The sequence below is a fragment of the Bacteroidetes bacterium SB0662_bin_6 genome, from assembly GCA_009839485.1.
Taxonomy (GTDB): Bacteria; Bacteroidota; Rhodothermia; order Rhodothermales; family VXPQ01; genus VXPQ01.
Genome location: VXPQ01000018.1, coordinates 1 through 57,671, shown reverse-complemented (window position 1 = coordinate 57,671; position 57,671 = coordinate 1). Strand labels below are relative to the sequence as shown.

Below are 57,671 nucleotides of genomic sequence, written 5' to 3'. Positions count from 1 at the left end.
ACCTCTTCGGGCGCAAGTGTCGTTACGGAGCTCCCCGCGCGGTCGTAGATGACCTTGGACCCTCGCTGGCTCGCACCCGTTTCGAGGAAATAGACACCGAGACGATCACCCCCGCGTACGATAAACCGGTCGGATACGCCGTAGCGCCGCAACTCGTTGACGCACGCCTGTCCGATCTCGTGCCGGGGAATTTTGGACAGGAAAAAACTGTCGAATCCGAAGCCGGCCAGCGCCACGGCCACATTGGCCTCCCCGCCCCCGAAGGACACATCGAGGGAGGGCGTTTGCACAAAACGCCCATGCCCCGGAGGCGACAGCCGGAGCATGACCTCACCGAACGTAACCGTTTTCATAGCAACTCAGGGTGTATCCCCTTGCCTACTCCAGTTCCCTGACCCAGACATTCCGGAAGCGTACCGGGTGGTCGTGATCCTGCAGGGAAATCGGAAGCCGATCGGCATGGGCCTCGTACGGCGGGCGCGACCGATGGCCTGAAGGCCCCGTCATTTCCTCGTGGTTCTGCACCAGCACGCCGTTGTGGAAAACGGTCACGTAGGCCGGAGAAACGAGGGTGCCGTCTTCGTCGAAACGGGGGCGGCGAAACACGATGTCATAGACATTCCATTCGCCCGGTGCACTCATCGCGTTGACGAGCGGCGGATACTGGCCGTACAGCGCCGCGGCCTGTCCGTCGGGGTAGGTGTCGTTCTCGTAGGAGTCCAGCACCTGCACTTCGTAGGTATTCATCAGGAATACGCCGCTGTTGCCGCGATCCTGATCCTCGCCCTCGGGCGGCATGGGGGCAGACCACTCGATGTGCAACTGCACGTCACCGAAGCCCTGCTTCGTTTGAATGCCCCCGGTGCGGGGCACGACCTCAAAATAACCGTCGGTCACCTTCCAGGGCGCCGGATCGCCGTTGGGGCGCTCCCAAGCGGACAATTCTTCCGAAGACCCGCCCGCGAAAAGAACGATGGCGTCGGAAGGAGCCTGTCCGGCCGCCTGATCTGTGCTTGGCGTCGCTGGGGAGACCACCATGGGCCGGGGCCGCTCCCGGTCATGAACATCCCAGTCTGACGGAGTGCGGCTGCCTTGTCCTTCGGAGTCCTGGCCAAGCGCCGGAGAAGCAGCGAAAAGAACGGCAGCGATAAAAGGCATAATGCGTGTCATGGTCAAGGAAGTATATGGAATTGGATTCCGGCCAGGAACGCCCGACCGGGTGCGGGTTCATAGTAACGGCCTCCGAATGCATTGATCGACACGGAACCACTGTATCGGGTATTCAGCATATTGCGCACTTCGACAAACGGCGCAATACGCACCGAACCGGCGGCAAATCCCTCGTGCCCGAGTGACGCGTCGAAAACAACATATCCATCGTTCACGGCCGTATTGGCGTCGTTCGTAAAATACTCGCTTACAGCTTCTGCTTCCACTGTGATCCGAAAGCCCCCCTGATCTGTCCGTACCCGCCCGAAAAGACGCTGTTCGGGAACGCCGGGCAAAAGGTTGCCCTTCAAGTCCGCCTCCTGGAAAACAAAACGGCTCACGGTAGCGACAAAAGCCGCTTCCCAGCGAGGATGAGGAACCCATTGCACTGCTCCCTCAATGCCCCGATGCGTATTCTTGCCCGCATTTCGGAAAAAATCCCGGCCGAGTTCGTTTTCGAAGGAAATCAATCGCCCGTCCACGTTCATGAAAAAAACAGCCGCATCCACGAACAGATGCGCGCCCAGCGCGCCGCGCAGACCCACCTCCACGCCTCTGGCAATCTGCGGATCGAGCGAAGGGTTGAATCCACCTGTCAGGTCCGGGCGATTGACGAGTTCCGTGGTCGTAGGCGTCTCGAAAGCCGTGCCATAGTTCGCAAAAAGCAGCCATCCGCTTCCCCGCCAGGATACGCCCAACATGGGGCTCCAGGCGCTAAAAAGCCGGTTGCCGGATTGATCGCCATTGGCAAACAGGTGATCGTCCATTTCAAATCGCACCGTGCCATAGCGCAGTCCGGCCAGCACCTGCATGGCTCGAACAGGCTGGAAGCCCCCATAGGCAAAGGCGCCCAGGGAAGCCACATCCTCGACCTGATCCAGCCGAATTTCGTCACCGGGAACGCCTTGGGCGTTATTGAAATTTTTGCGGATATCATGTTGCAGCGCCCCATCGGCTCCCACACCCCACCGGATCCGTTCCCTGTCCCGCCGCAGCGCCGCCCGCATTCCTCCGGCCGTCCGGTCCAGATCGATATACGCAAAGGATAAAGGATTATCGAGCTGCCGGCGTACGCCGTACCCGGTTATGCGGAGCGTCCCGAGATCGGCCTCCTGCCCGAACGCGGCGCCAGCCTGGACATGAAGACTCTCCTTGCCGGCGCGGGCTTCTTCAAAGGCCGGACGAGCCATGGAGGGATCCGCCTCGAACTGTTCACGCGTCAGCGAACCGGGATGCTCGGTATCCTGTAAGGCAATGGCGGTCAGGATACGAAGATGCGAAGAGGAACCTGTGCGAAACCGGGCAGAGGCCCCTGCACGGCGACGAACGCCGGAAGAATAGTTCCGATACCCGTCCTGTGTCTGATTTGACACGTAAAATTGTACGGAATGCGCACCGAACGGCGCCCACCCATCGATAAGGATCCTCCGCTGCCCAAAGGAACCGGCGAGCGCCTGCGCACGCAAACGGGAAGCAGGGCGAGCATCTTCCAGAGTGGCATCACTCGACAGGAAAAGCACGGCCCCGGAACCGTTTCCCCAAAACAGGGAGGCGGGACTACGCAAGAGTTCCGTGCGGCGCAGGACGGAAGATTCCACTACGTCGAGCACCGTCTGTCCATCCGGCATCGTGAGCGGAATGCCATCCAGCATAACCTGCATGCCCCGCACGCCGAATGGAGCCCGCGCGCCCATGCCGCGCACGGAGATCCGCTCTCCAAGCGCGAAATGACCGCGGTCATTAATCCACGCACCGGGTAGCGAACGCAGCACGCGTTCCATGGAAAGTACGGGGCGAGGCAACCCGTCCGGGGAATGCGTCTCGACCGCAAGGGCGTATGGAGCCGATGCTGCGTTCGCGGCGCCCCGCACCGCCTCAACCGTCAATTCCGGAAGTGTCTGACCTGGAAGAACCGGCACCGACAACGTATCCTGGGCAATAGCAATCCCCGGAAACAGGCAAACAGCCGCCAGCCAGCATCGAACGGAAGACATGGTACCCATCATGCGATGCGGACGGTATTTACGCACCCGGCTTGTCCACGAATGGACGCCGACCCATACAGGAATCTGAATATTTCCCGACAATATGCAGCATGCCCCGTCCGGATGCACGCCCAAAAGAAACAGGAAAATATCCGACCGACAGGCAGACGCTGTCAACCGTTCTGAAATGCCTTATAGCGGATTAGCCGCCCACACGCTCTACGTTCATGGCGCTGAGGCCTTTGGGCGTCTGCTCCACATCATATTCCACTTCTTCGCCGTCCCGCAATCCTTCGTCGTATCCAAGACCGGGTATGTTGTTACGATGGACAAATACGTCCTTGCTACCGTCGTCCGGCGCGATAAAGCCAAAGCCTTTATCCACACTGAACCACTTTACTCTTCCCCGAGGCATGTTCTTTCCTGTGTTCTAATGGCGCCGCGACCTGCGTATTTCAACGCGTTACGCGCAATACAGCATAGGCGGCAAGGTAAAATGACCCCCTGTGTACCCCGTTAAAGGATATGGGTTTCCCGGACAACCGAATAACACTCACATCGAAGCGTCCGGGACGACCCCGGGATCACTGTTCTGCAAAAACCAGTCCTGCATTACATCCATCCATATCGCCAGTCCCTGCCATGAGCCACAGGGCGCGTAGTGGCGGCGAATGTCGGTATCCGTACCTCCTCCGAATTTCCGGGAAAACATCGACCGGGCCGAAGAGTCGAGCGCAAGGTAATCGAACCGGCCCAGCAATTTCATGACAGCACCGGCAGCGTACGGGCCGAACCCGCTCAGGGAACGTATCTCGGCAAACAGGTCGGCAGAAGACATTTCGGTATATAGCCATCCCTCTACGTCTATCTTTTCCTCCGCAATACGGCAGGCCAGTTCGTGAAGGTATGCATTCCGGTATCCGGCCCGCACATGATCGGAAAACATGTCCAAAGACAGATCCGCAACGGTCCCGGGAGAAGGGAAGGCGCCGGCCTGCCCCAGGTCGTTCAACCGCTGCGTCATCTGCCGCGTCATGGCCCAGGTCGTGTTGGTCGTCAATAGCGTTTTCGCCAAATCTTCCCAAACCGTGGGCGCACGCAGCAGTCGCCCGGCCCTGTGCGCCAACACCCAGGCATAGCGCGGGACACTCGCAAGCAAGGTATAAAACGGTTCCAGGTCCATCTCCAGGTTGAAAATGCGCCGGGCCACCTCCCGGAGATGTGCATGGACCGGGGGAGAAAGCAGGGCGTTCGCGGCATGCTCCGCCGCACCGGACCCATGTGCCAGCGTCTCCTCGATATGCACATGCAATCTTTCGCCGCGGGACACGCCCCCGGCTCCGTCCATATCCGCCGTAAATGCAAGGCGTACAATGCGCCCGTCCGGGAGAGATTCGATGCGGCGAAGCCGCGCATATTCTTCGTCGTGGCTGAATGGCGCCAGTTCGATCCAGCCATGACTCAGAAGCGTCGACCGGAAACGAAACGAAGGGGGGCACTCGATGGTCAGTACAGAATCAGAGGAGAGCATATTTATTCCTCTGCGAGTCGTTCGGCGCGCGCCAGTCTCTGCGCAATGTCCAACGGGAGCGCGGCCCCTTCCGTAGCCAGCGCTTCCTCATACAATGCCCGGGCCCCGGCAGCGCGGGCGCGGGCTTCCGGCAGCGATCCAAGTTGCGTCAGCAGATCGGCTTCCTCGCACAGCAAATCGGCGATGGCAAGCGCAAGACCGTACTCGAATCCGCGCGGATACCGGCAAAGCGCGACCAATTCACGGGGCGACAGTTCGCCTACCGGGCGGGGAGAAAGGTCGGCTTCTCCGAATGCCTCACGCAGGTACGCAAGGGCTTCTTCGTACCGTTCTTCGGACTTCAGTCGAAACGTTTGCGCCAGTACATGGAGCAGTACCCGAATGGCCTGCTCGATCTCCCGCATGATCAGATCGCGCTGGAACATGACCTGATACCTTACGAAGAACCGGGCAAAAAGGCCGCAGGCGCATCCGCCTCGAAGGCGGCGCCCTGCCGGAGAAATTCGGCGAATTCCGAAACCGATGCGATTCCTGTGTGCCTGTGTAGAAGGATACCGGAATACGGATCCGCAATAACATAGGTCGGAAGCGCTACGGTACCCGCCAACGCAATCTGATACTGCTGCAATGCCGGACCGGTATCGCGCGCGTCGGTATAGAGGCGCAGCAGCACGAAATCGTTCCGGAGCAGAGATGCCACGGGTTCCTCGCGAAACACACTGGTTTCCATCTGGCGGCAATTTGCACAGGTATACCCCGTGAAATCGATGAACACGGGTTTGCCTGCGCTTTGCGCCTGTTCGAACGCCGCATCTATATCTTCACTCCAGACCGGCTCATCGTCTGCGCGCCCCGAAAACACGCCGGATCCGGTCTGCGTTGCTGACGCCGGAGGAAGCCAGGCATCGATCCCGGGCAACGGCGCCCCAAAAAGACCTGGCAGCATATACAGGGAAATCCCCAGGAAAGCCGAGGCAAAAAGCAGCCGTCCGGCTCCGACAGGTTGGGCTGCCGGCTCATGAGGCATCCGGATTTTGCCAAGCAGATAAAACCCGGCAAGTCCGAAAATCACCATGGCGAGGGCGATGGCCACAGGCCGCGAAATCAGCCCCCACCCCATAACAAGGTCGGCATTCGACAAAAACTTGAGGGCGGCGGCAAGCTCCACGAAACCCAGTGTAACCTGAATGCGGTGGATCCAGGATCCTGCTCCGGGCAATGATTGCAGCGCTTTCGGGAACAGGGCGAATGCTACGAACGGCACCGCAAACGTAGCCGAAAAGACCACCATACCGATGACGGGATACACCCACTCGCCGGTCGCTGTGGCAAGCGCGAGCAGCCCCCCCACAAACGGAACGGTACAGGAAAAATGCACCAGCGTCAGGGTCAACCCCATAAAAAATGTGCCTGCATACCCCGACCGCTCGTTCCCCTGACGATTGAAGTAATTGACGAAACGGCCCGGCAGTGTCAATTCGAACATGCCGAGCAGCGAAAACGCAAACACGGCGAATATCCCTGCGATGAAAAGATTGATCCATGGATTGGCCGCAATGGTATGCGCCCCGGCCGCGCCGAGCAGGGAAGCGGCCAGCAAGCCGAGCGTCGTGAAGGTAAGGACAATCGCCGCCCCGAAGGCCAGCGCCATACGAACCGATTCGGAACGCTTCGAAGCATGCCTCGAAAACCAGGAAACGGTCAGCGGAATCATCGGAAACACGCAGGGTGTCAGGAGCGAGGCAAGCCCGGCCCCGATCGCCAGCAGAATAAAGCGCCACAGACCGCCGGCGTGCGCATCGCCGTCGTCTTCGGTGGCCGAATCAGGAGACAAGACCAGGGGAGCGCTGTCTCCGGCCAGATCGGGCACGGAACGAAGCGAGTCGTTCCCCTCGTCCCCGACCACCGCCCCGGCGCCGGATACGGAGCCCTGAACGGCAAGTCCACCCCCGATAACATGTACTACGGCCTCGAGCGGCGCCGGTGTGGGGGGCAGACACACCTCTTCGGTGCAAATCATGAACTGCACGACGCCGTTGAGCGGGCGATTTCCCGCGGGGGCATCCTCTCCAATCCGGAACGGGGCGGTAAACCGGGCCTGCCCGGTGAAGTAGCGCACCGTGGCGTCAAACCAGGGATCATGCGCCTCGACGGGCGTACTCTGGCGCATGGGGCCTGCGGGCAACAGACCCTCTTCTTCCCACGTGAACTCAACGGCAAAACTCGGACGCGGCGAATCGAGCGCGTACATCTTCCAGCCTTCCGAGATGTCCGCTTCGATCACCGCCTCGAACGCTTCCCCGGAAGCAACTTCTTCGGGGGCCACCGACACGTTCCAGGTCACATAGTCCGTGGCAGACAGGAAATCCTGCGCAAACGCTTGCGCACCCACAAACCCGGTACACAGGACAAGCGCAGCCAGCCAGCCTATGCGGGCGAGACACTGCACAAATCCAAAAACGTAGTGGCGCAAAATCGTGGTGGGCTAGGGCCTGTTAACACGATGCCGGACGCGGGACGGGCGCCGGCGTATTCCGCCGCGTCTACGCTTCCGTTTCAGGGACCACCTCGACCTTGAGTGTTGCCGAGACTTCCTTATGTACCTTCACGGTAGCCGTATAGACGCCGAGCATGCGAATGTCTTCGTCGGGCTCGATATGTCTGCGGTCGATCCGGAACCCCTGCTGACCGAGCGCTTCCGCGATCTGCGTCGGGGTGACTGTCCCGAAAATCCGGTTTTCCTTTCCGACTTTCGCGGCAATGACTACTTTCGCAGCCTCCAGTTGCTCCTTTACGCGCGCCGCATCCTCAACTTCCTGGGCAATTTTCCTTGCGCGTTGGCGTGCGAGTTCTTGTTGATGACGAACCACGGAATCCGAAGCAATCACCGCCATACGGCCCGGAATCAGGTAATTTCGGCCATAGCCGTCCCGAACCGTCACGATGTCTCCCTCGTGCCCGAGGTTTTCCACGTCCTTTAGCAATAAAAGCTTCATCGCGGTAGTTCCCTCCTATCGAACATTATCCGCCACAAACGGCAGCATGGCAAGGTGACGGGCGCGCTTTACCGCCCGGGTAAGCTTGCGCTGAAATTTCTGAGGCACTCCCGTGATACGCCGGGGCAAAATCTTGCCCTGCTCGTTGAGATAGCGCTTCAGGAGCTCAATATCCTTGTAATCGACGAAATCGATGTTTTCGGGATCGAAACGGGTTTCGGTCATGGAATATCCTGTCAATATGCTGATAGCTGCTTCCCGGAGAATTTATGCCTTATCGGAGGCTTTCGCGTCCTCAGCGGACGGTTCGGCCTCAGCCTCTTCCTTCGAGGCAGGCGTCTCAGCCTTCGCTTGCTTGGCAGATGCCTCGGTTTTATTCTCCTCAGCGGGCGCCTCCACTTTTGTTTCCTCAGCGGTTGCTCCAGCTTTTGCCTCCTTGGCGGATGCCTCGACTTTCTTCTCCTCGGCAGGCGCCTCCGCTTTCGTTTCCTCAGGAGATACTTCGGCGGTTTTCGTTTCCTCCTTCGGAGCGGACGGGGATTCCGTCTGTTCCTGGGCAACAGAAACCTGCGCCTCCTTGTCCGGGGCGGATTCTTTCGCGCCTTCCGCCTTCTCACGCGCTCTTTCTTCCTTGCGCTCCTCATAGTGACGGAGCATGACCGCATCCATTTTCAGCGTGAGGAAGCGAAGAATATCGTCCTCAAGGGTCAACGCACGTTCGAGACGAGCGATCAGTTCGCCTCCCGCCTCGAAATAGGCATTCACATAGTACCCTGTACGCTTTTTGTCGATGGGATAGGCAAGACGCTGCGCCCCCCACTCATCCACTTCAACGATATTGCCGCCCTCTTTCTCGATAAATTTCGTAACCCGACCGACCAGATTCCTGATCTGATCGTCGCTGAGGACGCTGTTGACGATATACGTAATTTCGTACGTGTTTTCAGACATAGTTCCCTGTGGAATAAAATCACGCCCGCCGCACTTGCGGCGAGCAGGGATGGCGCCGACTCCCGCTGCCGTTCTGCGCTCCATTGTTCGGATTACACTGTGAATTACAGCGCACAAACGAACCCAAAAGACATACGGTTACGGAAACCGGCATAAAAATGCGTGGCGTCATACGACCGGAACGAAACGACGTTCCCGGACTGCCGGCGTCTTTCTACTCGTTGCCCTTGTCTTCCTTCGGATCGTACAACATGCCGGTGCAAAGACACATTTTGCGCTCGGTGCGCGTGAGCACATCGTAGTTGGGACAACTCCGGCACCCTTCCCAGAACACGTCGTCGTCCGTCAACTCGGAAAACGTCACCGGCTTGTACCCGAGGTCGGAGTTTATCTTCATCACGGCCAGACTCGTCGTGATGCCGAAAACCCGGGCCTCCGGGTATTTTTCGCGCGACAACTCGAAAATCCGTCGCTTTATTTTCTTCGCCAACCCCATCTTGCGAAAATCCGGCGCCACGATCAGCCCGGAATGAGCCACATACTTCCCGTGATCCCAGCTCTCGATGTAGCAAAATCCGGCCAGACGGTCGCCGGCCAGCGCAATGACCGCCTTCCCTTCTTCAATCCTTGCCTGCACATATTCCGGGGCGCGCTGGGCAATACCGGTCCCCCTGGCCGCCGCCGCCTCTTCGATAAGGCGACTGACCGCAGGCGCATAGCGGACATGCTCGTCCCGGGCCGCCATGATGACCACCTCCTCCATCACATCGATGTCCTGTATCGGCGCAGGTTCCGGTAAGGGCATGGATTGTATCGTTCGAAATGACGTTTTCGCAACGGACAGAACCGAAAGAAACGAGAAAAGCGCCTGATTGATCCTGTGCCGGACTATGTCACCTGGATAAGGTCACTGGGCCGGCCGATAGTCACTGGAACTGTACCGTTACGATCCGGAAGCTAAATCGGCCAACTGCTCCATATTGTCCGCGGTTTGCAGCGCAGTAATAATCTGCTCGAGCGCCCCGTCCATCACTTTGTGGAGCGGATGATTCTTGTCGTCGCCCTCCAGGCGGTGATCGGTGACGCGGTCCTGGGGAAAATTATAGGTTCGTATCTTGGCCGAACGGTCACCGGACCCCACCATGGACCGGCGGACTTCGCTGCGCTCCGCCCGGCGTTTTTCCATTTCCTGCTCGTAGAGACGAGAACGCAGTACCCGAAGCGCCTTCTCCTTGTTTTTGTGTTGGCTTTTTTCGTCCTGGCACGTCACGACAAGACCGGTAGGCACATGCGTGAGGCGGACCGCCGAATCCGTCGTATTGACCGACTGCCCGCCGGGACCGCTCGAACGATACACATCCACCTTGATTTCGTTGGGATCGAGGCGTACGTCAATATCTTCCCCTTCCGGCAGCACGGCCACCGTGGCGGCGGACGTATGCAGACGCCCGGAAGATTCCGTAACCGGCACGCGCTGCACGCGATGCACGCCGCTCTCGAACTTCATAAAACCAAATGCGTCTTCCCCCCGAATCGACAGCACGATCTCTTTGAATCCACCCTTTGCGCCCGGAGACACATTCATTGCTTCGACCTTCCACCCCCGGCCCTCGGCGAATTTCTGATACATGCGGTACAGATCGCCGGCGAAAAGCCCGGCCTCGTCCCCGCCGGTTCCCGCACGAATTTCGAGGATCGCATCCCGGGCGTCTTCCGGATCTTTGGGAATCATCTTCAGGCGCAGATCGGCCTCGATGGCGGGTAGTCTGGCCTCAATGGTTTCCAATTCGGTACGGGCCATATCCGTCAGTTCGGCATCCGGCTCCTCCGCCAGTATGACGCGTAAATCGTCCCGCTCCGAAGTCGTTCGCTCGTAGGCGTCGATGGCCTGGACAATCCCTTCGAGTGTGGTGCGTTCCCGGCCCAATTCCCGGAGGCGCTGTGGATCGGTGGCCACATCCCCCTGGGCCATCAGCCGGTTGATCTCCTCGAACCGATCTTTAATCTCCTGAAGTGCATCCAGACGAATCATGGCCCCTGCGGCGCCTCAGGCCAAAGCCGGCGCATCACGAACCCCTCGTCCGATCGCCTGGGCAATGAGCCGGACCTGCGCCATCAGTTCAACGAATTGCTCGAAATAGAGCGACTGAGGACCATCGCTTTTCGCCATATCGGGATTCGGATGCACCTCTACCATGATCCCATCGGCCCCGGCAGCCACCGCTGCGCGCGCCATCGGGATGACTTTCCCTCGTATGCCCGTGCCATGGCTCGGGTCGACAATGATCGGAAGATGGCTGTTCTTTTTGATCACCGGCACTGCGGACAGATCCAGCGTATTGCGCGTATACGTTTCGAACGTGCGGATACCGCGCTCGCACAGCATTACGTACGGATTGCCTTCCGAAAGCACATACTCGGCGCTCATCAGCCAGTCGTTGATCGTCGCCGCAGGACCGCGTTTCAGAAAAACAGGCTTCCGCAGTTTCCCGACCTCTTTCAGAAGCGGAAAATTCTGCATGTTGCGCGCGCCGATCTGCAAAATATCCGCATATCGGGCGACCAGTTCGATATGACTAACCTCCATCACTTCGGTAATGGTCTTGAGGCCATGTCTGTCGGCAGCGGCGCGCAGCAATTTCAACCCCTCTTCCCCCAGGCCCTGAAAAGAATAGGGAGAAGTCCGAGGCTTGAATGCGCCGCCGCGTAAAAACGCCGCCCCACAGGCGGATACATGCGCTGCCGTATCTTCGATCTGCCGTTCGTCCTCGACCGAACAGGGGCCGGCCATCACCATAAGTTCTTCGCCGCCTATGGGTACGCCCCCCACGTCGATCACCGTGTTCTCTTTCTTCCAGGACCGGCTGGCGAACTTGTACGGCTCGGTGACCCGGTACACCTCCGCCACGCCCTCCATGACCCGGATATTCCGGGGATCGAATTCGGGCTTCACGCCAATGGCGCCCACTACCGTCTGGTTCACTCCGCTGGAACGGTGTACGTCGAATCCGTATTCGTTCAGACGCTCGATCACGTCCTGAATCCGGCTTTCTTCCGCGCCTGGCCGAAAAACTACGATCATGGGAAGGAATGGAATGGTTGGTAAGCGTGTGACAGAAAAACCGGGTAAGCGAATGCGGCGCACCGCACGGTCTGTAGTTTCCGTTTTTATTCAACAGACAACCCGCTGTACGCTATAAACGCCGTATGGCGTATCCCCGGTTTCATATAGCGGCCTGTTCCCAGGCAAATTACAGGATACGATTCGGATGGCAAGGTACTTTCACTGGTACCGTTCGAGTGTGAATTTCTCTCCGAGGTACCGTTCACGTACTTCCGGGTCGTGAGCAAGCGCCTCGGAAGTGCCCTGTTTCAGAATATGCCCCTCGTAAAGCAGGCAGGCGCGATCCGTAATAGCCAGCGTCTCATGCACATTATGATCGGTAATGAGTACGCCGATGCCGCGCGCCTTCAGCCCGGCCACCACCGCCTGGATATCTTCCACGGCGATGGGGTCCACGCCGGCAAAGGGTTCATCCAGCAAAAAGAATTTCGGCTCGATGGCCATGGCGCGGATAATTTCGGTGCGCCGCCGCTCGCCGCCCGACAAGGCGTACCCTTTCGAGCGGCGTACGCGCTCGAGGCCGAATTCGGCAATCAGCCCATCGACGCGGGCATGGCGCTCATCCCGCCCGATGCCCTGAAATTCAAGCACCGCATGCAGGTTGTCCTCTACGGAGAGTTTCGAAAAAATGGACGCTTCCTGGGCAAGGTAGCCGAGACCCAGACGGGCCCGTTTGTACATCGGCATGGACGTAATGTCCTGCTCTCCCAAAAAAATCCGCCCTGCGTTGGGCCGAACCATTCCGACAATCATATGAAACGTAGTCGTTTTCCCGGCGCCGTTCGGGCCGAGCAGACCTACAATTTCCCCCTGCGATACGTGGATGCTCACATCGTCCACCACGTCGCGATTCTTGTACCGCTTCGTGAGACGCTCGGCGCGGAGCGTCACGGGGGCAACAGGGAGCGCAGCGGGAGCAACAGGGAGCATAGCGGGAGCATCAGGGAGCGTAGCGGGAGAAACTGCGTCGCCGGAAAACGCCATACGGGTCAATCCATTGGTTCCGGAAGCGGATCGGGGACGCCGGAAGGTTGGAAACCATTGCGCCCCTGCCATTCGACGCGCTGGAGAAATTCCCGTTTCCACGGACGGCGCTCGGGTCGCCATACGAATCCCTCGAGCGAGAGCGAATCGGGAAGAATTTCCTCCGAATAATATACGCCTTCCGTATCGCGGATCGCTTCGAGGCGATCGATGTCTCCCTCGAGGAAATGGAGCAGAACCTGGTCTGCGGACATATGGACAGCGCCCTCGGGCGAACCATCCTCACCGGTTCTGAAATGAATGGCTTCGGCTTGCGGCCCCGCCGAAAGCGTACGCAGGGAATCCTGTTCGAACGCCGCTTCGATCCGTTTGCCGCGCAACTGATGGATCCGGTTCGTCACCGAATCCGGACGGGCCGCAAAGGCGCTTCCCAGCACAAGCAGGGTTTCCGCTTCTTCGCCGCTTCCCTCGACCTGCAACGTATCTCCGCTTACCTGATTGTCCTGGAACCAGGCCAGGGGATTATCGAAAAACCAGGCAGTGGTGCGCTGAATGTCCGCCCCGTCTTCGCCCACGGTGGTTATCCTGTCATAGACCACCGAGTCCGCAACGGCCGTAAGGTTACCATGCAGGATACGTACCGAGTCGACGGCCACGAGCCGCTCCAGCGAATCCCGCCGGGACGATTCGAGGACACGGGCGCGCACCATCAACGTATCCGTGTCGGCGCCGGTCGAATCCTCCCGGATCCGCAGCAACAGAGGATCGCCTTCCATGCGGCTGTAGCCGGTGCTGTCCTCGTTATACGCCCGGTCCCCGAAAAGAAGCGACCGGACGAGTTGTCGTTTGGCATCGGCCTGTCCGGTCGTATCGACGCGTTCGACGAACACGTTGCCGCGGGCAAGCGATATATCCGTTTCCCGATGATAGGTCACCGTATCCGCCCGCAGCGATGCATTGTCTTCCACCAGCACCACGTCCCCGTAGAAATCGGCCCGCTTCTCGTCCGAAAGGTATTCCCCGGCCAGACTGGTCAGCACCGCGGCGCGGTCGGTCAATGTGACGCCCTCCGAAAAACGGGCGCGTTTCGAGCGGGTGAAATACAAACCCGACGGCGCTTCCAGCAAAACGTCTCCGTCGGAAAGGCTTATGCCGCCGCGCGCATGGCCCGTCTTGTCGCGGCTGTTGTACAGCACCGTATCGGCGCGCAGGGTATCGCCGCGCTCGATCACCAGCACATCTCCCGTGAAAAGGATCTCGCGGCGTTCCGGGTATTGGACAGCCCGACGCGCCCGCAAGCGTGTATCCTCCTGCTGCAAGCGCACATTTCCGATGAGACGCCGGATGCGCTCGCCCGCTTCTTCTGCGCCTTCCAGCAAATCGGCGCGGACATCCACTTCCTGCACCCCGGTGGTGTCGGCGTCCTGCGCATAGATCGGCAGGGACGCACCCGCACCAATGCACAGACCCACTACAAGACGACATACCATGCTTCGGGCGACGTATTTCATTCTTCGCGCACGGTTACCCGGCCGGTCATGCTGCGCAACGTATACTCGTCGAGACGCTCGTCCGCTTCCAGCGAATACCCCTGAACCTGTTCGTCCGGCGTCGAAATGCGGACAAACCCGGGCGTTCGAAGAGCCTGCTCGCGCTCGAACCAGACCAGATGCTCGCTCCACAGCGCCTTGTCGCCCTGCGCACGGACTTCGACATTCCCTATCGCCTCGAATCGCTTTCTATTGTCGAGAAGCGTAACCCGATCCGCGAAGACCGTAGCGGAGGAATCTCCGGTTTCATCGTACAACAGAACCGTCACGCGTCCTCCGATCGAGTCGCTCTGCAAGACGGTCCAGGTGCTGTCCCCTTCTTCGAACGTCGCCATATGATCCGCGCGCATCTTCAGACGCGGACGCGAGGAGGCCTCTCCGGGAATCGTTTCCGTCACATAATACTCGGCGCCCCAGCTTTCCTGCACGGGATCCGCCTCGGAGCGAATGTCTTCCATGGCAGCCGGAGGAGCGGTGGTGCGGCCGCAGGCTGCAAGCATGCCCACACACAGGAACAGCACGAGATTCAGACTGCAACGCATGGCAAGGCGCGTCGTCAGGAAAGGGGAAGCGATCCGGAAGAATTGGACCATGCTTTACGCGCGCCGGGAAGATGGGTTCGTGCGCATTGTCTCGCAGACACCATCCTTGCGGCGCCTGCGAGCTTTGCGAACTTAATAAGAGTATACCGAGATACCCTAAGCCTGGAGCGCCTCGGCCCGCTGCCGGAGCAGACTGCGGTCCGGCTTGAGCCCCTCTCCGGCAAGATCGGTCGGCCACGGATAGAAGGCGTCCGGCGTCATGAATCGGGGAAGTACCGCTTCCACGGCGGCGCGCAGGCGGGATGCATCGATTTCTCCGTCCGCCGTCCCGACAAAAGCCACCGGGCGCTGGCCGTATTCCTCGTCCTGCACGCCCACAACAACCACGCGCTCGACCCCTTCCACACCTGCCAGAACCACCTCGATCTCTTCGGGCAGAATATTCTCTCCGCCCGATATCAGGAGGTGATCCATACGCCCACGTACAATCAGCCGCCCGGAAGCATCCAGCCTGCCCATGTCTCCGGTTGCAAACCATCCTTCCTCGTCAAAAGGACGCGCAAGCCGATCTCCTTCGATATATCCGGCAAAGCATGTGCGCCCCCGCACCATGATCTGCCCTGCTTCGTCGCATCGGAGCTCCCGCCAGGGCAGCACCCGGCCCGACGTACGCAAGGCCACCGGCCCCGCGCCGGGAGGCGTAGCCGTCACCTGCGAAGCCATCTCCGTGAGGCCGTAGCTGGTATGTACGGGCAGGCCGCGCCGTACGGCCTCGTCAATCAGGACCGGTGACACGGCGCCGCCTCCGAGCAACAGCGCCTTCTCCGGGTGCACCGCACCGGATTCCGCTTCGCGCAACAGCCGCCGGAGTTGGGTGGACACCATGGAAGCATGGGTCACCTTCCGGACGGATGCAGCAAGGGAGTCCGCCGGATCGGGCAGTATCACCGTGGCTGCGGCAAGCAGACACCGAAAAAGAATCGCAAGCCCCCCCACATGCCAGAGCGGCAACGACAGGAGCCAACGATCGCCGCAAGCCAGTGGCATGTTGTCCTGCGCGCCCAGCGCACTGAAATAATGATTCCCGTACGTATGGAGCGCAGGGCGGGCCGCACCGGACGACCCGGAGGTGAACACGATGGTGGCGGGTGCATCCTCGGAAAACGGCGGCACATTCCCTCTGCCCCGTTCGATCAGATCTTTCGCCGCCACCGCCGCTTCGAGCGGACGGTCGCCGACCGTAAGCGATACGCCCAGATTGCGGCATCGCCCGGCTACCGTAGCCTCGGGAAGGCGCATGGAAATCGGACAGGCAACGGCCCCTGCCCTCATTGCCGCAAGAAGCAGGATCACCGCTTCCACGCTCCGGTCCATGATGAGCGCTATGCGATCTCCCCTGCCCACTCCCTTTTCCGCCATGCGGCGGGCCGCCCCCGAGACAAGACGGTCGAGTTCCCCATACGGCACCTCGACGCCGGGACCCGATAGCGCCGTTTCAAGAGGCGCCCGGAGCGCCGCCGTCGAAAGCAGACAGGGAATGTCCATGGGGTCAGGACAACCGGTTACATGATCCGTCCAAGGCCGAAAAGCAGGCAATACGCGAGCAGAAACCGCGAGGTGGAACCCAGGAGCGGGTTCAATACCGCGGGATCGCTTGTGGCGCCCAATGTTCGCAGGTTGGCCAGACCCCAGGGCGTTGCAAGCAACGCAATAAGCATCCACCCATTGCCGGCAAGCATCGCCGACGCCGCAACCACCACAACCGCGCCTGCCATGCATACGCCGTAGAGCGCTACGCCTGCACTGCGCCCCCATCGCACCACCAGCGTTTTCTTCCCGGCGGCCCGGTCCTCCTCGATGTCTCGCGTATTGTTCACGAGCAGAATGGCGGTAGCGAGAAACCCCGGTCCCAACCCAGCCAGCACAACCGGCCAGGAAAACGCCAGCGCCTGCACATAGTGCGTCCCGGCTACGGCCACTGGACCGAAAAACACCAGCACGAAAAGATCGGCAACGCCGAGGTACGCCAGCGAATAGCGCCCCGCCGAATAGATGGCCCCGCACAAAATGGACACCAGCCCGACGAACAGGAGAAACCACCCTCCGCGTACAACCAGATACAGACCGGCCAGAAAAGCGATCAGAAAAGCAATAGCCGCTGCGGTGCGGACCGCCCGGGGACTGGCCAGACCCGCTTGGGTGATGCGCAGGGGCCCCTTGCGGTCCGCCGTATCGGCGCCCTGCGCGAAATCCTGGTAATCGTTTGCATAATTCGTGCCCACCTGAATGAACACGGCAACGAGGAATGCGCAACACGCGGAAAGCGCATGAAAGGCATCGTCTCCGAACGCAAAGGCCGTCCCGAGGAGCACCGGCGCCACTGCGGCCCACAGCGTCTTCGGACGGGCCGCCCGGATCCAGATCGTCCAATTCGGACGCTCCTCTTTCGATGGCATGGGAGACTTTCCGGCGATGGAATCAGATGTCGGGGGCGCGTTCAAGGACGATACGGGAACTGCGAGAAGTCCGGCTTGCGCTTCTCATTGAAGGCATTGCGCCCTTCCTGCCCTTCCTCGGTCATATAGAAAAGCAGCGTAGCGTTCCCTGCCAGTTCCTGCAGGCCCGCCTGCCCGTCGCAATCGGCGTTCAGTCCGGCTTTCAGGCAGCGGATGGCCATTTGCGAATTCCGCAGAATATCCCGGCACCAGCTCACGGTTTCCTCTTCCAGCTTCTCCAGGGGCACGACGGTATTCACCAGGCCCATCTCCAGCGCCTGACGGGCATCGTAGGGACGACACAGAAACCATATCTCGCGGGCTTTTTTCTGGCCCACGATGCGGGCAAGATACGAGGACCCGTAGCCCCCGTCAAACGATCCCACCTTGGGCCCCGTCTGCATGAACCGGGCGTTCTCGGCGGCAATGGTAAGATCGCACATCACATGCAGCACATGGCCGCCGCCCACAGCCCAGCCGGCCACCATGGCGATAACCGGCTTCGGACAACTTCGTATCTCCCGCTGAAAATCAAGCACATTCAGCCGCATGACGCCCGTGCCTTCTTCCGTATACCCGGCGTCTCCGCGAATCTTCTGGTCTCCGCCGGAACAGAAAGCTTCCGGGCCCTCTCCGGTAAGAATAATCACGCCGATCTCGTGATCGTCGCGCGCATCCTGGAGCGCGTCGCGCATCTCCGTAACGGTAATAGGTCGGAAGGCATTGCGTACTTCGGGGCGATTGATGGTGATTTTGGCGATCCCTTCCGCCTTGTGATACGTGATATCCCGGTAGGATTTCGCTTCTTGCCAGTCTAATGCAGGAGTCATGGGTCAGGGTTGTTGGTAAAAACGGGAACGGTGTCTGCAAACTGCTCACAAATCATGGTTTCCAGCCGCCGGTGCAGTTCCAGATTTTCGGCGCGATCGGTCGTGACTTCAATGATCCGGCTTTCGCCGGACGAAAGTGCGCTTGCGTACGCTTCCGACAGAGTATCCATGTCATGAACATGGTCGTAGCCGAGACCGAACATGCGGGCGGCCTGCTCGAAACGATACGGGTGCGGCGTGCCGAACATCGGTTCGAACGCCTCGCCGCAACGAGCTACGGGAAGAAACGAAAAAATACCTCCGCCGTGGTTGTTGATTGCCACAATAATAACCGGCTCCGGCGCAGAAGCCGCCAGCGCCAGACTGTTCAGGTCGTGCAGCAACGCGAGATCGCCCGCCACGAGAATGGCCGGCGCGCGGCGCCCGTACGCCAGTCCGACCGCCGTAGCCACACTGCCGTCGATACCGGAAGCGCCACGATTGGCGGCTACGAACGGCGCCCTGCCGGCAGCATCCCCGAACATATCCATGTCCCGGATCGGCATACTGCTGGCAAGCACAAGCGTGGCCTCGTCGGGCGTATGCCGCGAAAGCAACCGGGCCACGGCAGGCTCGGAAAGGCCGTCCGGCATGTGCTCGTCCATCGTGCGGGCTACGGTGTCGGAGGCTGCCGCCCAACTTGCTGTCCAATCCTTATTACCGGTCCCCTCGCTCGCTCCTTGTCCCGTTTTCAGATGATCCATAACGGACCGGGAGAAAGGCGCAATACCGGTCTCGATATATTCTGTCACGCAGTGGCCGGGATCCATCCGGTCGGGAGATTCGCGCACGACCGCAAACAAGGCGGGACGCACATCGGCCAGCCAGGCATTCAGCCGCTTCGACACGGCTGCCCCGCCGAAATACAATACGGCGTCCGGCGCATGGGACACCCGAAACGCTTCGCTCGCCAGCGCCAGATCGTACCGCGAAGCCGTCGCGCCGCCTTCCGCAACCCCGTCAGTATGCCAGTCCGCAGGCGATGCACCCGAAAATCGGAGTTGCGAACACACATCGGGCAGTAGCGGCCAGCCGAGTTCGCTCGCCAGCCGCCGGACCGCATCGGCCTGGGTCCGGGTATGGAAGCGCCCGGCCACGACCAACCCGCGCTTCGCCCGGCGCAGGGCATGCATCAGGGACTCGAATCGAGGCGCATCGAAGGAATATGTTATAGGAGTTTTTGAAATATCCGCGGCCGGATCATGCCCGGATTTAGGAGTTTTTGAAATGCCTGCGGCCGATTCGGACCCGGCCGTAGGAGTTTTTGAAATGTCCAGGCCCGAGCCGTACCGGGTATACGGTTTCTCCGAATCCTGCCACGCCCGCAATCCATCGAGATACGCTGCATAGCGACTTCTATCGGGATTGGAAAACAGGGGCTCGCGATACATCACATTGAGATGCACCGGACCGGCGGGCATTCGTCTCGCCCGGTACACCGCCTGATCCGCCGTGGTGAGCACGACCGCCGGGTCGATCGCCGGATCCGGGGCGGGCAGGTCGAATTGCCACCGCACGTAGTTTCCGAAAATCTTTACCTGATCAATGGTCTGATTGGCGCCGGCAGCCCGCAGTTCCGGAGGGCGATCCGCCGTCACGAGAAGCATCGGCACACCGTCCATCGATGCCTCCACCACGGCAGGCATGCCGTTCGCAACCGCCGTCCCGGAAGTCGTAATCCATGCGGCAGGCCGCCGCGCGGCGCGCCCGTACCCGAGGGCGCAAAACGCCGTGCCCCGCTCATCATAGTGCATCACACACTCCGCGCGGGGATGGGCCGCCACGGCAAGCGCCAGCGGAGCGCTCCGGGAGCCCGGCGCAAGACAGAACAGGCCGACGCCGGCGCGAATCAACTCTTCCACGAGAAGATCGGCCCATATCTGGTTGATGCCGGACGGTTCGGGAGTGGTCATGTGCCTCGCTGCATTTCACCTGCCTGAAAATATAAAGCACGGGTCGGGTCGGCGCACCCGGTAAAAATCCCATGCCCTCACTCCAGCACCCCCAGGATATCGCTGATCTTCTGTTCGATTTCATTCCATTCCGCCATCGGATCGGATCCCTCGACAATCCCGGCGCCGGCAAACAGAAACAGAGTGCGATCCCGGACGAGACCGCACCGGAGCGCCACCGCAAACTCCGCCCCCTGAGGACCTATCCACCCTACCGGCCCCGCATACCAGCCCCGGTCGAATCCTTCCAGATCGCGGATGGCCGCCAGCGCAGGCTCGACAGGATACCCGCCCACGGCAGGGGTAGGATGAAGCGCCGCCATGACATCGCTTCCGTGTATATCTCGCTTCAACAGACCGCTGCTGCGCGAAACGAGATGCCACCTCCGGGCCTGCTGCAACCCGGACGCCTCTTCGTCTATTCGAAATTCCTGACACAATGGATCGAGCGCAGTACGAATGCTTTCCCGTACGTACGCATGCTCGCGCTGGTCCTTGGCGCTGGCAAGCAACGAGGCCAGCGCCCCGGCGTCTTCGGCCTCCGTATCGCCCCGCACGCAGGTGCCGGCTACAGCCTCCGTGCGTATGTACCGTCCGCTGCGATGGAAAAGGCGCTCCGGCGTAGCTCCCACAAGGGCAGCGCCCGGCTCGAACTGAAATCCGTAATGAAAACAACTCGGGGTGGCCCCTTGAAGCTTCTTCAGCAAGGCGAAGGCGTCGAGCGATTCAGAAAAGGTCAGGAGCGTGCGGCGGGCGAGCACCACTTTTTCGAGATGTCGGCGGCTCTGCGCGAACGCGTCCAGCGCCCATCCGACGCCCCGCCCCCAACCCGCCTGGTCCGGCTTATCCGTCCGTGAAAGCAGAAGCGGCATGTGCGCGCCGAATGCCGCACCGGCAAAATGATCCGGGAACCGGAGCCGCTCGATATCGGACAGAATAGCGTCCTTGCGGGACAGGTCGCGGGGCAGAATAAGATTACACGCTAATACGCCGCGGTCTTCGTTCCGCAGATACGCAAACCGGGGGAGCGTGAACAGAAACGTCGGAAAACCCTGCCAGACCTCGTCGTCGGAAGCGCTCGGATCGAACCGGAATCCTCCGAAGTAGCGCGCCCGGGCATCGCTTTTCGGCAATACGGCATCGAGCTGCGCGCGTAGCGTACCATACCCTGCATCCGGGCCGCCCATGCACCGGTCCGCCTCGCCGACCGCCGCCGTTACCATGCTGTCCCGGCGCCCGTGCCAGTATATTTTCGGAAGCAGGGTCTGCGCCGCAAGCCACGCGGGCGCATCGAGCGGCGCCATCGGGACGATCAGGCGCACAATGCGCCGCTCCCCGTCAATGTCTCCTGCCTGATGCAAGATCTCCTCCACCCGGCGCGCAAGCACATGTTGTACATGGCCGGGATCGTCGAGGGTCTCGTCGGAAACAAGAATGTCTTGTTCGTCAAGCATGCGTGCGCCGTATCGGCCGCCTCAATCGATGCGTTGGTAATACGCAAGGCGCTGCGGAATCATTTCCACATCCCGAAGCTCGATACCGTCCGGCACCTCCAGATGCGGTTCCACATAACCGGTGGTGTCCCTGCGGATATCGTCCCAGGAAACCGTTGCAAAAAAATCCATGGCCTGTTGCGCGGCCTGGTACTGCGACAACATGACCCGGTAGCGTATTTCTACCGCCGCAGGCTCAAGCGATACGAGTTGGCGCGTGGACGGTTGCCCTTGCACCGTCACGACGATTTCGCGGGTATCCTCCGTAAACTCCCGGGAAATCGCCCGAAACAGCACATCCTCTACATCCTTCTCCACAAGCCCCCCCAGCGTATCCACAAGCGCCAGACGCACCTCGAACGTATCGCGCACCGCCTGGAACGCTTGCGGAACTGTGGGCCACTCGGTCAGGCCGCTCACGACAGAAACGGCCCCCGCCACAATCACGGAATCCGGAAACACCTCCGGCGGCGCAAGCAAATCATACGTAGCGGGCGTTTCGAGTGTTACATTTGGCCGGATGGGGACGACGCGCACCATCCGCCGTTCCTTGAACAAATTGGCGACCGCAGGCGTGACGGACTGCACCTGCACTTCCGGCAGAAACTCCGAAACGGCGTCAATGACCTGCACCTGCGACTGGGAAGCGTCAATGGGAACGACCGGGGAACGCAGTCCGAGCCTGAGCAGGGTCCACCCTTCGCCGGCGGCCTGCACATGCACTATTTCCGGGGGATACTGCGAAAGCGCCTGATCTTCGGGTACATTGACTACCTCAACGGGCAATTCGATGGTTCTCGTATGCGTCTCGCGCATGGTGAACGTGAACCAGAGGAGTGTCGACAGGAGAATCGCCAGAACGATTTCCACGGTGCGGCGGTTCGAGCCCGTTTCCGCATTCCGGTCGGAAGGGCGCGTCAGCAACGGACGGGCTCCCAGCGCCTGACGCAGACGCTGCCGGAGCGTGGTTTGCAGGGATTTCCTGCCCGATTCCGAATCGATTGGAGACACGGCAGATAGCGAAATGAAAGGTCCGGCATTAGACGCGCGCGCCGCCAGGTTTGTTCATCGCCGCCGAAACCCCCGCTACGTTCCCTACGTCATTTCGCGAGGGTCATGCGCCCTGACTGGACCAGCATCTCCGAGCCCGCCTGCGCCCTTATCTGATAGACATACACGCCCGAGGGCAACGAGGAGGCGTTCATTTCAAGCGAATGGCCCCAGCCGCTCGATAAGGACACGGGGCTTGTGACGATCACGTTCCTTCCCAGAACGTCAAAGACATGCACCGTCACTTCGGCCGCCGACGGCAGGTCGAATACCACGCGCGTCGAGGGATTGAACGGATTGGGATAATTGCCGTGCAACTGGAAAGCTGTTGGAACCTCGCCTTCGGCATCGAACGCATGGGTTACGATATCCGATACGTCCCACAGCTTGATGAAGCCATCCCACGCTCCCGACGCCAGCATGTTACCATCGGGCGAAAAGGCTACCGAAGTAATCCAAAACGTATGTCCCGATAGCGTTTTGACATTGAATCCGGTAGCCACATCCCACAGCCGGACGGCATTGTCATCGCCTCCCGAAGCCAGGAATTTTCCATCGGGTGAAAAGGCTACCGAATTGACATTCCTGTAATGCACCGCCAACGTTTTATTGAATCCCGTAGCCACATCCCACAGCTTGGCGGTTCCGTCAGCGCTTCCCGAAGCCAGTAATTTTCCATCAGGCGAAAAGGTTACCAAATTGACATTTCGGTCATGCCTCCCGAGCGTTTTAATGAATCCCGTAGCCACGTCCCACAGCCGGACGATTCCGTTAGCGCTTCCCGAAGCCAGTAATTTTCCATCGGGCGAAAAGGCGACCGAATAGATAATCCCCAAATCCAAATCCTCCCTGAACGTTCCGATATCGGACCCCGTAGCCACATCCCACAGCCTGATGATCCCGTCATTGCCTCCCGAGGCCACTATGTTTCCATCGGGTGCAAAGGCTACCGAATAGGCGCGCCCGGCATTTCTCAATAGCGTTGCGGTGTTGGCTCCCGTAGCCACATCCCACAGTCTGACGGTTCCGTCAAGACCCCCAGACGCCAGCATGTTACCATCAGGTGAAAAGGCGACCGAATAGATAACCCTGATATACCCCGTGTGCCCCCTGAGCATTCTGATATTGGATCCCGTAGCTGCATCCCAAAGCCCGATGGTTCCGTGCCACCCCCCCGAGGCCAGCATGCTACCATCAGGCGAATAAACAACCGTCAGGGGTCTGCTTCCGGGTCCAAACGTAGAGGCAAGACTTCCCGAAATCACATCCCATAGCCTGATGGTTCCGTCATAGGACGCAGATGCAAGGGTACTGCCATCGGGCGAAAAGGCTACCCCTCGAACCGGATGCGTATGCCCCGCGAGGAATGCGGTGATGGATCCCGTAGCCACATCCCAAAGCCTGATGACATTGTCTCCGGACGCAGATGCCACAATACTACCATCGGGCGAAAAGGCTACCGAATAGACGGGCCTGGCATGGCCCGGTAGCGTTGCGGTGCTGTATCCCGTAGCCACATCCCACAGCCTGACGGCTCCGTCAAAGGCTCCCGAAGCCAGCATGTTTCCATCGGGCGAAAAGGCTGCCGAAGTGACCCAATGTGTATGCACAAATGTTTGGGGGCTTTCTCCCGTAGCCACATCCCACAGCCTGACGGTTCCGTCATCGGATGCAGATGCAAGAGTACTGTCATCGGGCGAAAAAACTACCGAACGGACATCCCCGGCATGCGTCCCGAACGTTTTACTGAATCCCGTAGCCACATCCCAAAGTCTGGCGGTTCCGTCAGCACTTCCCGAAGCCAGTGATTTTCCATCGAGCGAAAAGGCCACCGAATGAACAAAATGTCCATGCGAGAGCGTTGCGGTGTTGGATCCCGTAGCCACATCCCACAGCCTGACGATTCCGTCGGCGCTTCCCGAGGCCAGCATGTTTCCATGGGGCGAAAAGGCCACCGAAGTGACCCGATGTGTATGCACAAGCGTTTGGATGCTTTCTCCCGTAGCCACATCCCACAACCTGATGGTTCTGTCATCGGACGCGGATGCCACGGTACTGCCATCGGGCGAAAAGGCGACCGAAAAAACCCAAGCCGTATGCCCGAGAGTAGAACTATGCGGCCAACTCCTTACCAGTTGACCGAAGCTCTTTCCGTGTAGAAACGGCGCAGACGCCAACAAAAGACCAACAACCACATGCCTGCCAATCCATGAGACAGGAAAAACCGGATGACGCTTATGCTGTCTGGCGCAAAAGCAACCTGCACGAATCGATTGCAGCCCGCAAAAACGAAATGGAGAGTACATTGTCCTCGTCTACCGTCTTTTGAAATGAAAATGGGGGTCTTCCGGATGACGATACGCCTGTATGTTTTGCGATCACAATGCATTCCCTAAAATCCATGAAAATGATCACAGGAGCGATTGCCCGCGAAACATCATAAATTTAAAAAATTACACATAAACCTCATGCCCGAAGTCAAACCTCCTGAACAGATATGTCTGTTTTTCTCAGACCGCCAGTGTTTCAGAGAAATGGTCCAGGAAAGTTAGACAGTCTCTCCCTCGACTAACCCGCATCCGCCAGCAACCCGGCCATCCGGCACCGAAATGCGCCGTGTTCCATCGAGCGGGGAATCCGGGCGAGCTGGCAGGATGCCTGACCCAGCACGCGGGCCAGCATCTCCCGCCACCTGTGGAGCACCTCGGTCACGGAAACAATCGGCGGAAGATCGTCTGCCGCCCGATTCACCGCATGCCAGTGGAGATGATTGTGAAACCCGGCATATTCCGCCTGCATCACGCGTACGCTTATCTCCGCTGCGCGGGCCGGAGAAATGTCGGAAATATGGAGGTCCGGCCGGTCCTCCCGGACCAGGATGACATACCGGTATAAAGGACCGCCTTCCCTGTCGAAGCTATCGTACAGGGCGGCAGGAGCCATCCGGCGGCGAACGAAAGCAGGCCCCCGGCGACGATGCAATGCCCAGTGCAAGCGGTCTGCCGCCGTGCGCCCGCCCAGCAAACGACCGGCCAGTTCCGAATCGCCTTCAATGTTGTAGGCATATATCTTGGGCGAGGCCAGATTAGGCCACACATGCCCATTCCCCCCTACGAAGGAAATGTCGTCGGCTACGAACCGGAAGCCGTGCCGGCGGCACAACTCCAGCGCCAGCGACGTCTTGCCCGTGCCGCCCGTGCCCCCGATCAGGGTTACGCCGCGCGCATCCGAGAAGGAAGAGGCATGCACAAGCGCCAGGTCCGGCGCCCAGTAGGCTGCAGGTCCGGCCACCCACTCGTGAAAAATAACCCCGGCGCGTTCCTCGCGAGAGGTATACTGTATATCCGCCATGCGGCGCAATCCCCGCATCAGGGAAGACTTTGCGGAAACCGGATAAAAATCGACGCCGAGGAGACGATCCTCTTCAAGACGAAAACGCACGGTCGCCATGCGACCCTTTATAACGAAACCGTCCTCCATCTCACAGTGAACGGAAGGATTGGCGAATCGCAGCCCGGCGTATTCGACCGGCGCATACCGGACAACAAGGTCCGGGGGGGCTGTCGCAACCGCAGGAGGATAGGCCGCCAGCTCTTCCTGCAGGATGGCCGCGCCCTTCGAAGCGTCGCAGCGAACCTCCACATTCCGCCCCATCATGCGATATGCGCACACTCGCTCAGCGGACATGACGCCCTCCCCCTGTGAATCCGGCTAAAATGGTCAGCAACTTCTCCCGGCGCCGATCCCGGTGAAAAAAACGCTCGATACGCGCACGGGCTGCCGTGCGCAAGACCGGATCCGCTGCGCGCAACGCCGCCCGAATCGCCTCGCATACCGCGGAAGCGTGCGACTCGTCCACCAGGAAACCGGCCTCGCCAATACAATCCGGAATGCCGAACACCCGGCTCCCCACCGGCACGCATCCGCACAGCATCGCCTCGCACAATACGTTCGGGAAGCCCTCCGCTCTCGACAACTGCACATACACGGACATTTCGTGATACTGCGCCGGCAACTGCTCGCGCGGCACGGGCGGAATCATCTCGACGTTCGGCGGCGGATCGTATCGCGCCGCGATCGCTTCCCGATTCCGCACGCCTACGATCCGGAAACGAACATCCGGCATGAGACGGGCCGCGTCCAAAAACAAATCAATCCCTTTGATCCGGAAAGTCCGTCCCTCGTCGATGAACCCGACTGTTCCCACTACCGGAGCCCGGTCGTCGGGACCCGCAGGCCACGCCCCCGGATCGTAGCCCGTAGGAACGACAAGAACAGCAGCGGGCGTATCCGGCGCAAGCATCCGGAAACCGTATTCCCGTGCTTCCGGCCCTTCCGAAAAACGGTTCTTCGACCGAACCAGCGACGGCGACACGGGAAGCAGTGCATCCGCCCGGCGAAACACCATGCGGGCCAGCCGGCGGCGCCAGCCGGTCAGCGCCACGCCATGCCCCAACGAAGGCAAGGAGACCGCATCGAAGCCCCCTACCACGGCCAGCACGGGTTTCCGAAAACAGCGGGCCGCCGCAACCGGCAGGACCATGTGATAGTCGACGAACCAGCCGTAGACGGCCACTGCCCCGGGAAGCTCCCGGAGCAACCAGAAGAGTTGTTTGCAAAACAACCCTGCAAACGCGAACAGGCCCGGCTTTTGCGCACCTCCGAACCGGAACGATACCACCTCGTACGCTTCTTCGAGCAAGCGTATATCCTCTCGGACAAACGAGGCGGGATGGATATAGACGAAAAGCAATTTCGGTAGCATGACGTGCAGCACAGGGTGCGGCGTTACCGGTTCGCAAGCAACGCGGCGATCCGGGCGGCGGCGCCCGGTTTCCCCGCCTCGGGGGCGGGTGTTGCCGGACGGATCAGGGCAGATTCCGCAATGCGGGCCGGATCAGCGCCGGCCAGCCGGTTCCAGCCCCCTTCCAGCGTTTCCACCCACTCGGTTTCTTCGCGCAGGGTGATGCACGGTACGCCCAGCCATATCGCCTCTTTTTGCAGCCCTCCTGAATCGGTCAGCACAGCACGGGCGCAACGTACGAGCGTGAGCATGCGCAGGTAGCTCTGGGGATCTGTAATCTCCACATTCTCCGGAACGGAAATCCCGGAAAGACGGGCTTGCGTCCTCGGATGCAGCGGAACCACGACAGGAGCATCCAGCCGCCCCAGTCCTTCGAAAATACCCGCCAGCCGTTCGGGATCGTCGGTATTCCCCGCCCGATGCACCGTGGCCGCATAATACGCGCCCGGTCCATGTTTCGTCACGGACGTCAGCGGCGCCCGCCGTCCGGCGGCCTCTGCAAAAAAACGCGTGGCGTCCAGCATGACGTCACCCGTCAGGTGTACGCCCTCCATGATCCCTTCGGCAGCAAGGTTACGGACCGACGTTACCGTCGGACAACAAAGCAGAGAGGCCAGCCGATCGGTCACGACCCGGTTGATTTCCTCCGGCATGCGCCGGTTGAAGGAACGCAACCCGGCTTCCACATGAATGAGCGGAATACCCAGTTTGGCGGCCACCAGGGCGCCAGCCAGCGTGCCGTTCGTATCGCCGTACACGATCAGCCCATCCGGCAGCGGCCCCTGCATCAGCAGGGCTTCGAGCCGCATCATCGTCTCGCCGGTCTGTACGGCGTGGGTGCCGGACCCCGTTCCAAGGTTCGCATCGGGATCGGGCAACCCCAGTTCCTCAAAAAAAACGGCGCTCATCTCCGGATCATAGTGCTGCCCGGTATGCACCAGCGTTTCCCGAATGCCGGCATCCATAAGGGCGCGGCGCAAGGGAGCTGCCTTGACGAACTGGGGGCGGGCGCCGACGACGGTTACAATATGCATGGCAGGCGGGCTATACGCACAGGACAGGTTTATCTATGAGCCTTCGGAAAGACCGGAAAGCAATGCGGCAAGCTGCCGGGCCTGCTCCCGGCGGCTGTACCGGGCGATCCGGTCCGGAGGCGCTCCTTGCAGGGGAGAACCCGCGCGCCACGCTTCGTAGTGCGTACGCAGGAAAGCGCGCACTCCATCCGTATCATCGAAATCGAACATGCGCCCGGCACCGGTTTCCTGTAAAATACGCGCGGCGTCTCCGTTCACAGGACCCAACGCCAGCACAGGACGACCCGATGCAAGGTATTCATACAGCTTGCCGGTCGCAATGCCCTCCGCTCCTTCTACCCGGTTGATGCAAAGCAATAGCAACGCGGCTTCACGCATCCGGTCAATGGCTGTCCGATGGGGAACATACGGCAATGTATCGAGACGTACCCCGGGACAGAAGGCCGACGCAGAAGCGAGCACAGAGGAATCGACGTGCCCTGTGAACCGGCATTGCAGGTCGGACCAATCCGAGGCGGTTTCCGGAGCGGAGAGCGCCTTCCAGAGCGCCTCCGGATTCCGGGTCCGGTTCATATTTCCCACATGGGCTACCACAAACGCGTCGCCGGAAACCGTGGAAGAGGATGCGGATTCCTCGAAATCGGCCGGATCGAACCCGTTTTCGATCACCTCCGACGCATACCCCCGCTGAGCAAACCGGCGCTGCATGGACGCACTCACGACGGAAAATCCGTCGGCTTTCCGCAGCACCTGCCGTTCAAGCAAGGCATCCAGCGCCCGGGCAGGGCCGGTCATCGGCAGGTCGGCATGATAATCGATCTCTGTCCAGGGGTCCCGAAAGTCGACGAGCCAGGGCGTACCGTGCGTACGGCGCAGGGCCAGCCCGGCGAAATGGGTGGAATGCGGCGGTCCCGTAGTAAGCACCGCATCGTATTGCTGCCGCATCAGCGCTCGTGCGCGCGCCGTGGCGAACGGAACCCATCCGACCCGTGCATCCGGCAGAAACAGGTTCGCCCGGATCCACCGCGCGAACCGGCGGTGGGGAACCGCTCCGTCCTCTCCGGTAAACCCGACCGATATGACCTCCTGTTTTTTCCGGCCTTTCAGGCGGGCATACAGGGCATAGGGATCCCATGCTCCGGTGCGTTCCACCAGGGTCCCTTCCGGAATTTCGGCCACCGAATCCGGATCGGGATCGGGCCAGGAAGCGCTCTCCGGACGTACGGTAAGCACGGTGGGGCGCCATCCGAATTCGGGCAGATACTTCACGAACTTAAGGCTGCGTTGCACACCCGGCCCGCCCGACGGCGGAAAGTAGTATGTGACGAAGAGGAGCCGCTTCATGCCTCCGATGCAGAGGAGTGGGTCTGCCGGCGTCTGCGCCGCCATCCCGCGGCCAGCAGCATCACCACGCCGCCGTACACCAGCACGGTCGAACCGGCGCCGACCGCCACGCCGATACGGTGCCGGGGCGGGTCGAAACGCAGGACCACCTGATGCGCGCCCGCCGGAACCGGCACGCCGCGCAACATATGATCGACCTGCAAAATGGGGGCCTCCTCGCCGCCGACCGTAGCCTCCCACCCTGCCGGATAGAACACTTCGCCGAGCACGAGCAACCGGGGGGCGTCCGTCGCCACATCCAGCACAATCTCGTGCAGAGACCAGGATTGCATGCGGACGTTCGCCACGCTTATCGAATCGACAGGAACCGGGTCCACATCGAGCGGCTCGTACAGGAGGGCCGTTCGGCGCAGGTCGAACGCCGGATCCCGCAAACGCGCCCATGCCGCGGGCGGATCGCTCGCCACCTCCGTCTCGCCGACCAGCCAGGCCCGGGGCGGAACGTCCATGTTTTCAAGCACAAAAAGACCGGTCTGTGCGCCCTGGTGCACCACATTCAGGCCGGGAAGCGGGGACGGGGAAATCACGTAGCGGACCCCGAGCAGATCCAGCGCGTTCGCGTTCGGCAAGCGCGTGGCCGGATCTGCATACAACTCGTCGATATAGTCCTGCGCCAGACGAAGTTTCGCCCCGTGGTACCCCCCGACGGATTCATAATGGTAGGATGGACGGGCATTCTGAAATGGGCTTCCCGCTTCCAGGGAAAGCACGCGGAAACGCCCCGAACCACCGGCGGCTTCCTGCTGTCCGAGGATGTAGCGGTCCACGTCGTAGGTGAGAATCTGCTCCTCGACAGCATCCGCCCGAACCAGATCGTCCTTGTTGAAATACCGCCTCCCGACGCCCCACAAGTCCACCACCACAAGCAACACGAGGACGGCCTGCAACGCCCATCGGGGCGCTTTACCCCTCTGAAAAAGAAGAATCATGCCGCCCGCAAGCAGCAGAAAGAACAACGACCGCCGCATCTCGGACCGGAATGTCTCTTTCCGAAGGGCGTGCTGCTCGTCAAGGTAACTGCGTACGGCGGGCGCCACACGCGGATCGTTCGGAGCAATATCCGGTCTCTCCGCCAGCAGCGCCTGCATGACCTGCGCTTCCTCGCCGGCTCGCTCGAAATCGTAGAAGACGCCGGGCAAAAGCATGAGCACGAGCAGCACCCCGGAAACGCCCCCGAATAGCCACCGGAACGTACGCCGGGCGGCAGGATCGCCGTCGGGCCCCGTATCTCTGCCCACTCCGCGCAGCCCGAACGCGGCCAGAAGCGCCAGGGCAAACGCGGTAAGCGCCAGCCAGCTCTCGGGCACGCGAAAGGCATTGAACAGGGGGAAATGCTCGTACATGAAGCGATTAAGCAACGCAAAATGCGACCCCAGAGAAAACAGCGTCGCGAACAACGCCATGAGGGAAAGCACAAGCACGCTCCGGTTTCTCCATTGCCTCACTGCAAACACCGCCAGCAACAACACGATCGGGCCCACATAGTGCGGCCCTGACGTGAACGGCTTCGGCCCCCAATAGGTCGGACTGGCGCCGCCGTACGCATCCGCCGCAAGCAGCGTAACCAGTTCTCCCCTGCCCTGGCTCCATCCCATGGCATAGTCCCAGTCCAGGCCGGAAAGCGCCGCATCCACAGCCCCCCGAATGGTAAAGGTCTTGTACTCGAAATGGAGCAGATAGGGCTGCGCCACCAGCAGCAAGCCCAGCACGCCGCCCAGCACCAACCAGACCGTGGCCACGCCAAACGGCTTCCAGTCTTTCCGCATGCCGGCGTATACAGCCTCGACCACCCACCAGACGCCCAACAGAAACGCTATGTAGTAGGTCATCTGCACATGCCCGCCCCGCAAATTCACGCCCAGCGCTATCGAAAAAAGGAGCGCGGTCAACAAGCCCGGGCGCCGGAGCGCGGCAACGAACGCCAGCACAAGCCAGGGCGCGAAGCACAGCGTGATAAACCGCGAATTGTGCCCTGCGATCAGAATGAAGGTCATGTAGGTGGTCAGGCCATAGGCCACAGCAGCCAGTGCCCCGACAAAGCGGTCCTTCGTCAGAAAGAAGGCAAGAAAATAGGCGCCTAACAGCAACACGAGAAAATGAGAAACCGGCCAGATCACTTTTCGGAGCAGCGCCGGGATATCGTCGAGTTGGGGCACCTGCTCGGCGTAGGCGATCATGTATCCGGGCATCCCGCCGAAGGCGTTCGGGGCCCAGAGCGCCTGCCGGCCCGTCTCTTCCTTGTAATCGAGCATGTACTCCGCCATGGCGCGCCACCGCACCGTATCGTCCCCGATCAGAGAGCGGTCCGAGAACACGGCGGGGGCGAAAAACCCGAAGGCGACGACAAGCAGCATGCCGATACACACGATATGCCGGGTGCGCCCGTCGAGACGGCCCCAGAGTCCTGTCTTGTTCCGGTCCCGGGTGTTCGCGGAAGAGGAGCCTCGCGCCGGAGTGGCTTTTTTTCTGCCTCGCGCTCGCGCCATAGTTTCGGATGTGTTCCTCGATAACTGTAAAAGAGCGTTCGTACCCGGCTGAAAAACCCCTTTCGGATACGCTATTCGATGACTTTGGGAACGCGAAAATATGCGGCGTCCGCCTCGGGGGCTCCCTTGAGCGCCTCCTCGTGCGTGATCCGCGCTATCTCCTTGTCTTCCCGGAACACATTACGCATATCCAGCACATGCGACATTGTCGGAACGCCGTCGGTGTCGAGTTCCTCCAGCTTCGCTACGTAATCGAGCACCTCGCTCATTTCTTTGGCAAGCCGTACTTCCTCTTCTTCGGTAAAGCGAAGCCGGGCAAGCGAAGCAATGTATCGTACCTGTTCTACGGTAACAGCCATATATCGGACGGGGTCGAATAAAGTATTACTCGGAAACGGCGGCAAGCGATTCGGCAAGGCGCTCGCGCACATACTCCATAAGAGCAGGAATGTCCCGGCGCGTCCTCCCTTCGAGAGAAATCGGCTCCCCTACGACCATGTGCAGGACTCCGCCGCGCAGGAGCCGCCTGCTTTCGTGCAGCAGCTTGTAGCCATCGACGATGACTACGGGCACCATCGGCACACCCGCCTCTACCCCCAGGGCAAACCCGCCCTTCAGGAGCGGTTGAAGATGCGCCCCGTGCGACCGGGTTCCCTCGGCAAACACCAGGACCGAATTGCCGCTGCGAATACGTTCTCCGGCTTTACGCAGGCTCCGCAAGGCGCTCCTCGGATTGCTCCGGTCGATAAAGACCGACGCCGAGTTTCGTATAGCGAAACCCAAAAAGGGCACCCGGGCCAATTCCGTCTTGGCAAGAAACCCGAAGGAATATGGAAGCGCTGCGCTCAATGCAAGAATATCCAGCAAATTCTGATGATTGCTTATGAATACGGTCGGGGCGTCCCTGTCGATCCCGGCCCGGTCCGTAACATGCACCCGAATGCCGCTCAATCCGAGGATGACGCCCCCCCACACCCGGGCATTCCGTTTGAAATTACGCGCCGTGGGATAGATCAGATGCGTGAGAAGTTGCACAAAAGCCATGACAATGGTCCAAAGCGCCGCCACGATGATAAACCAGACGAAATGCAGGCGGGCGACCAGCGTCGCAAACCTGCTTTCCGAGGCGGATCCTACGGGCGTTTGCCGGCTCATGGTATTTCGGGAATTGCGCGACAGGGGCTGTAACATACGGTATTTCCATACGTATAGGACACGTAACAGGGGGGTATTTTTTCATACTATCGCAAACGCAACGACATGCAGAACGATCTGAACGAACTTTCGAGAGAAACGCTCGAAAAAATCAGGATCAAGGGCAATCAGCTGATTGACAGGGTCCGCGAGGTCATCGAGGAAGGAAACGCACGGCGCATCCTGGTGCAAAAGGACAACCGAACCGTTATGGAATTCCCGCTGGTATTCGGCGTCGGAGGCGCTGCGGCGGCCATCATGATCGCGCCTACGCTCGCAGCCATCGGCGCTTTCGCATCGCTCGTCAGCGATATCCAGGTCGTCATAGAACGGCGGGAGACCGAACCCGTCGAGGAAAGCGAGGAGGAAGCCGTAGCGGAGACGGACGACGCCTGACCCGCGAAACGTCTCGCGGCGGCCATCGTAACGGCAGGGATCAATTTCGCACCTTCCCTATTTCCGTGCGCCTTTCCCGTGTCGGAACGCCTCGTTACGTATCCGGATATCGAAGCGGCGGCGCAGCGCATTGCCAACATTGCGCGCCGCACGCCGGTCCATATGTCCTCCACGTTCGACGAACGATTCGGGGGGCGCTTCTTTTTCAAGTGCGAACAATTCCAGCGCACCGGCTCCTTCAAGTTCCGCGGCGCCTGCAATGCCCTGTCCCTCCTTCCGGCGGATGAAAAAGCCCGGGGGGCGCTAACCTACTCGTCAGGTAACCATGCCCAGGCGCTGGCCCTTGCAGGCCGCCTCCTGAGTGTGCCCATTACGGTCGTCATGCCGTCCGATGCGCCCCGGATCAAGCTGGAGGCCACGCGCGGCTATGGGGCCGAGATCGTCCTGTACGACCGGGAAGAAACCACGAGGGAGGCGCTTGCTTCGGAGATTGCCGAGGACCGGGGACTGGCGATCATTCCCCCGTACGATCATCCCCATATTGTGGCCGGACAGGGAACGAGCGCCCGGGAGTTGATGGAGGAAATCGACGACCTCGATCTGCTCCTTGCAAGTTGCGGAGGAGGGGGATTGCTGTCGGGGTCGGCCATCTCCGCAAAGACCTTGCAACCCGCATGCCGCGTAGCCGGCGTGGAACCGGCGAATGCGGACGATGCGACCCGTTCCTTCCGGACCGGCACGCTGCATACGATGCACAACCCGGATACGATCGCCGACGGCGCCCGAACCCCCTCGCTCGGCGCCACGACGTTCCCGCTTGTACGCACGTATGTGGATGCCATGTATACGGTCCGGGAGGTTTCCATCGTGCGCGCCATGCATTTTCTGTGGCAACGCATGAAGCTGGTCGTCGAGCCCACCGGTGCTCTCGCTGTAGCCTGGCTTTTCGAGGAAGATCGTCCGGCGTTGCCCGAACGCGTCGGTATCATCGTGAGCGGAGGGAACGTCGAACTTGCTGCCGCAGTCCGGCTTTTCGAGGAATTCGGGTTGGAGTGAGTCGGTTTGGGAACCTCTGATTAAATCCACATGGGCGAGGACCTTGGGACGATGCGGAAAAGCGGGTAGAACGTGCAATGCCCGGGAGCGGCGAGTGTCAATACCGGACCGGACGGATCGGATCGAAGGATGCAGGCTGCGTCTCCTTGCCGACCCGGCGGTACGAACGGTCGAAATAAACAAGAGGGCGGCTGTCCGTATCGGTTTTCCGGATATCCGTAACGAGCCCTAATACGATGGAATGGTCGCCGGCGTCATACACCGCATGGCGAGTACACAGCAGCACCGTCATGACTCCCGCGAGCACGGGGGTGCCATGTGCATCGACCTCGTAATCCACGGCGTGGAATTGCTCGTCGCCCGGCATGTCCGGCGTGGCGAAACGATCCGAAAGATGCGCCTGACCTTCGTGCAGCACATGTAGTGCAAAATGATCGGCACGGGTCAGGAAATCATAGATTCCTGCATCCCGGCTGATATTGAACGAAAGGAGCGGCGGCCGCAGTGAGGCGCTCGTAAACGAACCGATCGTAATGCCGCGTATTTCTCCCTTGCCATCGGACGCCGTTACGACGGACACCGGGGACGGCACCTGGCGCATGATCCAGCGCAGTGCTTCCCCGTTTTCATCCTGCGCTCCGGTTATATCCCGTTTCACTCCCTGATCCGCCCGATCGCCTTGATCAACCCGGTCCGTCATCACGTAAAGACGTCCTTGACCTTGCTGAAGAAGGATTTCCTGTCCTGCTTGTCGGGCCGGGGGCGGAACGATTCTGCGCCGAGCAGCCCGCCCAACATGGCCTGCTCTTCGTCCGTGAGGTGTTGCGGCGTCCATACATGCACCCGCACCATTTCGTCGCCGCGCCGCGTACTCTGCAACTCGGGCAACCCTTTCCCCCGCATGCGCAGGATCCTGCCCGACTGGATACCGGGGTCGATCTGAAGACGCGCCCGTCCCGTTAACGTGGGCACATCCACCGTGGTGCCGAGCGCGGCCTCGGGAAACGAGATATAGAGATCATGGAAAAGATCCAGACCATCCCGCGTGAAATGCTCATGGGGCGTTTCCTTGATCTCGACGCGCAACGCGCCCGCCGGACCTCCTCGTATTCCTGCATTGCCCACCCCGCGCAACGTCAGGTAATTTCCCTCGAGTACGCCCTGCGGCACATTGATGGAAATGGTTTCCTCCCCTTTCAGGCGGCCTTCGCCGCTGCACGCCGTACAAGGGGTACGCACCACCCGTCCTTCGCCCCGACAGGCCGGACAGGGTTGGACATTTATGAACTGTCCGAACACGGAGCGGGAGACCTGCCGGATTTCCCCGGCGCCCCTGCATGTGGAGCAGGTGGCATAGCCCGCCTCGCCCTCCTCGGCGCCTGTGCCGCTGCACGGTTCGCAAGCAAGAAACTTGCGCACCTTGATTTTTTTCTCGGTCCCCTCACTGATTTCCTCAAGCGTAAGGGGAAGCGTGATACGCAGATCACTTCCTGCGCGCCCGCTGTGCCGTCTCCGATCCCGGCGCTGTCCGGTGAACATTTCATCGAAAATCGTCCCCGATCCGCCGAAAATGTCGCTGAACGCGCTGAATATGTCGTTGACGTCATGAAAACCGGTGGCGCCGGCACCCCCGTTTCCACGTACGCCCGCATGGCCGAACCGGTCGTACTGCCCGCGTTTCTGGGGATCGGACAATACCTCGTAGGCCTGGGCTACTTCCTTGAACTTCTGTTCGGCCTCGGGATTGTCGGGGTTCCGGTCGGGATGGTACTTGAGCGCCTGATCCCGGAAGGCCCGCTTCAGGGTTTCCGTATCCGCGTTGCGATCGACGCCGAGTATTTCGTAGTAATCGGTCATGGGAAGGGATCAGGGATCGGACGCGGGCGGAGTATCGTGAAGTATATACCGTGAAACAGGAAAGGGGGTGCAAAAAACGGACAGGACGTTATGCCGGCATGTTCCTGCTCGTCGTGCAAAAGGGACCCGCAAAAATCCTGCCGCATCTTCAAAAAACGGGCAAATCTGTCAAGGTGGCAGAATAAAACGGGGTAAACACAGGAAAACGAGCGGAGGCAGTTGACAGGGACGAACAGTATGTAGCGGGCGCGGCGGATTGGCGGGGCAAGAACAGGGTACGCAAAAGACGATGGAAAGACGATGCAGCGGGTAGCCGAAACCCGGGGAGCCGCCGCCCGTCACGCGTTCAGGCGGACACCACGACCTTGCTGTGACGAAGAATGTGGTCGCCCATGCGATACCCTTTCTGCGCTTCGCCCACGACGATACCGGGCGCCGTCCCTTCGACTTCCTGCTGCATCACCGCCTCGTGCAACTCCTCGTCGAACGGTTGCCCAAGCGCCTCGATGGGCTCGACCTGTTCTTTCGCCAATTCGTCCATGATCTTCCGGTGCACCAGCTCGAATCCTTCCTTCAGCGCATAGTATACCGGGCCGGGTTTTTCCTCCTGCTGCGCCTCCACCTGTTCAGCGGCTTCCAGAGAACGTCCGAAATCATCCAGTACATCCAGAAACCGCTGGATCACGAGGCGTTTTCCAAGACCCGTCAGGATGACTTTTTCTTCCTCGGTCCGGCGCCGGTAATTCCTGAATTCGGCTTCCTTGCGCAAAAACCGATCTTCTGCGGCTTCGAGGCGCCCGCGCAAGGCTTCGACGGTGGCGGCAAGCGCTTCAGGGGTTTCTTCCTCCGTGGCAGGTATTTCTTCCACGGATGCTTCTCCGGCCTCGCCGGATCCTTCCGTTTCGGGCGGCAAACCGCCGTCTCCCGCCGGTTCCTCCACGGTATGTTTGCTGTTCTGGTTCAAGGCGTATTGCGACCGCTTTTTTCAGGGTTCTCTTGCTTGGACACAAAGCATATAGGAACGCAAAAGGGAAAAGGATGTTTGCGAAGCCCTGATTTGGGATGGGCGGACAGACAGCAGTCAGAATACACTGCACAGCGGGCGACAGAGAAAAGCGGGCAATGGATAGTGGGTGGCGCCAGGCGATCAACCCGACAATTACCCGGAAACGCCCCACACCATGGTTGCGCCAATGTGACCGGCCCAGGCAACCAGCGCCGCCGCAGCAAGCACCAGAAAACCCGCTCCGAGGCGGTACGAAAGACGATCCGGGTTCATGCCCGCAAAACGGCTGCCTTCGAATTGGCCCGCGCGTCCCATCCAGGTCAGTAATCCCAACGCCCCGGAGGCCAGAATGGCTGCGATCAGCGCATACAACGCCATCTGTTCGTGGAGGCCTACCAATTCGTCCACGATAGGAACGCCTTCCGCCTGCTCCTGCATGGAATCGCCCGTAAACCAAGCGAAAAGGGCGCCCGCCATGCCCAGCGTGGTGAGCAACCATGTGACGCGGCGCCAAAAGGGAGCGCCCCACCCCATCCAGACAAGCGCCGCCAGCGCCGCCGCGGCCAGGAGTGCTATGGGAAAGTGGACGGCAAGCGGATGCAGTTCCGGGATATGGTATCGGAAAACGGTATCCATAATTCACGCAGAATACAAAGTGCTCTTTCCATCCGCAATCGGACAGAACGGAAACACGGTCCGGCAGGATAAGGAGTAGCGGTGGCGGGCCTGATTGATCGCAGATATTTCAAAAACTCCTATTTCCGGGACCTGTACCGGTCGAAGACATTTCAAAAACTCCTATACGGAATAAACCGGCATCTTTCGACGCTACCGGGCATAAATGGGTATAAAACAACCCGCGCCGTCGTATTTTTCGGAAATATTCCTGTCCCCATTCTTTCCTGACCCTGTCATTCTTCCGATTCGCTATGCGCTTCCTTTCCAACATGGCTGCCGCCGCACTGGGCATGCTGGTCGCCAGCGGCCTGCTCTTCGTGATCGGCATGTTCTTTCTGCTCGCCGTTTCGACGATGTCCGGCACCACGCCGAGTGTCCGCACCGGCACGGTGCTCACATTCGATCTTACCGGTTCCATCCCCGAAACCTCCTCCACGAATCCGATAGATCAGCTCGTCGGCAACCAATCGAATTACAACCTGATGGATATCACGGATGCGATCGACAAAGCGGCCGGCGACGAACGTATCGACGCCCTGTGGATCCGGGTCAAGGGATTTTCGGGGCTGAGCGCCAGCTCACAAGAGGTGCGTAAGGCTCTGCTGCGATTCCGGGAAAGCGGCAAACCGATTTTCGCTTCGAGCAACGATTACATGATGTCCGAATCGACCTACTATCTGGTGTCCGCCGCCGACAGCGTCTTCGCCTCGCAGGAAGCCATGTTCGAATTCAATGGCTTTTCGATGAAGACGTACTTCTATACCGGGCTGTATGAAAAACTCGATGTCGAGCCGCAAATCGTCCGGGCAGGCACGTTCAAATCCGCCGTCGAGCCGTACATGCGCCGGGACCTCTCGCCTGAAAACGAAGAGCAGCTTACCGCACTGCTGAACTCCTACAACGAGACGTTTCTGAATGCGGTAGCCGAAAGCCGGGGTACCACTTTCGAAGCGCTCGACGAACTCGTAAACCGGAAAGCTATCTTCTCGGCGAAGGAGGCCCATGAGGCCGGACTGCTCGACGGACTGCTCTACCACGACGAGGTCGTGGAACTCATCAAGCAACGCCTTGGCCATGACGCGGAGGAGGACCTGCAAACGATGTCGCTCGGATCGTATGCATCGACTCCGAATTCCGAAGCGGGCCTTTCAACAAACAGCGAGGGCGAAATAGCCGTCGTGTACGCCGAGGGGGTGATCCTGAACGGGAAAAGCATTCCGGGCAATCCCTTCAGTGGAACCGTCCTCGGATCGGAAAGCTTCGCGCGCGACATGCGTGAAGCGAGGGAAAGCGACTTCGTGAAGGCCGTGGTCGTGCGTATCAATTCTCCCGGCGGATCCGCGTCGGCGTCCGAGACCATGTGGCAGGCTATTCATCGTACGGCAGAAGAAAAACCGGTGGTTATCTCCATGGGCAATGTGGCGGCTTCGGGAGGCTACTGGATCGCGACGGCGGGCGAAACCATCCTGGCCGATCCGATCACCGTGACCGGCTCCATCGGCGTCTTCGCGATGTTCCTCAATCTTGGGAACACGTTCGAAAACAAACTGGGCATCACGACGGACGGCGTGCAAACGAGTCCGTATGCGGACATGCTGTCCGGGGTCCGGCCGTTCAGTCCCCGGGAACGGGAAATGATGCAGGTCTGGGTGGACGATCTGTACGATGCGTTCATCGACCTCGTGGCGACGAATCGCGGGCTGGACGAGGCCGCGGTGCGGGAGATTGCAGAGGGCCGCGTGTGGTCCGGCGAGGATGCGCTGGATATTGGTCTGGTGGATTCGCTGGGTACGTTGAAAGACGCGATTGCGGTCGCGGCTGGAAAAACGGAACTGGGCGAAGGCCCCTGGCGGTTGCGCATTCTGCCGCGTCCGAAAACGCCTTTCGAGGCGTTCAACGATCTGCTGCTCGTCAAAAGCAGGGCGGCATGGTTGCAATGGACCCGATCTCCCGCCGAGCGGGAACTGATGGAACATGCCCGCGCTCTGGCCACGCACGCCCGCGACGCCGGTACGGTACAGGCGAAAATGCCCGTTGAGATAGAGGTGTGGTAGGGAGTAGGCGCCTGAGTAGCCCGAATGACCTCGGAGAATTCTGCTCGCAATGGATCTGTTGCCAGCGGATCTGTTGCCAACGGATCCGTTGCAGCATTACCCCTTCCTGCCGCGCTGTAAGCCGCCGGCGAGTTCCGGCAACGCAATCCCTCCCCCCCGTACCGCCGCAAGCAGCGCTACCGGAAGGAATACGGAAGAAAACGGCTGCGCCACAAACGGGGACACCAGGACCGAAATCCCTATCGCTGCCGCAGCTGCAGCGAGGTATACCGCGATAGCGCGGGACGGCGCAGGGCGGACAAGAAGTATTCCTGCCGCCAGCACATGCGTGGGCCATGCCCAAAAGAGATGACGGTTCGCGTTGGTGACGTCGTGGTGCGAAACGAACCAGAGATAGGCGATCAGCAGACCTGTCACCCCTATCGCCAGAAAAAGCGGTACATCGAGCGCCCGTATCACGCCGGGGCGTCGAAGCGTCAGCGCCAGGCCTCCGGCAAAAAGCAGCCATGCTGCCACCGCCTCCCAAGGGAAAGACGCTCTTTCCGTATCATATCCGTCTATCCACAACAGCGTATCGGTGCGAACGACAAGCGGACGGGTATCCTCTCCCGCCCCTATGCGCGCCCGGTCGAAGGCATGCATGAGATCTTCGGGCAGAAACATGATCTCGCGCCCGTCCGCGGGCCGGTCCACGGGAGCGCCGAGCAGCACATCGACCCCTGCATCCAGAAAAGGAACCGCGCGCTGATACGGCTCGATAAGTTCGCGGAAGGTTTGGGCGTCGTCCGGAAGCTCCGCGGCATGCAGGGTTTCATCCCCAAGCGCCGCTTCCAGCACATCCCGGATGCGCGTACTGCAATTGTCGAACAGGAAATGGTAGCGGTACCGCCGGTTTTCCGGGCGCATGTTGATGGCAAGCAGGTCCACGAGGCGTCGCTGCTGAGAAGGCGTGAGATCGAGTATCTGCTCGATGATGGGACGCCCCTGGGCACGGTACGCCCGGCGGACCGCCTCGAAGCGCTGCATGGAAAGAGTATAGTCGAGATTGCCATGCAGGAATTTGAGCACGAAATTACCGGTCTCGAAATCGAACGTGCCATAGTTGTAGGTAAAATCAAGGCCATACAGCGGGTCCGTAATGCGCAGGGCGCTATGCCCCCAGAGCGAGTATATCTCGGAGCCGGGCAGAATCGTCAGGAGCGACACATGCATGCCCTGTTCGCCGGTTTCTTCCTGCAAGGTATCCGGGGAGGCAGCGATAGGCGCCGCCCCGCGCGCATCGGCGCCGGGCGCGGGCTCCTGGAAAGCCCGGACAGGAAACGCCGCCGCAAAGGCGACCGCAAGCCATAAAATTCCGGCGAAGTGTGGCATCCGGCTGAAAGGACAGGTATGTTTCCGCGCATGGAAAGGAAATACGCCCGGCGAACGCCGATACGATCTTGCGGGCAGGTTGTTTTCCTGCCGGATGTTTTTAGGACGTCTCTGTAACCGATTCATGAACCGCACCGAACGCGCCAATCGTGTCCTATCCGGACTGCGCAAAGTCATTGCGCGGCCCGAAACGGAATTGTCGCACGAGAATCCTTACGAACTCATTGTGGCCGTCATCCTTTCGGCTCAGTGTACGGATGCGCGTGTTAATATGGTAACGCCCACCCTGTTCGAAGCCTTCCCGGACGTGCGCCGCATGGCCGAAGCCGAACCCGAAGAAGTGTTTCCCGTGATTCAGTCCATTTCGTTTCCGAACAACAAGGCGAAGCATCTCGTGGCGATGGCCCGCCGCGTCGTGGAAGCCTACGATGGGCACATTCCAAACACCGTGGGCGAATTGATGACCCTGCAAGGGGTGGGCCGCAAGACGGCGCAAGTGGTGGCTTCCGTGGCGTTCGACCGGGCCGCGCTGCCTGTCGATACGCATGTGTTTCGGGTGGCCAACCGGATCGGGCTCGTACATAACGCGGATACGCCGCTGAAGGTCGAGCAGGGCCTGAAGCGGATCATCCCCGAATCGGTCTGGGGCGAGGCCCATCACCTGCTCATTCTCCACGGCCGATACACCTGTACGGCCCGCGCCCCATCCTGCGATACATGCGCGGTTTCGGACGCGTGCCGTTACTTCGAGGAAACAAGCCGGCTTCCCGGACCGCTGGACGGCCTGGATCCCGCGCGCGGGAAATACTATTGCAAGACGCGGCGCCGCTACTTCGACAAGCCCGATCTGCAAACGGATCGCTACGGAACCGAGCAGTTGTGCTGCCCGCATTGCGGCTCTATGAACGTATTTTACAGTAAGACAGGGGCTACAGCCCGGAAAGTCAGGGATTTCAGGGTATAAACAACAGGGTATACAACAAAGTGGATCACAGGAAGCGCCACATACTGGTTATTCTGGATGGCTACGGCATTGCCGAGGACACCTCGGTGAGCGCTATCGACCATGCCCGGAAACCGTTCCTTGACGAGCTTTTCGCCGCATGGCCTCATGCCCGTCTCGAAGCATCAGGTAGGCCGGTGGGTCTACCTGACGGGCAGATGGGAAACTCTGAAGTGGGTCACATGAATCTCGGGGCGGGCCGGGTGGTCTACCAGGAAATTACGCGCATCGACAAGGCGATCGAGGACGGCGATTTCTTCGAAAACGAGGCCTTGCTTGCAGCCGTGCGCCATGCCGCCGAAAGGGATTCGCGGCTGCATCTTATGGGGCTGTTTTCGGATGGCGGCGTGCATTCCTCCCTGGGCCATCTGTATGCCTTGCTGCGCCTTGCCGCGCAACAGGGATTGACCGGAGACCGGGTGTGCGTCCATGCCTTTACGGACGGCCGCGACACCGACCCGCACGGCGGCCTCGGGTACGCGCGTGATTTCGAGGAAAACGCGCGGGAAATCGGCGCGGGCCGGATCGCATCGGTCGTGGGGCGCTACTATGCAATGGACCGCGACCGGCGCTGGGAACGGATCAAACAGGCATACGACCTGCTTGTGCATGGAGAGGGCAAGGCATTCGCCGACGCTGCATCGGCCCTGCAGGCCAGCTACCAGGATGGGGTCACGGATGAATTCGTGGAAGTTTCGCTGATTCAGAGCGATGGGCCGCCTTCCCGCGTGCAAAGTGGCGATGCCGTCATTTTCTACAATTTCCGGGGCGACCGGGCCCGGCAAATGACCCGCGCCTTCACCGATCCGGAATTCGACGGCTTCGACCGGGCGCCGCTTTCGGACCTGTGCTTTACCCTGTTCTCGCCCTACGACGAAACCTTCGACCTGCCGGTCGCTTTTCCGAAAGTGAATCTGCGCCGTACGCTTGGCGAAGTCATTGCGGCGCAGGGAGGAGCCCAGTTGCGCATTGCGGAAACGGAGAAATACGCGCACGTCACCTATTTCTTCAGTGGAGGGCGCGAAGAAACCTTCGAGGGAGAAGACCGGATTCTGGTGCCTTCCCCGAAGGTGGCTACCTACGATCTGCAACCGGAAATGAGTGCCGCTGGAATAGCCCGCCGGGCCGCCGAGGCGCTCGCCGAAGAGAAGTACAACTTCGTGTGCCTGAATTTCGCCAATCCGGATATGGTCGGTCACACGGGGGATTTCGAGGCGGCGGTCAAAGCGGTCGAGGCGGTGGACGCCGCGGCGCGGGTGGTCATCGAAGCAGCGATCGCGCACGGCTATTCGGTGAGTGTCATCGCCGATCACGGGAACGCCGACCGGATGCGGAACCCGGACGGCAGCCCGCATACGGCGCACACGACGGCGCTCGTGCCCCATCTTATCGTCCGGGAGGGATTCGACGGCCCCATCCGCGACGGCAAACTCGGCGACGTGGCCCCCACCATCCTTGCCATCCTCGGCGAACCGATACCCGAGGAAATGACGGGAGAAGTGCTGGTGTAGGCGGCTACCTTACCCCGCGGCCCGCAACCGGTGTTTCTGCTGGTCGACCAGTACGGCTCCGACAATGATGGTGCCGATAATGATCTCCTGCACGTAATTCGGCAAGCCCAGCATGTTGCTTCCGTTGCGCAGGACAGCCATGATAAGCGCCCCGAAAATGGACCCCACTACGCTTCCTTCCCCGCCGCTCAGGGAACCGCCCCCGATGACCACGGCGGCAATGATATCCAGTTCCAGCCCCACGGCGGTCGTCGGGTCCCCGACCGTGAGGTAGCTGTACTGCATGACGCCGGCAATGCCGGTCAACAGGCCGCCCAGCGCGTAGATCACGATCTTCATGCGATCCACCTTGATGCCGCAGAGGCGGGCCGTCTGCTCGTTGGACCCGATAGCGAAGGTATACCGCCCCAGGACGGTATACTTCAACAGGACCGCCGAAACGAAAAGCAACACAAGCGTAAGCCACACCCCGGGCCCGAAGATGAGCCACGACGGCGAGGGGTCGATCAACATGAGGTTCGTCAGCCAGTTGGACGGCGTGGCGACGGTCTGTTCCTTGCCGATCCACTTGGCCAGGCCGCGCACGATCTGCATCGTTCCCAGCGTGACGATGAAGGGCACGATGCGGAATTTCGTGATGATGAACCCGTTGAAGGCGCCCACTCCCGTGCAGGCCAGCACGCCGGCGGCCAGCGCCAGCAACGGGTAGAAAAGCCCCGGATCGCTCGCGGGCAGGTTAAGCACCGTAGCCACGATAACCGTCGTCAGAGCAATCTGCGAACCAACGCTCAGATCGATGCCCTCCGAAACGATAATGAACGTGGTGCCGTACGCCGCAATCCCGATGATAACGCTCTGCGTCAGGATTGTCTTGATATTATAGAACGACGTGAAGGCGGACGGCGTCAGGATGGTGAACAACACGAATACGAAGATCAGCCCGAGAAAGGGACCGAGCTCCGACAACATGGCCTTGTAATCCCGTTTCTTCGTCATGCGTCGTGTCCGGATGTGGCGAATTGCATAATACGGTGTTCCGTCCATTCATGGATAGGGCGCACGGTCGAGAGCCGCCCCTTGTGCATGACCCCCAGCGTGTCGCATACGCCCAGCAGTTCGGGCAGGTACGAACTGATCATCACGATGGCCTTGCCCTGCTCGGCAAGACGGTGGACGAGCTTGTATATCTCGGCCTTGCTGCCGATATCGATACCCCGGGTCGGTTCGTCCAGGAAAAGAATATCATTGTCCTGCTGCAGAAGGCGCGCCAGACACACTTTCTGCTGGTTTCCGCCCGAAAGTTCGTCGGCCCGCTGCTCGATGGAGCCGGTTCGGATGCGCAGGACATCAATCCAGTGCGCTCCGTCGCGGCGTTCCCTGGCCAGTTGCAGAAACCCGGCCCGGCTGTAGCGCCGCAGATCGGATAAGGTCAGATTGAAAACCAGGGACAGATTGAGCGCCAGCCCCTCCTCCTTCCGGTTTTCGCTCAAAAGGTCCAACCCCTGATCGAGCGCAGCCCGCGGAGTCATCCAGGCAACGCGCAGCGCATCATGGCCCCTGATGGACAGCGTGCCGTCCCTGGCCGGCTCCAGCCCGAAAAGCGTCCGCACCATCTCGGAACGCCCGGCGCCCACCAACCCGGAAATACCCATGATTTCCCCGCGATGCAGCGTAAAGTGAACCCCGTCGGGAAGTCCCTGCCTCCCCTGCAAATCGGAGACATCCAGCAGCGGATCGCCGATCTCGTGGTGGCTGGAGGGAAAAAGTTCATCCACCGACCGCCCCACCATATCTTCTATAATGCGGGGGATGGACGTGTCGGCGACCCGTCCGGTGGAAATCATTTCTCCGTCGCGCAGCACGGTGTAGCAATCGCACACCTCCTGCACTTCTTCGAGGAAATGGCTGATGTAAATGACAGCGAGTCCCTGCTCTTTCATCCGGCCAATGGCCTCGAACAACGCTTGCGTGTCATCGGCAGCCAGGGAACTCGTGGGTTCGTCCATGACCACGATACGGGCATCGAAGAGCAGCGCCCGGGCAATTTCGACCAGTTGCTTCTTGCCTATGCTCAGATCGCTTACCCTGACATCGGGCGCAATCCCCTGCTGTCCAAGATCTCTCAGGACCTGTTCTACTTCACGAGTGCGGGGGCGAATCCATCCGCGGCGCGCATGTTCGGCGCCCAGAGTCACATTCTCCTCGACAGTCAGATGCGGCGCCAGCACGAGTTCCTGGTAAATCATGCTGATGCCGGCATCGCGCCCGTCCAGCGGATTGGCCGGCGCATACGGCTCGCCGTACAAGGTCATGCTTCCCGCATCGGGCTGGTATGCGCCGCTCAGTATCTTCATGAGCGTGCTTTTCCCGGCGCCGTTCTCGCCTACCAGCGCATGCACTTCGCCCGCCCGTACGTTCAGGTCCACGCCCCGGAGCGCATGCACAGGGCCGAACGATTTTCGGATGCCCTCAAGGCGAAGCACGGGAGATGACATGGAGCACGCCGGAAGGCGGTTAGTTGCCGAGCCAGCGTTCAAAGTCGGGATGCAGCAACTCCTGAATGTCGGCGTCGTCTATGTTGTAGGGAGTCACAAGAATGGTGCGCGTATCCATCCGTTCCGGGATGGTTTCCCCCTGCACAATGGACACCGCGGCCTTAACGCCTTCGTACCCCATGCCTACAGGGTCCTGCACCACCAGTCCGTGCAACTTCCCGTCCCGCATGGCGTCCAGCAGGATCTGGTTGACATCGAACCCTACCAGCATCACCTCGCCTGCGCGCCCCGACGTTTCCAGTGCGCGCAGCATACCTTGCGTGGCGGATTCGTTGGGAGTAAAGATGGCGTCGATTTCCGGGAAGCGGTTGAGAATATTCTGGGAGACCTGAAGCGCCTTGGCCATTGTGGCGCCCGCATACATGTTATCGATAAGCAACTCGGCGTCCGGGGCATACTCGTTCAGTGCGTCGAGGAAGCCGCGCTCCCGGTTCGTGGTGCTTGCGGACCCTTCCTGATAACGCAACAGCACCACTTTACCTTCCCCGCCGATCGCTTCGGCAAGATACTGCCCGCCTATCCTGCCCCCTTCGTAGTTGTTCGAAGCAATGAAACTGGATTGGGCTTCCGATTCCAGTCCGGAATCAATGACGACCACCGGAATGCCCCGGGCGACGGCGGCCTCTACCGGACGCGCCATGCTGCGGGAATCGAGAGGCGCCAGCACAATAGCATCCACGCCCCGGCTGATCAAGTTTTGGACCACCTGAATCTGCAATTGGCGATCGTCTTCCTTCTGCGGTCCCTGCCAGATCACATCCACGCCGAATTCGACAGCCGCTTTCTCTGCGCCGGCATGGATGGCCTTCCAGAACTCATGGGTGGTGCCCTTGGGCACGACAGCAATTTCGAGAGATGATGTCGCACCGTCTTCCCCCGACCCTTCGGAAGAAGAGCCGCAGCCCCAAACGATGGGGATCAGCGCAAGAAGAGCAATTCGACGAAGCGTGTGCGATACGGGGAAAAGGCGATAGGAAGTCACGGCGTTGGCCCTCAAGGATACATGCCCTGCATAATACGCATGCCCGGCTCGGCGGGCAACATGCGTACAGGTGCAACTTACGGATCGGGAGATTGCTCCGTGAACCGGTATATCCTGCCGTTGAAAGCCAGTGCGTACAGTTCCTGCTGCGCATCGACTCCAAAGGACGAGATAGCAAGGCTGGTGTTCATAATCTCCTCTACCTCCGCCTCGGCGCCGTCCCATGCAAGCGCCCAGATGCGCCCCGTTCCATAGTCGGCGAACACATACCGGCCCGCCAGCGAGGGCGCCAGATCTCCGTGGTACACGAAACCGCCCGTGATCGAAATACCGAAATCGTGCGAGTATTCCCACACGGGAGGCTCCAGCCCTTCCTGGTCACAGCCCGTACTCGGCTCATAACAGTGCATCCCCTCAATGATGTCCCATCCGTAATTCTTCCCCGCCTCAATGATGTGCACTTCCTCATACCGGTGCTGCCCGACATCGGCAGCCCACAAACGGCCGGTCGGCAGGTCGAAACTGATCCGCCAGGGATTGCGCAGCCCATACGCATAAATCTCCTCGCGATAGCCCTCCGTGTTGCCCGCAAAGGGATTGTCCGGAGGAATCGCGTACGGCGACTCCCCATCCACATCGATGCGCAGGATGGCCCCCAGCAAGGTAGTGGGGTCCTGGCTGTTGTCTTGCGGATCTCCGGCGCTGCCGCCGTCCCCGAGGGTTACATAGAGATATCCATCACCGGGGCCGAACACGATCTGCCCCGCATTATGATTGCCGTACGGCTGGGCTACCTCGAGAATGACCGTCTCGCTTCCCGGCAGCGCGCGATCGGGATCATTCGGGTCCACGCTGTAACGGGCCACCACGGTCCGCCGGGGATCGGAAGCGGTGTAATCCACGAAGAAATAGCCGTTCGTGGCGAACTCCGGGTGAAATGCAAGACCCAGCAATCCCTCTTCGTTGCCCTGGTCGCGAACCCGGTCCTTTATATCGAGAAAGGTGTCAGCGGAACCGATATCGGAGCGATTATCGAAAACCTTGATGACCCCCGCCTGCTCGACCACGAAGATACGGCCGGAGCCGTCCCCCGGTATCTGGAAATCCACAGGACGGGTGAAACGGAGCGCCGGAAACGGCTCCTCAAGCTGTAGTTCGCCTTCTTCTGGTACAGGTTCCGGATCCGCGAACTCACCCAGGCCACATGCGGAAGCGCCAAGAAACAGCAAGACAAGGCAGCAGATCGGCATCCTGGAGCACAAAACGAAAGAATGGACGGAGTTATGTAGAGACATTTTCAGGGTCGAGGCCATGGGATACTCTGATTAAGTCCGCAAAGCTCAGAGGCTGAAAGGGGTGCGCTGGCAAGGAATGACGAAGCAGTGTGGCAGGCCCCACATAATGAGGAATGACGCGGCCAGCGTGCCCCTCTCTGCCTCCCGAAGGGCGCTTCACGCACAAACGTGAAGCGCTGAGCGAAGTGGTCTTGATCAGAGTATCCCAATGTATGGACCGGACAACTGCACAGACCTTGAAGGTACGCAGAATTTCGGCTACAAGGAGACTTTTCACCCCGGAACCGGGACACCGATTCACTTGACCAGCGTCATGGTGCGTGCAATGACTTTCTCCCCGACCCGTAAACGGTACACGTATGAACCGCTTGGCACATCGTCGCCGTCGAAACGCACTGCGTGATGCCCTGCGGGTTCCACCGTATCGACAAGCACCGCCACTTCGTGCCCGAGCAAATCGTACACCGCGAGACGCACCTTGCCTGATCGTGGCAATGCATACCGTATGGTCGTCTCCGGATTGAACGGATTCGGATAGTTGCCCAGAAGCACTGCCTCGGCAGGCAACTCCTCGCTTTCCGCGCTCGTACCCGGAAGAGACATTTCCGCAAACCGGTATATCCTGCCGTCGAAAGCCAGTGCGTACAGTTCCTGCTGCTCATCAACCCCAAAAGACGAGATGGCAAGGCTGGTGTCCATAATCTCCTCCACCTGTGCGGTGGCGCCGTCCCAGGCAAGCGCCCAGATACGACCCGTTCCGTAGTCGGCGAACACATACCGGCCCTCCAGCGAGGAAACCAACGTGCCCCGGTATACGAAACCGCCCGTGATCGAAATGCCGAGATCGTGCGAGTATTCCCATACAGGCAATGTCAGCCCTGTCCGATCACAACCCGTAGCCGGCTCATAACAATGCAGCCCCTCCATGATATCCCATCCGTAATTCGCCCCTTTCTCGATAATGTTCACTTCCTCGTACAGGTTCTGCCCGACATCGGCAGCCCACAAACGGCCGGTCGACGGGTCGAAACTGATCCGCCAGGGGTTGCGCAGGCCATACGCATAAATCTCCTCGCGATAGCCCTCCGTGTTGCCCGCAAAAGGATTGTCCGAGGGAATGGCGTACGGCGAACCTCCGTCTACATCGATGCGCAGAATGGAACCCAGCAAGGTGGCGGGGTTTTCGCCGTGTTCTTGCGGATCGCCGCCGCTGCCGCCATCGCCCATGGTTACATACAGATACCCGTCGGGGCCGAACACGATTTGCCCCGCATTATGATTGCTGTACGGCTGGGCTACTTCGAGAATGACCGCCTCGCTTCCCGGCAGCGCGCGATCGGGATCGTTCGGATCCACACTGTAACGAGCCACCACGGTCCGCCGGGGATTGGACGCCGTATAATCCACGAAGAAATATCCGTTCGCGGCGAATGCCGGGTGAAACGCAAGACCCAGCAGCCCCTCTTCGTTGCCCTGATCGCGAACCCGGCCCCTTATATCCAGAAAAACTTTGGTGGAGGCGGTACCGGGACTGTTATCGAAAACCTTTATGACCCCGGCCTGCTCGACCACGAAGATCCGATCGGAACCGTCGCCCGGCGCCTGAAAATCCACGGGGCGGGTGAAGCGGAGGGCCGGAAACGGCTCCTCAAGCTGTAATGCGCTATCCCCAGTCGATGACTCGACCGCCTGATCTTGCCCATGCACAGGCGCAGCAAGGAGCAGCAGAAGAAAAAAACAGACAGGCAGTCTGAAGCACCCCCTCATCATCGTAACCCTCCCCTACTCCAACACCACCGTTCGGCCCGTACGGGCGGACTCGCGGGCGGCGTCGAGAATGCGCACCACGGTTACATTGTTCTCCAGGGAAGAAAGGTCGGTGCCGGAAACCTGTACCTCGCCGCGCACCACGGCGGCCAGATAGCTGAACGGATCGTCGAGCGGAGCGGGCCGCGGCTCCAGACGATGTACGCGCTCCCCGGCGTCGCCTTCCCGCCGGATGCGCAATTCCGTCCCGTGCGGCGCAAAAAGATACCCCGTTCGACCGTAGACATGCATATCCTTGCGGTTGAACGGCCAGTTCCAGGAGGCCTGAATGATCGCCTGCGCATGCGGCCAGGTCAACAGGATCGTGGCCTCGTCGTCCACCTGCGGGTAGATGTCCGGCTTGATCTGTTGCGTCACGGCGGTTACCGTCCGGGGCGGTTCGCCCCCCATCAACCAGGTCGCAAGGTTGGCCCCGTAGCACCCGAAATCGATAAGCGCCCCGCCGCCGTTATACGCCGGATCGGTGAGCCATTCCAGAAATTCTGCGCTCACTCCAATCTCCGCGGGCCCCTGATGTCCGTCCCGAATGACCATTTTCCGAACAGGGCCCAACGCGCTGTCCGCAATAGCTTCCTGCGCCGCGTACATGGAAGGATACCAGCTCGTTTCGTAGTTGGTGATCACATGAATGTCGTGCTGCTCGGCCAGGGCGCGCATGCGAAGCGCGTCCTCCATGGCGAACGCCAGCGGCTTCTCCACCATGACATGGACGCCGCGCGGCGCCGCTGCCTCCACCACCTCTACATGCTCGGCAATGGAACCGAAAGCCGCAACAGCTTCTGGAGCCGCCTCGTCGAGCATGTCCTCCAGGTCCGTAAAGAAAAGGCCCGGGTCCAGATCGTATCGCTCAATGAATCGCTCCCGCAACGCGGCGTTTGGCTCGTACGCGCCGACAATTTCGATGTCCGTCTTGTCGGGGCGATTGAATACCCAGGACACATGGTCTTGCGTAAGGCGGGCAAGGGCGAGCCGCAGCGGGGCGGCCTCCTGACCATAGGCAGGAGCAAACGAAATAAACGCCGCAAGCGCGACGAGCAATGCGGATACGATGCGTTTCATGGGTTGGAAGGATCGTACAAAAGGGGAAAGAATTGGCCGTCCAGCGCCTTGCCTTTACCAATAGTCGGGACGCCGTCGAGAAGCGGCTCGTCGGTAGCAGAGTGCACTCCGTCCCGAACTACATTGATGACCATGGCGCGCCGAGGGCGAGCCGTCCGGTTCGCATGGGAACCATGCACCATCAGGGGATGATGAAAGGTCGCCTCCCCGGCCTTGAGTTCTATCGAAACAGGATTGAACGCTTCCTTCTGCTCCTCGGTCAGGACTTGAAAAATAGCTTCCATGTCGTTCGCCAGCCCCGTGATCGGAAGCAGTTCCCATTCGTGGCTCCCCGGAATGTAGCAGATGCATCCGTTATCAACCGTGGCGTCGTCGAGGCCGATCCAGCAGGTGAGATGCGACAGGGGCTGTGTGCGGGTCCAATACGAATAATCCTGATGCCATGCCACCACCCCGCCATGTCGGGCGGGTTTGCAAAAAAGCTGGTCGTGCCAGAACCGGACCGGACCGGCAAGAAGCTGGGCCGCCGGTACGGTAAACGCCGGATTCCACAAGGCGTCATGAAATCCCGGGCGAATCCGCCAGGCGCCAAGGGCATGAAACAACACGTTGTCCGGGTCACCGGACTCGTTGGTATGGTATTCGTGCCAGAGCTCATGCCCCTCGTGACCCGGGTCGAAAAACTCCTGTAATTCTGCCCGAAGCGCTTCGATCTGTTCGTCATTAAGAAGACTAATTCCGGACACATACCCCTTCTCGCTAAAAACGGCGACCTGCTCGGCGGTCAGGCGGTGCGTCTCCGGATCCATGCCGGAAAACAGGTCGCTTACGACCGTGTGCAAGCGGGACAGATCATTAAACGACATGGCAAAAACCTTTAGGGCCTGTTACCACTATGCAGCGTGACGTGGTACCGCGTACGGGATTTGAACCCGTGTTACCGGCGTGAAAGGCCGGCGTCCTGGACCCCTAGACGAACGCGGCATATATTCATGCGGGGTGACCGATGGGAATTGAACCCACGACCTCCAGGGCCACAACCTGGCGCTCTAACCGACTGAGCTACGGTCACCATATGTATCAGCGAATCACGGCCATTTTTCCGTAAGCCGTCCCTTCGCCGCTCTCGCCAACAGCAATGACGAGATACATACCCGACGGAACCATACGGCCCTGCATATCCCGGCCATCCCACCTGACCCGCCCTCCTCGCGTTTGCAAACGCGCCACCACTTCCCCGGTGAGCGTGACGACCCGCAGTGCAGTGGCCTCTACAAGTCCCTCTATGAAGACCGACACGGCGGCATCCGACTCCATATAAACCGGGTTCGGATAAACCTTGATCTCCCCAACCTGTTCCACAGGCGCAATGGCGCCCCCTTCATAACTCATCAAACCCTGATCGGTAGCCAGATATACTCTGCCTGATATCGGGTCGATGGCAAGAGCAACCACCGTGTCCGAAAAAAGCGGCGAATTATCGGCGGAGAAACGTTCAACCACCTCATAGCCCCCTTCGGCCTGGCGTATGACCGTGACCCCTTCGTTCGTCGCCACCCATAATCGACCCGCCGGATCTACCGCCAGGTCGTTCACGAAAATACCGTTCAGCACATACGTCCCCTCCGCACGATCCGCGAACTGCGGCCAAACAGGCACGGCATTGGCGTCTTCAGCCACGACCCCGTTGTTGATCACGAAAGCAAGTCCCTTGTCCGTACCTATCCACACAATACCGTCCCGACCCTCGACGACGGAAGTCACCGTCGTACCCGGCAGGCCCTGCCCGAGCCCCCCCTCCTCATTGAAGAACCGGCAGGTATCGTCATTAATCGAGGCAGGAGTTTCATTCACGTCCAGGACAAGCAGCCCAAGCACTCGTCTCAGATTCGCGAGATCGATCACGATGATCCATTGCTGGTCGAACGTATCGATATAGATGCGATCAAAAGCCGCGCGGACTGTGGAGAAACCCCCGCACTGTATACGGGGAATGGCCGTCCATGTCTCGCTCTCCGGCTCGTAGAAGTGTATCGGCGCAATAGAGGCCGGGTTCGTGACCCATACCCTGCCATCCTGGTCGTCGGCGATACCGCCCACAATGATATAATTGTCCGTGCCGGCAGCCGGCAGTAAAGACGAATTGCCGGCGTCCCAGGGGCGTATCGTCCCGGAAGCCGACACCTCCGCCAAACTGTTCCCGGAGGAACCTATCCAGGCATGTCCGCGAGCATCCACATGCAGGCGATCGTACGTGGTAAACAATTCGGGAAATACCCGGCGCACATAATTCGTCCAATCGCCGTCGGCGGCGAAGCGATAAAAGCCGCTCTCGTTATCCCGAAAACCAATCACCCAGAGATTCCCGTCGCCATCCACCTGCAGGTCCGAAAACAGGTTGTCGCGCGGTCCGTCAGGATACACTTCGGACAGAATGACCTCTGCGGTCCGGTCGGAAATCTCCGGGGGCGCCATGGCGATCAGGCCGCCCTGAGTATCGCCGATCCATACATTTCCGTCCGGACCTGTAACAAGGCTCACCGGATCCTGATACGTTTCCATGGATATCTTGCGACCCTGTTCGCCGGATACGACAAACGGAGCGAATCGCCCTACTCCCACCATCCGATCCGAAAGAACTTCCATATCCCGAATGCCATGGGTGGTTACTCCGAGCGGAACATAGACGCCGCTGTCCGACCGGCGCGTCAGGTCCCGGGTGGTCCCGGCATATATCGCGCCTTCAAACCAGGCGATCGCTCGCAACTCCCTGACCGGAAGCCCCGCTGCCTCAACCGTCCATTCGGCAGGATCGCTCAGGTTGAAGGATTGCAGGGATGCGTACGCCACTCCTGCGTTCGTAGCCAGCCAGATGGCCGGCTCGCCATCCTGCCCCGGGGCGAAGGTCAGATCAAACACTTCCGTACCTGCCACAAGCGAGCCCAGCTTGCTGTACGTATCGCGCACCTCGTTCCGGACCGGGTCGAAAACAACGACCCCAAACGATGTCGCTGCAAACACGGAATCCCCGCGCACTACAACCTTGTTGATCTGCCGCGACGAAAACTGCTCAGCGCGCGCAATGTCGAAATACGCTTTTACGACGCCTGTCTCCGGGTCCAGCCGGTCCAGTACGCCGTCCTGATAGCCGATCCAAATGACATTATTCAGGGGATCTACAGTAATGGCCTGTACTTCCACACCGTGGAGGCCTTCGCTGGGACTATACGTCGAAAACGCTCCGGATCTGACTTCATAACGGAATACGCCCCCAGTTGTGGCGGCCCACACCGCTTCGCCATGCGATGCCACGTCCGTAACTTGCCGAAAAGATGTGTGCGCCTGCCAGCGGTGATCCTGTGCAGACGCGGAACCGGCCAGAAGTGCCGCCAGGCAAAAAGAGAAAAAGCAACGCATGTCGAACTCCCGAACAGGAAACAGGAAACCAAACAGGACACACTGCCGCGCGAAAAGCCGGCCTGTTTGAACGCAATAATCGGTAAAATGGCGGCGCAAGGTCATCGCCGCTCGATTTTGCGCAACAGGTTGACCATTTCAATCGCCGCAACAGCAGCGTCGGTACCCTTGTTTCCCTTGTTCCCTCCGGATCGTGCAAGCGCCTGTTCGGCCGTATCCGTCGTAAGCACACCGAAAATAATCGGCAGGCCCATTTCGAGCGCGATTCTCGCCGTACCATCCGACGCCGCATGACATACGACGTCAAAATGGGGCGTTTCACCGCGAATGACGGCCCCAATACAAATAATCGCATCATACGATCCGGTTCCTGCCAATTTCCGGGCAACGAGTGGAATCTCCACGGCTCCGGGGCACCACGCTACGGTAATCTGATCCATATCCGCTCCGTGGGCTTCAAGCGCCTCGAGCGCTCCCGCGAGCAGGCGCTCCGTAACCGGTTCGTTGAAACGGCTGACGACTACGCCGAAGCGGGCCTTCCCGGCATCATGCGAACCTGTAAGGATTTCGGGCACGGCTTTTCTCGAAAAAAGGAAGTGTCAACGTCTGCAGGCGAGTGCGCGGCAATCGCCATCCTGCATGGGAAGGGGAATGTTAATGTTACGCCGCCACCCGGCGCATCGACTCCAACCGATCGTACGGAACGCTGTACCGAAGCAAATTCCGTGCTTCGTCCTTGTGCAACCCATGATAATCCGATCCTCCTGTCTGAATGAGCCCAAGTTTTTCGGCAAGATATTCATACTCGAATGTCATGACGCGCGTATGACAAGGATGCACGGTCTCGATCCCGTCCAGCCCAAGCTCCACGAGCCTGGTGATCATGTCGACCTGTATGCCCAGCCCCGGATGCGCAAGGACGGCTACCCCGCCTGCGGCGTGCAACAAGGCAATGCCCTCCCGGGCCGTAAACGGCGGCTTCGGCACATACGCCGGACCCTCATCATGCAAATAACGTCTGAACGCCTCTCTGTACGACGTCACATGGCCTGCATCCGCAAGCGCCTGCGCCACATGAGGACGCCCCACCGATCCATTACCTGCCCGGTTCAATACGTCCGCGGGATCGAGCGGCGCGCCCAGTGCATTCAGGCGATCAAGTATCGCAAACATGCGATCTTTCCGCTGCTTCTGCAACGTGGCGAATTGCTCGTTCAGCCGCTCATTCGCCGGATCGAAACAATACCCCAGCACATGCATCCTCATACGACCCATGCTGACGCTGAGTTCAACGCCGGGAATCAATTCGATTCCCAGTCGATCCGCCACGGGACGGGCTTCCTGCCACGCCGCGATCGTGTCGTGATCCGTAATGGCCAGGCCGCGCAATCCGCATGCCTGCAGCTTTTGCACCAGTTCGGCAGGAGTGCATTTCCCGTCGGAACAGGTGGTATGTGTGTGCAAATCGACCTGCATGGCCCGGAATGAGAATTGACCTACCGGCATTGTGAGGCGGTCACAATGCGGATTACTGCCCCATTCAGGTCATTTTAATCCATGCACCGTCCGCATCGGAAAATTTCCCGCAGATAATCAGGATCAAATCAACCAGTGTCCAGACACCCAGTCCTCCAAGGGTAAAAAGCATCAGGAGACCGGTACCGACCTTGCCCACATAAAAACGATGAACCCCAAACGTGCCCAGCAAGAAGCACAACAAAATCGTAGGCACAAAGCCCTTGTCACTGATATCGAAGTAGTCCATATGTACTATGTGAGTTTTTGTCCAGGATAACAGACGACTTTGCCACTTCCATCTTTATACGAACCGGCAACCAGCATAATAGTGATGTATGCCGGCTATGCCGGAAGGATCCTTCCGCCCATGCGCATGGTTTAGGGCCTGTTACCACTATGCAGCAATGCTCTGTTCCGTCAGGCACGGCGTCAA

Annotated in this window: 50 protein-coding genes, 2 tRNA genes and 1 pseudogene (1 of these 53 running past the window's edge); 5 read left to right on the top strand and 48 right to left on the bottom strand. The window is 60.1% G+C overall.

Features of this window, described 5'->3' with window-relative positions; translation table 11 throughout:
* The 30 genes from F4Y00_02700 to F4Y00_02555 all read right to left on the bottom strand — a co-directional run.
* Nucleotides 1–353, bottom strand: the 5' portion of a protein-coding gene (locus F4Y00_02700) for a sugar kinase (protein MYE03869.1). 676 nt of this gene lie to the left of the window's left edge; 353 of the gene's 1,029 nt are visible here — the first part of the coding sequence; the start codon lies at nucleotides 351–353; the stop codon falls past the left edge of the window.
* Nucleotides 354–378: 25 nt separating this feature from the next.
* A complete protein-coding gene (locus F4Y00_02695; GenBank protein ID MYE03868.1) occupies nucleotides 379–1,170 on the bottom strand; it encodes a DUF1080 domain-containing protein in 792 nt (263 codons plus the stop codon).
* A 2-nt stretch (nucleotides 1,171–1,172) separates the two neighbouring features.
* A complete protein-coding gene (locus F4Y00_02690; protein MYE03867.1) occupies nucleotides 1,173–3,215 on the bottom strand; it encodes a TonB-dependent receptor in 2,043 nt (680 codons plus the stop codon).
* Nucleotides 3,216–3,396: 181 nt separating this feature from the next.
* Nucleotides 3,397–3,609, bottom strand: coding sequence for a cold shock domain-containing protein (locus F4Y00_02685; protein MYE03866.1), 213 nt, complete (start codon nucleotides 3,607–3,609; stop codon nucleotides 3,397–3,399).
* A 138-nt stretch (nucleotides 3,610–3,747) separates the two neighbouring features.
* Nucleotides 3,748–4,725, bottom strand: coding sequence for a 3-methyladenine DNA glycosylase (locus tag F4Y00_02680; protein MYE03865.1), 978 nt, complete (start codon nucleotides 4,723–4,725; stop codon nucleotides 3,748–3,750).
* Nucleotides 4,726–4,727: 2 nt separating this feature from the next.
* Nucleotides 4,728–5,150, bottom strand: a complete 423-nt coding sequence (locus tag F4Y00_02675) for a hypothetical protein (GenBank protein ID MYE03864.1) — start codon at nucleotides 5,148–5,150, stop codon at nucleotides 4,728–4,730.
* A gap of 11 nt (nucleotides 5,151–5,161) precedes the next feature.
* Nucleotides 5,162–7,174, bottom strand: a complete 2,013-nt coding sequence (locus F4Y00_02670; GenBank protein MYE03863.1) for a DUF255 domain-containing protein — start codon at nucleotides 7,172–7,174, stop codon at nucleotides 5,162–5,164.
* Between the two features lie 94 nt (nucleotides 7,175–7,268).
* On the bottom strand, nucleotides 7,269–7,721 hold the full coding sequence (locus F4Y00_02665; GenBank protein MYE03862.1) for a 50S ribosomal protein L9: 453 nt from the start codon (nucleotides 7,719–7,721) through the stop codon (nucleotides 7,269–7,271).
* A 15-nt stretch (nucleotides 7,722–7,736) separates the two neighbouring features.
* A complete protein-coding gene (gene rpsR / locus F4Y00_02660; protein MYE03861.1) occupies nucleotides 7,737–7,946 on the bottom strand; it encodes a 30S ribosomal protein S18 in 210 nt (69 codons plus the stop codon).
* A gap of 42 nt (nucleotides 7,947–7,988) precedes the next feature.
* Nucleotides 7,989–8,672 carry a 30S ribosomal protein S6 gene (gene rpsF / locus F4Y00_02655; GenBank protein MYE03860.1) on the bottom strand — a complete coding sequence of 228 codons (684 nt, stop codon included), beginning with the start codon at nucleotides 8,670–8,672 and terminating at the stop codon, nucleotides 7,989–7,991.
* A 214-nt stretch (nucleotides 8,673–8,886) separates the two neighbouring features.
* Entirely contained in the window at nucleotides 8,887–9,435 is a 549-nt protein-coding gene (locus tag F4Y00_02650) for a GNAT family N-acetyltransferase (protein ID MYE03859.1), read from the bottom strand.
* 180 nt (nucleotides 9,436–9,615) lie between these two features.
* Entirely contained in the window at nucleotides 9,616–10,704 is a 1,089-nt protein-coding gene (prfA, locus tag F4Y00_02645) for a peptide chain release factor 1 (protein MYE03858.1), read from the bottom strand.
* Nucleotides 10,705–10,719: 15 nt separating this feature from the next.
* The gene (aroF, locus tag F4Y00_02640; GenBank protein ID MYE03857.1) at nucleotides 10,720–11,754 is read right to left on the bottom strand and encodes a 3-deoxy-7-phosphoheptulonate synthase; all 1,035 of its coding nucleotides are present in this window, start codon (nucleotides 11,752–11,754) and stop codon (nucleotides 10,720–10,722) included.
* 201 nt (nucleotides 11,755–11,955) lie between these two features.
* Nucleotides 11,956–12,726: an LPS export ABC transporter ATP-binding protein gene (lptB, locus tag F4Y00_02635; GenBank protein MYE03856.1), complete on the bottom strand. Its 771-nt coding sequence runs from the start codon at nucleotides 12,724–12,726 to the stop codon at nucleotides 11,956–11,958.
* A gap of 59 nt (nucleotides 12,727–12,785) precedes the next feature.
* Nucleotides 12,786–14,291, bottom strand: a complete 1,506-nt coding sequence (locus F4Y00_02630; GenBank protein ID MYE03855.1) for an organic solvent tolerance protein OstA — start codon at nucleotides 14,289–14,291, stop codon at nucleotides 12,786–12,788.
* On the bottom strand, nucleotides 14,288–14,923 hold the full coding sequence (lptC, locus tag F4Y00_02625; protein MYE03854.1) for an LPS export ABC transporter periplasmic protein LptC: 636 nt from the start codon (nucleotides 14,921–14,923) through the stop codon (nucleotides 14,288–14,290). Before lptC ends, F4Y00_02630 begins: the two co-directional genes overlap by 4 nt.
* Before the next feature lie 105 nt (nucleotides 14,924–15,028).
* Complete coding sequence (gene menE, locus F4Y00_02620; protein ID MYE03853.1) at nucleotides 15,029–16,417, bottom strand: o-succinylbenzoate--CoA ligase; 1,389 nt, start codon at nucleotides 16,415–16,417, stop codon at nucleotides 15,029–15,031.
* Between the two features lie 17 nt (nucleotides 16,418–16,434).
* The gene (locus F4Y00_02615; protein MYE03852.1) at nucleotides 16,435–17,328 is read right to left on the bottom strand and encodes a 1,4-dihydroxy-2-naphthoate polyprenyltransferase; all 894 of its coding nucleotides are present in this window, start codon (nucleotides 17,326–17,328) and stop codon (nucleotides 16,435–16,437) included.
* 41 nt (nucleotides 17,329–17,369) lie between these two features.
* Nucleotides 17,370–18,197, bottom strand: coding sequence for a 1,4-dihydroxy-2-naphthoyl-CoA synthase (gene menB / locus F4Y00_02610; GenBank protein ID MYE03851.1), 828 nt, complete (start codon nucleotides 18,195–18,197; stop codon nucleotides 17,370–17,372).
* Complete coding sequence (menD, locus tag F4Y00_02605; GenBank protein ID MYE03850.1) at nucleotides 18,194–20,149, bottom strand: 2-succinyl-5-enolpyruvyl-6-hydroxy-3-cyclohexene-1-carboxylic-acid synthase; 1,956 nt, start codon at nucleotides 20,147–20,149, stop codon at nucleotides 18,194–18,196. The genes menB and menD overlap by 4 nt, the downstream gene beginning before the upstream one ends.
* Before the next feature lie 77 nt (nucleotides 20,150–20,226).
* Complete coding sequence (locus F4Y00_02600; GenBank protein ID MYE03849.1) at nucleotides 20,227–21,642, bottom strand: isochorismate synthase; 1,416 nt, start codon at nucleotides 21,640–21,642, stop codon at nucleotides 20,227–20,229.
* A gap of 21 nt (nucleotides 21,643–21,663) precedes the next feature.
* The gene (locus F4Y00_02595; GenBank protein ID MYE03848.1) at nucleotides 21,664–22,692 is read right to left on the bottom strand and encodes a hypothetical protein; all 1,029 of its coding nucleotides are present in this window, start codon (nucleotides 22,690–22,692) and stop codon (nucleotides 21,664–21,666) included.
* Between the two features lie 89 nt (nucleotides 22,693–22,781).
* Nucleotides 22,782–25,037, bottom strand: coding sequence for a T9SS type A sorting domain-containing protein (locus F4Y00_02590; GenBank protein ID MYE03847.1), 2,256 nt, complete (start codon nucleotides 25,035–25,037; stop codon nucleotides 22,782–22,784).
* A 262-nt stretch (nucleotides 25,038–25,299) separates the two neighbouring features.
* A complete protein-coding gene (locus F4Y00_02585) occupies nucleotides 25,300–26,418 on the bottom strand; it encodes a hypothetical protein (GenBank protein ID MYE03846.1) in 1,119 nt (372 codons plus the stop codon).
* Entirely contained in the window at nucleotides 26,408–27,496 is a 1,089-nt protein-coding gene (locus F4Y00_02580; protein MYE03845.1) for a glycosyltransferase family 4 protein, read from the bottom strand. The genes F4Y00_02585 and F4Y00_02580 overlap by 11 nt, the downstream gene beginning before the upstream one ends.
* A 23-nt stretch (nucleotides 27,497–27,519) precedes the next feature.
* On the bottom strand, nucleotides 27,520–28,569 hold the full coding sequence (locus F4Y00_02575; GenBank protein ID MYE03844.1) for a UDP-N-acetylglucosamine 2-epimerase (non-hydrolyzing): 1,050 nt from the start codon (nucleotides 28,567–28,569) through the stop codon (nucleotides 27,520–27,522).
* Between the two features lie 33 nt (nucleotides 28,570–28,602).
* Nucleotides 28,603–29,958, bottom strand: coding sequence for a glycosyltransferase family 4 protein (locus F4Y00_02570; GenBank protein MYE03843.1), 1,356 nt, complete (start codon nucleotides 29,956–29,958; stop codon nucleotides 28,603–28,605).
* The gene (locus tag F4Y00_02565) at nucleotides 29,910–32,459 is read right to left on the bottom strand and encodes a YfhO family protein (GenBank protein ID MYE03842.1); all 2,550 of its coding nucleotides are present in this window, start codon (nucleotides 32,457–32,459) and stop codon (nucleotides 29,910–29,912) included. Before F4Y00_02565 ends, F4Y00_02570 begins: the two co-directional genes overlap by 49 nt.
* A gap of 71 nt (nucleotides 32,460–32,530) precedes the next feature.
* The gene (gene gatC / locus F4Y00_02560) at nucleotides 32,531–32,818 is read right to left on the bottom strand and encodes an Asp-tRNA(Asn)/Glu-tRNA(Gln) amidotransferase subunit GatC (GenBank protein ID MYE03841.1); all 288 of its coding nucleotides are present in this window, start codon (nucleotides 32,816–32,818) and stop codon (nucleotides 32,531–32,533) included.
* Between the two features lie 25 nt (nucleotides 32,819–32,843).
* The gene (locus F4Y00_02555; GenBank protein ID MYE03840.1) at nucleotides 32,844–33,650 is read right to left on the bottom strand and encodes a 1-acyl-sn-glycerol-3-phosphate acyltransferase; all 807 of its coding nucleotides are present in this window, start codon (nucleotides 33,648–33,650) and stop codon (nucleotides 32,844–32,846) included.
* A gap of 69 nt (nucleotides 33,651–33,719) precedes the next feature.
* Between F4Y00_02555 and F4Y00_02550 the strand changes: the two genes are divergently transcribed.
* Together F4Y00_02550 and F4Y00_02545 are read left to right on the top strand one after the other, a co-directional pair.
* Entirely contained in the window at nucleotides 33,720–34,049 is a 330-nt protein-coding gene (locus F4Y00_02550; GenBank protein ID MYE03839.1) for a DUF4342 domain-containing protein, read from the top strand.
* 78 nt (nucleotides 34,050–34,127) lie between these two features.
* Complete coding sequence (locus F4Y00_02545; GenBank protein MYE03838.1) at nucleotides 34,128–35,105, top strand: threo-3-hydroxy-L-aspartate ammonia-lyase; 978 nt, start codon at nucleotides 34,128–34,130, stop codon at nucleotides 35,103–35,105.
* A gap of 97 nt (nucleotides 35,106–35,202) precedes the next feature.
* Here the strand turns inward: F4Y00_02545 and F4Y00_02540 are convergent, their stop codons facing one another.
* From F4Y00_02540 to F4Y00_02525, 4 genes are all read right to left on the bottom strand, one after another.
* The gene (locus tag F4Y00_02540) at nucleotides 35,203–35,805 is read right to left on the bottom strand and encodes a flavin reductase family protein (GenBank protein MYE03837.1); all 603 of its coding nucleotides are present in this window, start codon (nucleotides 35,803–35,805) and stop codon (nucleotides 35,203–35,205) included.
* Entirely contained in the window at nucleotides 35,805–36,962 is a 1,158-nt protein-coding gene (gene dnaJ / locus F4Y00_02535; protein MYE03836.1) for a molecular chaperone DnaJ, read from the bottom strand. The genes F4Y00_02540 and dnaJ overlap by 1 nt, the downstream gene beginning before the upstream one ends.
* Before the next feature lie 346 nt (nucleotides 36,963–37,308).
* Nucleotides 37,309–37,875 (bottom strand): nucleotide exchange factor GrpE, encoded by a 567-nt coding sequence (locus F4Y00_02530; protein ID MYE03835.1) that lies wholly within the window; start codon nucleotides 37,873–37,875, stop codon nucleotides 37,309–37,311.
* 246 nt (nucleotides 37,876–38,121) lie between these two features.
* The gene (locus tag F4Y00_02525; GenBank protein ID MYE03834.1) at nucleotides 38,122–38,604 is read right to left on the bottom strand and encodes a hypothetical protein; all 483 of its coding nucleotides are present in this window, start codon (nucleotides 38,602–38,604) and stop codon (nucleotides 38,122–38,124) included.
* Between the two features lie 293 nt (nucleotides 38,605–38,897).
* Between F4Y00_02525 and sppA the strand changes: the two genes are divergently transcribed.
* Nucleotides 38,898–40,700, top strand: coding sequence for a signal peptide peptidase SppA (gene sppA, locus F4Y00_02520; GenBank protein MYE03833.1), 1,803 nt, complete (start codon nucleotides 38,898–38,900; stop codon nucleotides 40,698–40,700).
* Between the two features lie 96 nt (nucleotides 40,701–40,796).
* Here sppA and F4Y00_02515 read toward each other — a convergent pair whose 3' ends face one another.
* Nucleotides 40,797–42,248, bottom strand: a complete 1,452-nt coding sequence (locus F4Y00_02515) for a DUF4105 domain-containing protein (protein MYE03832.1) — start codon at nucleotides 42,246–42,248, stop codon at nucleotides 40,797–40,799.
* Here F4Y00_02515 and nth point away from each other — a divergent pair.
* Both nth and F4Y00_02505 read left to right on the top strand, forming a co-directional pair.
* Nucleotides 42,196–43,035 (top strand): endonuclease III, encoded by an 840-nt coding sequence (nth, locus tag F4Y00_02510; GenBank protein MYE03831.1) that lies wholly within the window; start codon nucleotides 42,196–42,198, stop codon nucleotides 43,033–43,035. The genes F4Y00_02515 and nth overlap by 53 nt on opposite strands.
* A gap of 20 nt (nucleotides 43,036–43,055) precedes the next feature.
* On the top strand, nucleotides 43,056–44,585 hold the full coding sequence (locus tag F4Y00_02505) for a 2,3-bisphosphoglycerate-independent phosphoglycerate mutase (GenBank protein ID MYE03830.1): 1,530 nt from the start codon (nucleotides 43,056–43,058) through the stop codon (nucleotides 44,583–44,585).
* A 9-nt stretch (nucleotides 44,586–44,594) separates the two neighbouring features.
* Here F4Y00_02505 and F4Y00_02500 read toward each other — a convergent pair whose 3' ends face one another.
* From F4Y00_02500 to F4Y00_02440, 13 genes and pseudogenes are all read right to left on the bottom strand, one after another.
* Nucleotides 44,595–45,581, bottom strand: coding sequence for an ABC transporter permease (locus tag F4Y00_02500; protein MYE03829.1), 987 nt, complete (start codon nucleotides 45,579–45,581; stop codon nucleotides 44,595–44,597).
* Nucleotides 45,578–47,080: a sugar ABC transporter ATP-binding protein gene (locus F4Y00_02495; protein ID MYE03828.1), complete on the bottom strand. Its 1,503-nt coding sequence runs from the start codon at nucleotides 47,078–47,080 to the stop codon at nucleotides 45,578–45,580. Before F4Y00_02495 ends, F4Y00_02500 begins: the two co-directional genes overlap by 4 nt.
* Nucleotides 47,081–47,099: 19 nt before the next feature.
* Nucleotides 47,100–48,347 (bottom strand): ABC transporter substrate-binding protein, encoded by a 1,248-nt coding sequence (locus F4Y00_02490; GenBank protein MYE03827.1) that lies wholly within the window; start codon nucleotides 48,345–48,347, stop codon nucleotides 47,100–47,102.
* Nucleotides 48,200–49,372 carry a PQQ-dependent sugar dehydrogenase gene (locus F4Y00_02485; protein MYE03826.1) on the bottom strand — a complete coding sequence of 391 codons (1,173 nt, stop codon included), beginning with the start codon at nucleotides 49,370–49,372 and terminating at the stop codon, nucleotides 48,200–48,202. Before F4Y00_02485 ends, F4Y00_02490 begins: the two co-directional genes overlap by 148 nt.
* A gap of 654 nt (nucleotides 49,373–50,026) precedes the next feature.
* Nucleotides 50,027–51,184, bottom strand: a pseudogene (locus F4Y00_02480) (PQQ-dependent sugar dehydrogenase).
* A 15-nt stretch (nucleotides 51,185–51,199) separates the two neighbouring features.
* Nucleotides 51,200–52,303, bottom strand: coding sequence for a Gfo/Idh/MocA family oxidoreductase (locus F4Y00_02475; protein MYE03825.1), 1,104 nt, complete (start codon nucleotides 52,301–52,303; stop codon nucleotides 51,200–51,202).
* A complete protein-coding gene (locus F4Y00_02470; protein MYE03824.1) occupies nucleotides 52,300–53,169 on the bottom strand; it encodes a phytanoyl-CoA dioxygenase family protein in 870 nt (289 codons plus the stop codon). Before F4Y00_02470 ends, F4Y00_02475 begins: the two co-directional genes overlap by 4 nt.
* 42 nt (nucleotides 53,170–53,211) lie before the next feature.
* Nucleotides 53,212–53,287, bottom strand: a tRNA-Glu gene (locus tag F4Y00_02465).
* A gap of 14 nt (nucleotides 53,288–53,301) precedes the next feature.
* A tRNA-His gene (locus F4Y00_02460) sits at nucleotides 53,302–53,375 on the bottom strand.
* An 8-nt stretch (nucleotides 53,376–53,383) separates the two neighbouring features.
* On the bottom strand, nucleotides 53,384–55,825 hold the full coding sequence (locus F4Y00_02455; protein MYE03823.1) for a regulator: 2,442 nt from the start codon (nucleotides 55,823–55,825) through the stop codon (nucleotides 53,384–53,386).
* A complete protein-coding gene (locus tag F4Y00_02450) occupies nucleotides 55,822–56,286 on the bottom strand; it encodes a 6,7-dimethyl-8-ribityllumazine synthase (GenBank protein ID MYE03822.1) in 465 nt (154 codons plus the stop codon). The genes F4Y00_02455 and F4Y00_02450 overlap by 4 nt, the downstream gene beginning before the upstream one ends.
* A gap of 94 nt (nucleotides 56,287–56,380) precedes the next feature.
* A complete protein-coding gene (locus tag F4Y00_02445) occupies nucleotides 56,381–57,226 on the bottom strand; it encodes a PHP domain-containing protein (protein MYE03821.1) in 846 nt (281 codons plus the stop codon).
* A gap of 34 nt (nucleotides 57,227–57,260) precedes the next feature.
* Complete coding sequence (locus tag F4Y00_02440; protein ID MYE03820.1) at nucleotides 57,261–57,485, bottom strand: TM2 domain-containing protein; 225 nt, start codon at nucleotides 57,483–57,485, stop codon at nucleotides 57,261–57,263.
* Nucleotides 57,486–57,671 lie beyond the last annotated feature (186 nt).

Coding starts and splice junctions, on each gene's coding strand:
- F4Y00_02695 (MYE03868.1), bottom strand. CDS start 1,170: ATGACACGCATTATGCCTTTTATCGCTGCCGTTCTTTTCGCTGCTTCT.
- F4Y00_02690 (MYE03867.1), bottom strand. CDS start 3,215: ATGATGGGTACCATGTCTTCCGTTCGATGCTGGCTGGCGGCTGTTTGC.
- F4Y00_02685 (MYE03866.1), bottom strand. CDS start 3,609: ATGCCTCGGGGAAGAGTAAAGTGGTTCAGTGTGGATAAAGGCTTTGGC.
- F4Y00_02680 (MYE03865.1), bottom strand. CDS start 4,725: ATGCTCTCCTCTGATTCTGTACTGACCATCGAGTGCCCCCCTTCGTTT.
- F4Y00_02675 (MYE03864.1), bottom strand. CDS start 5,150: ATGTTCCAGCGCGATCTGATCATGCGGGAGATCGAGCAGGCCATTCGG.
- F4Y00_02665 (MYE03862.1), bottom strand. CDS start 7,721: ATGAAGCTTTTATTGCTAAAGGACGTGGAAAACCTCGGGCACGAGGGA.
- rpsR (MYE03861.1), bottom strand. CDS start 7,946: ATGACCGAAACCCGTTTCGATCCCGAAAACATCGATTTCGTCGATTAC.
- rpsF (MYE03860.1), bottom strand. CDS start 8,672: ATGTCTGAAAACACGTACGAAATTACGTATATCGTCAACAGCGTCCTC.
- F4Y00_02650 (MYE03859.1), bottom strand. CDS start 9,435: ATGGAGGAGGTGGTCATCATGGCGGCCCGGGACGAGCATGTCCGCTAT.
- prfA (MYE03858.1), bottom strand. CDS start 10,704: ATGATTCGTCTGGATGCACTTCAGGAGATTAAAGATCGGTTCGAGGAG.
- aroF (MYE03857.1), bottom strand. CDS start 11,754: ATGATCGTAGTTTTTCGGCCAGGCGCGGAAGAAAGCCGGATTCAGGAC.
- lptB (MYE03856.1), bottom strand. CDS start 12,726: ATGCTCCCTGTTGCTCCCGCTGCGCTCCCTGTTGCCCCCGTGACGCTC.
- F4Y00_02630 (MYE03855.1), bottom strand. CDS start 14,291: ATGAAATACGTCGCCCGAAGCATGGTATGTCGTCTTGTAGTGGGTCTG.
- lptC (MYE03854.1), bottom strand. CDS start 14,923: ATGGTCCAATTCTTCCGGATCGCTTCCCCTTTCCTGACGACGCGCCTT.
- menE (MYE03853.1), bottom strand. CDS start 16,417: ATGGACATTCCCTGTCTGCTTTCGACGGCGGCGCTCCGGGCGCCTCTT.
- F4Y00_02615 (MYE03852.1), bottom strand. CDS start 17,328: ATGCCATCGAAAGAGGAGCGTCCGAATTGGACGATCTGGATCCGGGCG.
- menB (MYE03851.1), bottom strand. CDS start 18,197: ATGACTCCTGCATTAGACTGGCAAGAAGCGAAATCCTACCGGGATATC.
- menD (MYE03850.1), bottom strand. CDS start 20,149: ATGACCACTCCCGAACCGTCCGGCATCAACCAGATATGGGCCGATCTT.
- F4Y00_02600 (MYE03849.1), bottom strand. CDS start 21,642: ATGCTTGACGAACAAGACATTCTTGTTTCCGACGAGACCCTCGACGAT.
- F4Y00_02590 (MYE03847.1), bottom strand. CDS start 25,037: ATGTACTCTCCATTTCGTTTTTGCGGGCTGCAATCGATTCGTGCAGGT.
- F4Y00_02585 (MYE03846.1), bottom strand. CDS start 26,418: ATGTCCGCTGAGCGAGTGTGCGCATATCGCATGATGGGGCGGAATGTG.
- F4Y00_02580 (MYE03845.1), bottom strand. CDS start 27,496: ATGCTACCGAAATTGCTTTTCGTCTATATCCATCCCGCCTCGTTTGTC.
- F4Y00_02575 (MYE03844.1), bottom strand. CDS start 28,569: ATGCATATTGTAACCGTCGTCGGCGCCCGCCCCCAGTTCGTCAAGGCA.
- F4Y00_02570 (MYE03843.1), bottom strand. CDS start 29,958: ATGGCGGCGCAGACGCCGGCAGACCCACTCCTCTGCATCGGAGGCATG.
- F4Y00_02565 (MYE03842.1), bottom strand. CDS start 32,459: ATGGCGCGAGCGCGAGGCAGAAAAAAAGCCACTCCGGCGCGAGGCTCC.
- gatC (MYE03841.1), bottom strand. CDS start 32,818: ATGGCTGTTACCGTAGAACAGGTACGATACATTGCTTCGCTTGCCCGG.
- F4Y00_02555 (MYE03840.1), bottom strand. CDS start 33,650: ATGTTACAGCCCCTGTCGCGCAATTCCCGAAATACCATGAGCCGGCAA.
- F4Y00_02550 (MYE03839.1), top strand. CDS start 33,720: ATGCAGAACGATCTGAACGAACTTTCGAGAGAAACGCTCGAAAAAATC.
- F4Y00_02540 (MYE03837.1), bottom strand. CDS start 35,805: ATGACGGACCGGGTTGATCAAGGCGATCGGGCGGATCAGGGAGTGAAA.
- dnaJ (MYE03836.1), bottom strand. CDS start 36,962: ATGACCGATTACTACGAAATACTCGGCGTCGATCGCAACGCGGATACG.
- F4Y00_02525 (MYE03834.1), bottom strand. CDS start 38,604: ATGGATACCGTTTTCCGATACCATATCCCGGAACTGCATCCGCTTGCC.
- sppA (MYE03833.1), top strand. CDS start 38,898: ATGCGCTTCCTTTCCAACATGGCTGCCGCCGCACTGGGCATGCTGGTC.
- nth (MYE03831.1), top strand. CDS start 42,196: ATGAACCGCACCGAACGCGCCAATCGTGTCCTATCCGGACTGCGCAAA.
- F4Y00_02515 (MYE03832.1), bottom strand. CDS start 42,248: ATGACTTTGCGCAGTCCGGATAGGACACGATTGGCGCGTTCGGTGCGG.
- F4Y00_02500 (MYE03829.1), bottom strand. CDS start 45,581: ATGACGAAGAAACGGGATTACAAGGCCATGTTGTCGGAGCTCGGTCCC.
- F4Y00_02495 (MYE03828.1), bottom strand. CDS start 47,080: ATGTCATCTCCCGTGCTTCGCCTTGAGGGCATCCGAAAATCGTTCGGC.
- F4Y00_02490 (MYE03827.1), bottom strand. CDS start 48,347: ATGGGACGGCGCCGAGGCGGAGGTAGAGGAGATTATGAACACCAGCCT.
- F4Y00_02485 (MYE03826.1), bottom strand. CDS start 49,372: ATGCCGATCTGCTGCCTTGTCTTGCTGTTTCTTGGCGCTTCCGCATGT.
- F4Y00_02475 (MYE03825.1), bottom strand. CDS start 52,303: ATGAAACGCATCGTATCCGCATTGCTCGTCGCGCTTGCGGCGTTTATT.
- F4Y00_02470 (MYE03824.1), bottom strand. CDS start 53,169: ATGTCGTTTAATGATCTGTCCCGCTTGCACACGGTCGTAAGCGACCTG.
- F4Y00_02455 (MYE03823.1), bottom strand. CDS start 55,825: ATGACCTTGCGCCGCCATTTTACCGATTATTGCGTTCAAACAGGCCGG.
- F4Y00_02445 (MYE03821.1), bottom strand. CDS start 57,226: ATGCCGGTAGGTCAATTCTCATTCCGGGCCATGCAGGTCGATTTGCAC.
- F4Y00_02440 (MYE03820.1), bottom strand. CDS start 57,485: ATGGACTACTTCGATATCAGTGACAAGGGCTTTGTGCCTACGATTTTG.